We start from the raw sequence: 57,671 nt of genomic DNA, 5'->3' as shown, positions 1-57,671 counted from the left end.
GGTTAGTTCTTATGAATCACTGGAAGAAAAACGGTAAAAGGAATTTGTGGTCAGGTGGATGGTTCGGTAATTCCTGGTAAAATAGGACTTGAGGCGGGACAATCCGCTTTTGGTGATGTTTTGGCCTGGTTTGTAAAGTTATTGCTCAAACCTGTAAGAAATACAATTAATGATTCTTCCCTTGATGAAGCTTTGAAAAATCAAACGATCGACCTATTAGAGGAGAATTTGATTTTGACACTTTCTAATGAAGCTGAAAAAATATCACCAGAATCCACCCAGGTATTAGCCTTGGACTGGATCAATGGAAGAAGGACTCCAGACGCCAATCAAAACCTCAAAGGCGCCATAAAAGGGCTAGATATGGGCTCAGACGCAGCGCATGTTTTTAAAGCCTTGGTAGAAAGTATCTGCTTTGGGTCTAAAAGAATAATTGAAAGGTTTAGACAAGAAGGTGTAACCATACAGCAAGTAATAGGACTCGGTGGAGTGGCTAAAAAATCAACCCTGGTCATGCAAACACTCGCAGACGTACTTGATATGCCTATCAAAGTAGCTAAATCAGAACAAGCTCCGGCATTGGGCGCTGCCATATACGCTGCTACTGCCGCAGGCATTTACCCTACTGTCACAGGTGCAATAGCAGCAATGGGGAATGGATTCGATAAAGTATACTATCCCAATCCTGCAAACGCCAAAATCTATAAAGCCAAATATGAGGAGTACCTTACTTTTGGTGATTTCATAGAAAATCAAAGCTGATAAATCACACTATTTCATTCAGCATTTATTTTAGAAGACTAAAAATGGCAGCCAGAATTGGCTGCCATTTTTAGTTTAACTCGATTTAGAGCGGAACAGGATTTTAGACTACACAGATTTAATTCCAATTTAAATCTCAGAAAGCCACTTTTTATAGTCCGTTAGTATTCAGTATCATAAGTTTATTCAATATTCAGTCAATAACTTGGATTTAATACTGAAATTCACTAACATTAATTCTATTATTAGTGAGAAAACCCTAAACAAAAATTTAATTCTGAAGTTTATTTTAAGATTACAATTTTATATTTTGACCAATTTATTGGAATTTATCTCGGAAATATTTTAGATTAAATTGCTTCACTTCTTCTCAGGAAAAATGTATGAAAAACTTCAACTACCTTATCTTTGTTTTACTGATAATAACTTCAGCCTGTTTGTCACAGAGAGATTTTATCGCAGAGTACGATTATAACTACAGGGGAACCTTTAAAAAATACAAAACCTTTGGATTTGTGGCAGAAGAAGGGAAAAACGAAAGAGATTTCACCGGAATCATTGAAAAATCAATTTCTTCCCGTTTGGGGTCTCAGGGATTTAGAGAAAGAGACAACAATCCCGACCTACTTATCATACACAAGCTCTACATGAGCGAGGTCCGATACAGAGGTTACAATCAACCAAATTTTGATTATTGGCTAAAAAAGCAAGGCATTGAACTTGTAGAAGAATCCGTTCTGGACAGCTTGGAAAGGCAAAAAAGAGGTGAAAATTACAATGCCATTAAATATACCCAAAACGACGGCATGCTTGTGGTATTGGTAATAGACCATAAAAAAGGAAATACAATTTGGCAAGGATATACTTCAGCCTACTTCGATTACAACTCCCCCAATATCCATATTGACTTGACCAGAGCTACCTACAAGGTAATGGACCAATTCAAAATCTTAACAAGAAACTAATAAATCAGGATAGACAAGGAGCTACCAAAACATACTTAAAACAATGACAATACAGCAACAAATTAAATTTGTTGCTGTATTGTCATTTTAATTCTTTGCATAAAACATCTTTGTCTCGCTACCTATCTGTATCTTTGCACCATGGAGACGAATAAGCAAACAAGTAAGGAGACTTTTTTAAATAGGCTTTCTTTAGACAGTTTCAATAAGATGCAATTGGAGTTCATGGAAAAAGCCAATGCTAACACCCCTTTAATGCTTTTGGCTCCAACAGGTTCAGGAAAAACCCTGGCATTCCTTATACCAATGGTGCAGCATTTGCAATCGGCAATTTCTGATTCAACTGCCCTAATAATCATACCTTCAAGAGAGTTGGCAATCCAAATTACAGAGGTCTTCAAGTCATTGAAGACTGACTTCCATGCATGCATTTGCTATGGTGGCCACTCCATGAGGACGGAAGAGAATAGGTTAATAGAAAAACCTCAGGTAGTAATAGGTACCCCAGGAAGATTGTCAGAGCATGCTCAAAAAGGCAACTTAAAGGGCCTAAACATCACCATGGTGATTCTTGACGAATTTGATAAATCCTTACAATTTGGTTTCCATGAACAACTAAGTGTTATTTTTGAAGGCCTTGGTGAAGAACAAAAATATTTCCTAACTTCTGCTACCGCACTTGAAAACATACCTGAATTTCTTCCTTTTAGGACTTATGAAAAGGTGAATTTCTTAAAGGATGACGAAGTCATGACTTTGCTCTTACAACTAGTCAGAACCTCAAGTGTAGAAAAAATAGACACTTTGATGCGGCTTGTTGCTGATTTTGGACAAGAAAGCACCTTGGTTTTTTGTAATCACCGGGACGCAGTAGATCGAATTAGCCTTCTCTTAACAGATTTTGGCTTCGAACATGCCGTTTTACATGGCGGAATGGAGCAAATCGACAGGGAAAAAAACCTGATCAAATTCAGAAGTGGTACGCACTCCTTGCTTATCGCCACCGACCTTGCTTCCAGAGGACTAGACATCCCTGAAATCAAGCATATCGTGCACTACCAGCTTCCACCAAAGAAGGATGCCTTTATTCATAGAAATGGAAGAACGGCCAGAATGATGGCTGAAGGACAAAGTTACCTGGTGCTTGCCAATGATGAGTCTTTGCCAGACTATGTAGACAGTAACCTGCCAGAATACGAACTTCGTCAGGACTTCAAAGTTCCTGAACCTTCCAATCTAACCTGTGTTTATATCAGCGTTGGTAAAAAGAACAAAATCAGTAAGGGCGATGTCGTTGGTTTTTTCACTAAAAAAGGCGCATTAAAAGGAAGTGATATAGGCAAGATCAGTATTCTTGACAATGCTACTTATGTAGCGATTCCTACAGATAAAGTAGACGAGCTATTTGCCAACACTGCTGGAGAAAACTTAAAAACTAAAAGTCAAAATGGAAGTGGCCAACTAGCACTTGGTTTTTAATTGACCAGATTGTTCCATTTCCATCTGGTCAATTCTATTGTTTCCCTCAGCTCATTATACATTACTCCCAGCCTGTTTTTTCAAAGCAGGGTCATTTTCCTTCTTGAGAAAATCTGCATTTGAAAGAGAATCAGCCTTCCAATTCAAAATGGCTTCGTCAGGAATCGGTACTATAGCTTCTCTCCAAGCGGTAGAAGTTTCGCTGTAAGCAATATTGGATTGAGAATTAAAACAGGATATAATCGACCATCTTGGAGAATCCGAAAGGTTGGCTGCTGATCTGTGCAACAAGTTGCTATGGAAAAACAAGGCATCACCTGGATCTATCTCACAGTACACAAGTTCCATGGTTTTCAAGGCATTTTCCACCATTACCATATCCGCACCTACCTGTTCTCCAGCAAACCCATGATTTACCCTTCCAAGCTTATGAGACCCTTTAATCACTTGCAAACAGCCATTTTGTTTGTTTGCTTCTGTTAATGCCACCATCACACTGATCAATTGGTCGGGAAACATAAATTGGTTTTTGTACCAGTAACCGTAATCCTGATGCCATTCCCATGCTCCGCCTACTTTGGGCTCCTTCTGCATCAGTTTGGAATGAAAGTGGCAAACAGGCGCCTCCCCTTCGAGCAAATGCCCCACAGAAGTCACCATTTTTTCACTCCTGGTCAAATAACCAAAAACGTCATTCCCAGGCTTAAACCACAAGGAAAGCTTGGTCTTCTTTCCAGACTGATCATTTAGATCCATGGCGTTTTTTCCCATCGCCTCATCCTCTATAGCTACTTTATAAAGTTTATTGGTTTCTTCTGTGCTACAAAAACCCTTTACAAGTACATAGCCATCTTTGTGGTATTGCGCAATTTGTTCTTCGTTCAATTTCATATTCATACAAACAAAACATTGTTAAAAGAAGTGTAATCATTTTATGATAAAAACTGGCCTAATTCAACATCCCAATCCTTATAATGGAAGACCAAATCCATCCAACTTCTGTTTATACTAAAGACACAATAACCAATCAGAGATGCACCTTATAGCTCATATTGCCATCCTATCATAAATAGACAAAACCTTATTCAATATCTAGTATATTCCCCTTAAAATCAAATCGAAGCGTATTTATATTTTCATCATTTGCTTAATAGCGCAATGGCTACAATAAAACTTCTTTTGATCCCTTTGCTACTTTTAATTGTCGTACCATGACAGTATTGAGAAAGTATTGGCTTTAAAAAATTGCAATTGTTATCTTACTATCTCATTGAATTCTCAAAAATGAAATATTTAATCCTGATCCCCATCAGCTTACTATTATTATGCACCTCAGCATGCAAAGAAGAGGCGCCAAAAGCCGTAAAAGAGACGGCTCATAATAATATCATGCATTACCTAAATCAGGAAGCCGAAAGCCTATCGAACGGTTTCTCTTCAAGATCCTCTTCATTAACGGACTGGGATTCAATTCGACCTGTGAGATACGATCAATTTATAGAAATGATGGGTTTCAGCATGGACGAGGAAAGAGATCCTCCGAAGATTTACCCTAGTGGCACCCTACAGCAAAAAGGCTTTCGTATTGAAAAATTTTATTACGAGTCTCTTCCTGATCTTTTTGTACCTGCAAATCTCTATGTCCCTGACAATATAAAAAAACCACGTGCTGCCGTAATTTATCTTTCAGGACATTCTCATGGTCAAAAAGTAAATTATCAGGCCCATGCAAGAAGATTGGCCGAGCTGGGTTTTGTCACTTTGATTTTTGACACCATTCAATTCGGTGAGGTTTGGGGAAATCATTGGGGAGCTTACAACAAGGGGTGGTTCAATTGGTACTCTAGAGGCTATAATCCTGCAGCTGTAGAGTTATGGAATGCCATCAGGGGCCTGGACTATCTGGCAACGCGTGCTGATGTAGACATGGAAAACATTGGTGCAACAGGAATATCCGGTGGTGGTTCCCAAAGCTGGTATTTTGCTGCAGCAGATCCAAGAGTAAAAGCCACAGCACCCGTTTGTGGAGCAGGGACAATGGATTCCCAAGTGGGGGAAAGAAGGATTGACGGGCATTGCGATTGCATGATGATCAACAATGGTTTTCAAATAGATTTTACCGATATCGGCGCATTAATAGCACCAAGACCCTTGCTTATCGCACAGTCTGACCGGGACGAACTCTATGGGATTGAGTCAACACATCAGTTTTACAAGACTTTATCAAAATTCTACGGTGAATTTGATTCGGAAAAAAATGTTTCTTTGGTGGAAACGCCCGGAGGTCATTCCTACCATCCCGTTTCCAGAAAGGCCATCTTCTCCTTTTTTCTTCAACACCTTATGGATAAAAAAGTAGCGTCTGAAACTATAGCGGATATAGAAACCAATGCTGAAAATTTACTGCCTGCGGATAGCCTGAATGTATACAATGGCACGCCTCCGGAAACTGACCTTACCAAAACCATACAGAATTCTTTCATCAAAACAGCTGAGCCACCAATAATAAACAGCCGTGAAGCACTCAATGCCCATCAAAACAAAGTTAAAGACTACCTTAAATCCAGAACCTTTGGGGCATTTCCTGATTCAGCGATGGCTTTTGATGGCGAAATGATATACAGAACAGCAGATTTATCCAAATTCGGCAATAATACCTACAGTTTCAACAGTGAAAAGGGCTGGCGACTCAAAGTGAATATATTTTACAGGCAGCCTCAAGATAAAAAATCTCCACTCCTTCTAGTCCTAAGAAGCCCCGGAGAAGAAAGATGGGAAAGTGAAGGTTATGCCAATAAGCTGGCCGAAAATCACAACATCGCCTACTTAGAAGTCAGAGGTGTTGGTGAAGTCGGATGGGCGCCAGAACTCGATTGGCATGTCAGAAGATCCGCTGCCTGGATTGGTAGAACGCCTGCTTCAATGCAAATATATGACGCCATGAGAGCCCTGGAATTTTGCAGGACTTTGCCAGAAGTAGACCCTACAAAAATCAGTATTGCAGGAAGAGATGGCATGGCAGCCATAGCCATGTATGCGGCCATGATGGATGAGAAATGTGAAAACATGTACCTGTCAAACCCACCCGAGACACACGATCAACCGAGTCCAAAAAATGGAAGAGATTTCGCATTGGAGTTACTGAATGTACTTCGAATTACAGATACTTATCAGATCCCTGCTTTATCCTATCCTACAAAAACCTACTTCTCAGGTGAAATTCCCCCTGCTTATGCCTGGTCGGACAGTGTTCTTCACAGGGCTGTAAATGACCAATTGTACATAGTTAATTAACCCGAAATAGACAATAAACCTTCTATCACTTGCCAAGCTCACGATAATAAATAGCTAATAAACGTCACCCATTAATGCCTTAATATTATCTCTAACTATATAAGGGCTTTAAGTATTCCTAAGGAATTGAAAGATGCGGTTAATTCCTACCATTTTACTAGCCCCAATGGGGCGAAATATCAAAGTCAGGGGTGTCAGCCCTTGGTAGAAAACATCGAGAAGAATCCGATTTTGGCGGTATTGTTGCTTTTTCTTTCAGCAACACTGCTGACAAAATCTCAAGCTTAGTTAACTCCAAATACTACTTTTTCCAACCTCTTCGGACACGGGCTAAATCAAAACACATTTGGCATACACCAATATACATTGATTATTTATTTTGTTTTTTATTAAAAATATTTAATTTTATAAGGCAAAAATCAATACCACCTACGATGACTCGTGTATTATTTATTCTTTTTTCTACAAAAGGAATAAAGGGATTTCTACCAGTTCAGTAATCGTCAATAATTGCTTTGTTCAAATTATTACGGTCCGGTCACCTACCTATTGGGCCAAGCAGCTATTGTACCAACTACAAAAAGCCATTATCAACTTCGGGTTTTATAACTAAGTGAACCATGAAAAAAGCACTAAGAGGTTCCAGTTTTTTATTCTACTTTCTCACAATAATCGTGTTTTTCATTTTGGGAGGTCTTTTCTCAAAATACATGGGTGTAGGCAAAAATCAAGGACTTGCTGGCGGAGCCATTGTCCTTGGAAATGCCCTTATGTATGCTATTGGAGCTTTAATAATAGCGATAATACTAGCAGGTAGATTAAAACAAAATCATCGTTTATAGCAACTTCCTACTATTCATTGTATTGTCAATTTTAATGTTTCTTGGGTACCTGAGACATTTAGAGATGGAGAAAAATAAAGTTCCTGCGCAACAAAAGCAAATTACGCCAAAACCCACCATCCCGGTCCAGCCCGTCCATACTATTCAATTTGAAAATGAAATGGGACAGGGGTTCTTTAGTCCAAATTTTACGGAAAATGACAAATTGTATTTTTATACCCCATCAGATCCCGATGCGTGGAATGGCATTGGAGAAGCTATAGACAGTTTGGTTTTTATTAAAACCCAACATGGACATTACGATATCCAATATGCACCCCCTTACTTTTTCCCAGAAATATCAAAACTAGATTATGATCGGTTGTTGATAAAAGTACTTACTTCCGGTAAGTTTATGCTAGAAGTGGAAATCAATCGAAAAACTGGTCAAACCGTTCTGATCGACAAATTTAGTGGCGACCTGATTTACTGGCCTGAATTCATCCTTAACATCAATAGCGTGGAAATCCTTGAGGAGTACCCACAGAAAATAAGGATAAAACCATTGGACAACGCTTCGGAAAATGTCAAAGCCTATGAATTCCTTCAACCGATCGCCGTTCGGGGAGATTGGCTTAAAGTAAACCTGACAGACAGTAACTTTGCTACTTTGGACCAAGGATGGATTAAATGGAAATCAGGCGACAGGCTAATTATCCGTTACAGTTTATTCAGTTAAACCTTATATTGAAATAGGAAATAGACCTTATGTTCCCTATTGAAGGTTATCAATCCTATTTCTAATTTCCATCTAACCCTATAGTGACTTACAGTTATCACAAGGAATTGAAGGGTTTAATTGATTCCTGACATTCCAATAGCCCCATTGGGCAAAATAACAAAACCAAGAGTGTAAGCTCCTGGTTAAGTGGTTAACGATAAATATTTCCGGTGGTATTGTGGCCTTTTTACTGCAACAAAATCACGACCTCTTTAAGGTTTTAAAAGGTTTGTTTTGATATCTTTAATTCTAGATTTGAATGTAGTTTCATTCATATCCACCTCATCAGTAGTTGCCAATAAAAAATCTTTGACAGCGCCTGAATGGTCCAAGGATTTACCCTGTTTCATGTCTACATAGCGCATAGTGGTCCACATCAATGTTTTTAGCTCCTCCTTATTGTCATCCGTCATGTAATACTCAACGATCACCGTATGATGGTCATGCCATATTACCCTGCTCATTATCCTGATCCACTCGCCTACACGCGCTGGCCTGATATAGGAAATGTTGTGGTTGTAAACCACCCATGCAGCCTGGTATTTCCGGATAAAATCCATCATCTCCACACCATATAGTTTAGGAACCTGATCCTCCCTGGCATTGAAAAAATAATCGAAATACTTCGCATTATTGAGATGCTGTAAAGGATCACAATCCTGAAACCTAATGACCACTCTACTTTCAGTTTCCTTTGGATAGTGTTTGTCTTTATTATATTCGAACATAATTTTTTAAGTTTGATGCTTCTATCACACAAAGATATATGATTTAAATCATTGTGTAAATTAGATTAATATTCATTAACTTAATGGAAACTATAAGCTCACTATGAAGATCCTTGTTCCAACTGATTTCTCAGAAAATGCAGACAATGCACTGGCATTTGCTGTGGCCTATGCCCACCAACAATGTTCTTCCATCACGTTAATCTTCTCCTATTTTGCCGTCTATGACTTTGCAGCCGAAGCTGTTAGAATGGCTCAAACAATCGAAAATAATGCCAAATCTGAATTAAAGAGAATAAAAGAAAAAATAGGAGATGCCGTAGACATTGATTTCAAAATTATCCAAGGAACGGTCTCCACTGCCATTTTCACTACTGCCAATAACGGTGATTATGATCTTATCATCATGGGTACTCAGGGCGCTAGTGGGATTAAGAAAAATCTTATAGGCTCAAATACTGCCACAGTTATCAAGGAAAGTGCAATACCTGTTATAGCCGTACCATTTTGTTCTTCTTTCGAAAGCATAAAAAACATCAAAGTAGCCGTTGATTTGAAAAATGAAAAGGAAGGTATTTTTAAAAAACTGATTACTCTTACAGAAACATGGAACTTGCCCTATAAAATTATTCATGTTGAAAATAAGCCGGATTTCAATAAAAACATCATTTTTAAAGGTTTGGAAGCCTATCTAAATGAGAATTTCCCAGACAGTGAGTTTAGTTTTGAAAAACTTCAAGAAGTAAATACAGATAAAGGGTTAGAAAATTATATCAAGAATAAGTCAGATAGCTTACTGGTCATGTTTTCCAAGGACAGAGGCTTTCTCGATTTTATTTTCAAACATAGCCACAGTGCGAAAATGGTTTACCACACACATATTCCACTTTTGGTCATCAAATAGATTATGAAAGCAGTAGTTATCACACAACCTGGAGGACCTGAGGTTTTAAAAATCACAGTAAGGGATATACCAGAAATTGGACAAGATGAAATTTTAATAAAAGTAAGGGCAGCCGGGATCAACAGGCCTGATATAGCGCAGCGGCAAGGAAATTATCCTGCCCCTGAAGGTGCATCAAAGGATATCCCAGGACTGGAAGTATCAGGCTGGGTGGCTGGATTTGGCGAAAATGTAAAGACTTGGGAAATCGGGGACGAAATATGCGCTTTGATAAGTGGGGGTGGTTATGCGGAATATGCATCTGCCCCACAGGAGCAATGTTTGACTATTCCTGAGGGGCTTAGTCTAGAAGAAGCAGCTTCCCTTCCAGAAACCTTTTTTACGGTTTGGAACAATGTTTTTGAAATTGGCAAATTCAAAAAAGATGAAACCGTCCTCATCCATGGAGGAAGCAGTGGTATTGGAGTCGCCGCCATACAAATGATCACAGCCATGAATGGTCAAGCAGTAGTTACCGCAGGTTCTGCAGAAAAATGTGAAACCTGCCTTGAACTGGGTGCCAGTCTGGCGATCAATTACAAGGAACAAGACTTCGAAATAGCCATCAAAGAAGCCCTTGGCACAAAAGGAATAGATATAATTCTGGACATGGTCGGTGGAGAATACACCCTCAAAAACCTTCGCCTATTGAACCGGAAAGGGCGGTTAGTCATGATCAATGCCATGAAGAACAAAATTGGGGAAGTAGATTTACTTCGAATAATGACCAGGGAACTGGTACTCACAGGATCTACCCTTAGGCCTCAGTCGAAGGAATACAAAGGACATATCGCTACCCAATTAATGGCGAGAATTTGGCCTTTATTTCCAGATAAAATCAAACCTGTTATTCACACAGCTTTCCCACTAGAAGAGGCATCCGAGGCACACAAACTACTAGAGAGTTCCAAGCATATCGGTAAAATTTTACTGTTGGTATAAATTAAACCAGAAATATATCCGCTAACCAGAAAACGATAGCATTTCATGAAAAATCATTTGCTTAACCTTTTACTGATAATAACCATTTTCGGTTGTACTACTAAAAAAGAAAGCCAGGTTTTAACGGCTGATCAGATCGTTTTTAAGGAAGTAAATATAGTAGATGTCAGATCGGGAGCCATCACTCCTGCTCATGTCATCATTAATGGAAAAGAAATTGAGCAGATACTCTCCCTGGAGGAAGAAGTGGATTTTGCCCAGGCCACAGTAATAGAAGGCAAAGGAAATTATCTACTTCCAGGATTAGCAGAAATGCATGCCCACATTCCAGACAAACCATGGGATGATCCCTTGGTGCAAGAAACCCTGTTCTTGTACCTTTCCAATGGGGTCACCACCATTAGAGGCATGCTTGGAAATGATGTTCACCTTCCTTTAAGAGAGAAAGCAGCAAACCAGGAAATTCTATCTCCAAGAATCTTTACTTCCAGCCCTTCATTAAATGGGAATACCGTACCTACTCCGGAGGAAGCACGCAAAAAGGTCAGAAACTATGCAAAAGCAGGTTACGATTTTCTAAAACTCCATCCGGGTATCAGAAAACATGTATTTGATACCATTGTGGTGGCCTCGATGGAATATGGGATACCCTTTGCTGGACATGTTTCCAATTTGGTCAGGGTCAGACATGCATTGACCAATTCCTATCAAACAATTGATCATGTCGACGGATTTATTGAAGGTTTGGTTCCAGAATCAGCAGGCGTTAACCCTACGGAAAATGGTTTCTTTGGCTATAACTTTACAGAATTAGCCGACCCAAATACAATCCCTGAATTGGTAGCTTTAAGCAAAAAAAACAAGGTATGGGTAGTCCCTACACAGTCTCTTTTTGAGCGTTGGTTCTCCCCAATTCCGGCTGAAGAATTGGTTTCCCAGGAAGAAATGCAATACATGAGCCCCGAAACCAGGGAGAAATGGGTGAACAGTAAAAATAACCTGACCAAAGCTGACAATTTCGATGAGGCAAAATGGAAGCAATTCAATCAATTACGGTATCAATTGATCAAAGCCTTGCACGAGGATGGTCAGGGTTTGCTTCTGGGCTCCGATGCTCCTCAGGTCTTTAATGTTCCTGGATTTTCAATCCACCATGAAATGCAAGGAATGCTAACTGCTGGCTTGAGGCCACTAGAAATACTACAAACGGGAACAATTAACCCAGCCCTATTTTTTGACGGGAACTTCGGTGAAATAGAAGAAGGAAAGGAAGCGGATTTGATTCTGCTTAAGGAAAACCCGCTGGATGATCTGACTAACTTAAAGAAGCCACTAGGAGTAATGGCCAGAGGGCAGTGGATTGATGAAAAAACGATTAAAGAAACACTTAAGGAAATTGCAAAAAAATACGAGTAGCCCTACTATAGTTGAGCTACCCGTGTTTTTTAATGGCAATTCATTTTCAGCCTAAGGCATCCACTACGCCTCTGTAATAACCTACCGATTCAGCAATACCGGCCATTGGAGCTTTCATGTCTTTTTCATATTCCATGGCTAAATGTCCTTCATAATTGGTTTTTGCAAGCATTTTCACCACTGCAGGAATATCGATAACGCCTCTTCCAAGCTCAACTGTTTTGCCATCAGCCTCTGCCTTAGAAACATTTTTCAGGTGCAAATCAAAGATGCGGCTTTTGTATTTTTTAATGTCTGCTACAGGATCATGTCCATCACGCATATTGTGTCCAATATCAAAACACATCCCGATTCGTTCATCCAAATCTTTAATATGGCTCATGATAACGGTGGCATTTGGATACAATTTATCTTCAGGACCATGATTATGTATGGCAAACCTAATATTGTATTCTTTTACTTTGCCATCTAGGTAAGGTAAATCTTCTATACTTGGAATGCCTACAATCATGTCTACACCAACCTTTTTGGCATAATCGAATGCTATGTCTAAGGCCTCTTGCGTTTTAGAATAGATAGGACCTACCGCATAACCTTTAATGTCCGCATCTGCCAAGCGCTTGTGAAAGGAGGCAATTTCTGCATCCGTACTATCCAAAGGCAAATGAAAATCCTTGATACAAAGGTAGTTTACATCTACTTTTTGTATCATTTTTATGGTTTCATCAAGATCGAAATTTTTAAAAGTATAACCCGCAAATGCCAATTTAAGGTCTGCTGGTTTGGCAAAAGGCAGGGTTTCAGCTTTCAGGTTGGATCCAGCCAAAACTACCCCTCCAACTGTTCCTAAGATACTTTTTTTAACAAAGTCTCTTCTATTGTTTTTTGTTTGTGACATGATAAGATGGTTTATTTTATTCTATTGTTTATTGTCAGCGTTACATTTTATACCCGCAATATAAAGGGAACTAAGGAATTTTAGGGATGGGAATTCTAAAAATTTATGGTTTATTTACATTTTTAGAAAATATGCCTCATCCAAAACATTTTATCAATGAGACCTTACATCCTGGCTGAAACGAACTGGAAAGCACTTAAAGAAGAAAAAATTGAGTTGGCAGTATTGCCTTGGGGAGCTACTGAAGCCCATAATTACCACCTTCCCTATGGGACAGATGTCTATGAAGCAGATGCGTTTGGAGCTGCTGCCGGTAAGATAGCCTGGGAAGCCGGGGCGAAAGTGATGATACTGCCTACCATACCTTTTGGTGTAAACACGGGCCAATCGGACATCTACTTGGACATGAACCTAAACCCAAGCACTCAATTGGCCATTTTGAAAGACTTAATAACGGTTTTACATCGACAAGGAATTCCTAAACTGCTAATTTTAAACAGTCATGGTGGCAATGATTTTAAAACCATGCTGAGAGAAATAGGCTTGTTATTTCCTGATATGTTCTTCAGCACCTGCAATTGGTTTCAAGCCATGGACAAGCCTCAATATTTTGAGCATATGGGAGACCATGCTGACGAAATGGAAACCAGTCTTATCATGCACCTTCACAGTCATTTGGTTCTACCTCTAGATGAAGCTGGGGAGGGTAAAGACAAGAAATCAAAAGTCAAAGCTATTCGTGAAGGCTGGGCTTGGGCTGAAAGAAGATGGTCCATGGTCACCGAAGATACTGGAATCGGAAACCCTAAAGCTTCTACAGCTGAAAAAGGCGAACGCTTCCTAAAGGATACCAGTCAAAAAATCGCAGAGTTGATGATTGAGTTGGTAAATTTGGATGTTAATGACAGGTATGAATAAATCCTATAACAGTTAATGAAAAAACCTTTGCAAAAAATAACCTTTGCCCTGACGCTTCTTTTTTTCACCCTATTAGCTATGTCCTCGGGCATGGCCCAACATTCAGGACATACTTATTCCAGACAGGATAGCTTGCGTGGAAGCATTACCCCTGAAAGGGAATGGTGGGACCTGATTTATTACCATCTCGACATCGAGGTCAATCCCAAACAAAAATCCATTGAAGGAAGCAATACCATATATTACAAGGTATTGAAGCCTGGGAAAACAATGCAAATTGATTTGCAACAGCCAATGAAAATTAAGGGTTTTTCCCAAAATGGAAAGTCTTTGGATTTTAAAAAGGATGGCAATGCCTATTTTGTCACCCTTGTAGAGCATCAAAAGGAAGGTGATTTACATTTCCTGGAGGTTACCTACAGCGGCACCCCAAAAATAAGTCCCAACCCTCCCTGGACTGGTGGTTTAACCTGGGAAAAAGATGAGAAAGGAAAACCCTTTATCGCAAATTCCAATCAAGGGGATGGAGCTAGTCTCTGGTGGCCATGTAAGGACCACATGTACGACGAACCTGATAGCATGCTGATCAGTGTAAAAGTGCCCGATCCGCTTATGAACGTATCCAATGGCAGGCTTCGTGAAATAGAAAAACACCAGGACAAGAAAAGCACTTACCACTGGTTTGTAAGCAATCCAATAGCCAATTATGGGGTAAACCTGAGCATAGCAGATTATGCGCATTTTTCAGAAATGTATCAGGGTGAAAAAGGGCGATTGAGCCTGGACTATTATGTACTAAAGGAAAACCTCGAAAAAGCCAAGGTGCAATTTAGGGATGCACCCCGACTGATGCGGGCTTTCGAACATTGGTTTGGCCCCTACCCTTTTTATGAGGATGGTTTTAAGCTAATCGAAGTGCCTTATCTTGGCATGGAACACCAGTCGGCTGTCACCTATGGCAATGGCTATGCCAATGGGTACAATGGCAAGGATTTTAGTGAAACAGGCTGGGGACTTACCTTTGACTATATCATCATACATGAAGCAGGACATGAGTGGTTTGCCAATAACATTACCTATAAAGACATTGCTGACATGTGGATTCATGAAAGTTTCACCACTTATTCGGAAAGTCTTTTCCTAGACTATCACTATGGAGTTATTGCCGGAAATCAATACCTTCAAGGGGCTAGGAATATCATAAGAAACGATGGCCCCATTATTGGGGATTATGATGTAAATCAGCGGGGTTCCGGCGACATGTATTTCAAAGGAGCCAATATCCTCCATACCCTTCGACAATGGATTGACAATGATGAAAAATGGAGAGGAATTTTACGAAAAATGAACCAGGTTTTTTACCATCAAACGGTAACTACAGTTGATATAGAAACCTTTTTGGCTGAGGAGATAGGCTTTCAACTCCATTCTTTCTTTGACCAGTACCTTCGAACGGAAAAGGTGCCGATTTTTCAATATTACTGGAAGGATAACAAATTGTATTACCGATGGGAAAATACCGTTGCCAATTTTGCCATGCCGCTTAAAATCAATCAAAAAGAAAAGGCGCATTGGATTGATCCGGAAAGTGACTGGAAAAGCACTGATAAGTTAGAAGCTAAATCCTCCATTGAAGTAGACCCGAATTTTTACATTTACACACAACAAATCCAAGCCATCAAATAAATTGGCATTCCAGAAATCTCATAAATTATGAGTAAATTTAGAGCTGGATTTTAAATAAGGATTATATAAATGGACAATAATACAAAAATAGCCATCATCGGTTGCGGAAACCTGGGGCTATCTATAGCTAACGGCTTATTGAGTACAGATGGGTTTGATGGAAAAAGGTTAATCGTCACTAAAAGGCATCCGGAAAGTTTATTCTATCTGGAATCCCAGGGAGTCACCGTATTGGCAGACAATAAGGAGGCTGTAAAAGATGCCGACTTCGTTATCCTGGGTTTAAAACCCTATAATATTCAACCTGTACTGCAGGAAATAAAACCATTATTAAAGAAAGACAAGCAAGTAATCGCCTCCCTGGCTGCAGGAGTCACCCTTCAGACAATCAAGGAAGAACTTGAACCAGGCACCACCGTGTTCAGGGTAATGCCCAATATTGCAGCAGATATTAAAGAATCCATTACCTGTATTTGCGGTGATGGATTTGACCAGAAAACTGAAGATGCGGTCATAGCCATCTTCAACAGTGTAGGCATTAGCATCACCATAGAAGAACACCTGATGGAAGCGGCCACTGTATTGGGGGCTTGCGGTACTGCTTTTGTCTTGCGCTTTATGCGTGCCATGACACAGGGAGGGATCCAAATAGGCTTTGATGCCAAAACAGCCAATAAAATTGTGACGCAGACCGTAAAAGGTGCTGCTGAATTGATTATTCAGAAAGGCATTCACCCTGAAGCAGCCATCGATAAGGTAACGACGCCAAAAGGCTCTACCATTAAGGGCTTAAATGAAATGGAGCACCATGGCTTCAGTTCTGCCATGGTACGAGGAGTAGTCGCCTCATACGAAGACATCAAAAATAAAATCATGAAAAGAATCCTTCCCTGGCTGATGGGTTCAGCCATCTTTATTGTCATCTTTTATATGCTCGGACCAAAAGAAAGCATTCAGGACCTATCCGGTACTTATCCTGAAGTGCCATCAAATCTCACTGAACTGGAAGCCTATATAAAGCAGGGTGAAGACTCTGTGCAAGGCCTGAAACCTAATAATGAAGCCCGAATTGTCTGGGCTGACCCTGAGAAAAAGGAGAAAACCCCTTACAGTATTCTCTACGTACACGGTTTTGGTGCAAGCCAGATGGAAGGTGATCCTGTGCATCAGCAATTGGCCAAACATTTTGGTGCCAACCTCTACCTTGCCAGACTACCGGAGCACGGCATAGAGCGAGCAAATGCCTTTGAACACCTGGATGCCAAAAGCCTGGTGGAAGGTGCAAGAAGGGCTTATATGATCAGCAGGCAATTGGGCGATAGCGTGATTGTAGTAGGAACCTCTATGGGTGGCGCTTTGTCATTGATTCTGGCTGAGGAAAGGCCTGAAATTCATTCGCTGGTATTGTACTCTCCATGCATCGCGATCTATGAGGATCGGCTGGATCCCTTGTTTCAGCCTTGGATGAAGCAGTTGATGAAGATGACCATGACCAATAAAGATGGTGTGCAAGTGGTAGAAAGAGATGCCGAAGAAGGAAAGTATTGGGCAAGAAAACTGCACATCAATGCCTATACAAGTCTGGCTGTGCTGCTAAAAAGTAAGATGAACAAGGAAACCTTTGAAAAAGTCAAACAACCGCTGTTTCTGGCCTATTACTATAAAAATGAGGAAGAGCAGGACAAGGTGGTATCAGTTCCTGCCATGCTGGACATGTATGCCAGTGTAAGTACCCCTGAGGACAAAAAGCGGAAAGTAGCTTTCCCTGAGGCCGGTGACCATGTGATCGCTTCAAGTTTGAAAACGGAAAGTTGGGACGAGGTACTACAGGAAAGCATAAAGTTTCTGGAAGAGGTAGTTCAACTGAGCCCGGTAGATAGTGTGGATGTGTTGGAGAAGTAAATTTTAAGAATGGACGGGGTTGTTTAAAATACAAGCCTTATTTATTTGATATCCGCTAAATCCAAACGCATCAAAATCACCTGCCAATAGAGGGGATTGCGGAATTGTTATTTCATGGCTTATTTTCTCCAATTCATCCGGCTGAGAAAGCTAGCAGGTAGACCGCATCTGCCAAATCCAAACGTAACAAAATCCCCCTTGAACGGAGCAAGGGGGATTTTCGGCAATAGGCATTTATGGCTCATATCCTGTAATTCATCCGGTTAAGAAAGCTAAGAGGCAAAATCTGGCTTAAACATATCTACTTTCTAAACCTAAACCAGAATGTAGCGCCATCTTAAAAAAACCTGCAAAACCAGGAAAAATTAAATCTTATCCCCTACCTTTATCATCTGTTTTACTGAAATCAACATATTATCTGTGTCTTTTTTAAAAGGCAAACTCGTTTAACGAGCAATTGCTCCATGGGAATCGCCTGATCTCCTATGAACAGATAATTATACCCTTTTTAATTATTCAATCAATTGCCGCATCATTTAAATATGTGTGGAACAATAATGTTTAAAATGAAAAGTAAACAGTTAATAAATAACAATATCAACCATTTTTACACCAAAGCTTCCGAAGAAACCCGCCTGGATAAAGGAATGGGTATATTTGAATTTGAAAGAATAAAATCACTTATAAATAAATACTTGCCCTCCTCCTCTTCCTGTATCATAGACATAGGTGGCGGTACTGGAAAGTATTCGGAATGGCTTGCCAAAAAAGGACATAAAGTCCATATGGTAGAACCTGTTGATAAGCATATTAAAATCGCCTTAAAAAGGGCCAATAAAACGAGCAATAAATTTCATGTTCACAGAGGTGAGTCTAGAAAATTAGAATTCCCAAATAATTTCGCCGACCTGATCATTCTCCATGGACCACTTTACCATCTTCAAAAAAAGGAAGACAGGGAATTAACAGTCCGCGAAGCAAAACGGGTTTTAAAAACAACGGTATTGTTTTGGGTTTCGCGATCAACTATACGGCGTCAACTTTGGTTGGGCTACTGAATGGTTTAATTCACAAAAAATCATTTTTCGAAATGTGTAAAGAAGAATTGACTTCAGGAATACACAACCCACCCTGCGATTTTCCATGGCTATTGGCTGAAGCCTATTATCATAATCCCATGCAACTCAAAGATGAATTCTTGAGCCAGGAATTCATCCATCTGAATACCTATGCGGTCGAGGGAATGTCCTGGTTAGACAAAAATTATTTTGCCAACATGGAAAATAGTGAACGAAGAGAAACATTGTTAGAACTTATTCGGATCACTGAAAATGACTGCAACCTATTGCCTTTTAGTCCACACATGATGATCGCAATTAAAAAAAAGCACCTTATGAAAAATAAAGCACATTACTTCAAAGCATTAATAGAGAACAAAGGTCGGATAAATGAAATTGACCTTGGGGAGAAAATTGGCCTTGACGAGGAAGAAACCAGAAAAATAATAGTTGTCCTTCTCTCCGAAAACAAAATAAAGCATGAAGGAAACGGAGTTTGTAATTACAGTCTTATGAAAACTGTTAGAAAGAGCAAAACTGGCATTCAGCCAATGGGTTGAGTGAAACTCTATACCACTCCTTCTTATAATCCCAATAAATTAAATGCCGTCACGACTCAAAAGTCAGCATAGGCTATGGATTTAAATCTTATGCATTTTAATGGCTAGCACCTGTTTTGCCTTTGAATCAAGCAGGTGCTAGCATTTTTTTAATGACAAAATCTTAAAGACAACCAATGATGTCACTATTCATCTATTGAAATACTGCCCAATCGTTGTTATCTCCTCTCATATTACGGCACCATTATTTAATATAAAAGGCTAAATTTCAATAACAGCCTAAATGAATTATAATTAGTTCATGACATTAATTCCCTATCATTAGCCAAATAGTCAGTAATTTAAATTTAGTTTATAGGCTTGGAATAGCGGTTTAAACTATTGGAGGAGTCTGATTTTTAACCTATATTCAGCCTTCAAGGTTTTCGCACAATAGAAAACATTGTCGCGTACGAACAGTGCCAAAAAAACAAAACTTAATCAATCCTCCAATCGAGCAAGATAACCAGAACAATAAAAACCATGGGAACTGAGAATGTAGCATTAATGAAAATGGCACGTGAATCCCTAAAGGGTAATTGGGGGCTTGCCATAGGTACTTTTCTTGTATATTATATCATTATGGGTTTTTTACAAGGAATGGCGGAATACTACCCCATGATAGGCTTGGGAACCCTTATAATTACCGGCCCAATGGTGCTAGGTCTTTCCCTATTTTCTTTGACCATTGCCAGAAATCAATATGCCAGATTGCAACAAATATTTGATGGCTTCAATAATTTCGGAACAGCTTTAGGCGCCTATTTACTGATAATAATATTTGTCTTATTGTGGATGCTTTTACTGATAATACCCGGAATAATAGCTGGCTTGTCCTATGCCATGACTTTCTATATTATCGCTGATGACCCAACCATTGGTCCACTGGATGCCATTGACAAAAGCAAGCAAATGATGAACGGGTACAAAATGAAGCTTTTCCTACTGTTCTTGATGTTTTTTGGCATGGCGCTGCTATGTATCCTTACCCTTGGAATAGGTTTTTTATGGCTTATACCCTTTATCAATGTGACTACGGCTAAGTTTTATGAGGACATAAAAGAAGGTGCGTTCACTCTTGAAACCATTTAAATGCCAAATCTATAGAAAATTGGAGTTTATTGGGAGGGGATGATTTTCTACTTTGCCATCAAAAATAATACCCAGACTAAAAAGCCAGCTATCTGTAAATCATATTAGCAAAAAACGGGATGGTTTGTGATTTTGTCAGCATTGTTGCAGAAAAAATAGCAATAATACCGCTAAAATCGTACGGTTTAAATTATGTTCCACGGGTCTTACAAGCGGTTATTGAAGTTGAAACCCTTCAGGATTTCTTTGAAACAGAATTCAAAATGTTTCCATTTTATTTGGTTCGGGTTGAAAAAATGCTGACCTATTTAGCCTTGAATGACACTCTCTTGATGCATTCATTTTACCCCTATATTCAACATATATCATAATAGAAGTAACCCTTTACAAGGAAACAGAAGTATACCTAAGTAGAGTAGTTAGTTATCACATCACCACCTTGCCTATAAATCCTATTGGCAAGCCACCCAAAAATCAATTATTCCATGCAATTTAAAGCTCTAAACAAACTCTCCGGCTCATTTTCAAATACCCAAAAGACCCCTGTTTTATTTCTTGGACATGGTAGCCCGATGAATGGAATTGAAGAGAATGAGTTTGTGAAGGGTTTTAAAAAAGTAGGAGAAGAAATTCAAAAACCAAGTGCTATCTTGTGTATTTCTGCCCATTGGGAAACCAAAGGCACCTTTGTAACCGCTATGGAGAACCCAAGAACCATTCATGATTTTGGTGGTTTTCCTCAGGCGCTATTTGATGTGCAATACCCAGCACCCGGAAGCCCTTCCCTAGCCCAGGAAACAAAGGATTTAATCACCAATACAAGTATAGGGCTGAACAAAAACTGGGGGCTGGATCATGGGGCCTGGAGCGTAGTCAAGCACCTTTACCCAAATGCAGATGTCCCTATCATTCAAATGAGCCTGGATTATACCAAGCCAGCAAAATACCACTTTGAACTGGCGCAGCAATTGTCTCAGTTACGTCAAAAAGGAGTTTTAATCATTGGCAGTGGAAATATGGTGCACAACCTAGGCAAGATAGCCTGGGACAAACTACAAGGAGAACCATTTGCATTTGACTGGGCCATAGAAGCCAATGAAAAAATGAAGGCCTGGATTGTGGAAGGGGATTTTCAAAGCTTAATAGACTTTAGAAGTCAGGGAAGAGCATTTGACCTGGCCATTCCGACCCCTGAACACTATTTGCCTTTGCTCTATACTTTGGCACTCAAAGACAATAAGGATGAAACAAGTCTATTTAACGACCAACCTTTAGGTGGATCCCTCTCTATGACCTCAGTAAAATTTAATTAAGGGCTTCAGCTCATTCGTAAAAAAGTCATGGACCTTTTTTCCAATGTAAAGCACAGCATAAATTCAGCAGCTCATTTCCACTATTAATTTAATTCCTGTAAATCTGTTTACTTCAACCTATTGGCTTGAGTCTTATTTTGGGTGCTAGGATCCCTGCCTGATACGCTACCTAATTTCCATCAGTCAAAGTGACGATAATCTCGTTTCTCCGGTTTATTAAATCAAAAGGAGGATTGTAACCAAAAAATAAAACTGATTTGTGAAGGATATCCCCTCCTTGGTCAAAGCGGAAGTTAATTTTTCTTTATACGTTTTGATCTTTTCGGAATTGGCCCAACCTCCGAAACTAATCGCCGCAACTGTTTTTGCTGGTTCTTCTCTAAATTGAATATCTCCACTATTTGGTTCAGGTAAGTCTTCCTTTTTCCATTCTTTTGGCACCATAAACATCATGGTCATCGAATCTTCCAGAGACATACTTACTGGACTTGTCATGGAAATTTTGTCCTTTTGCTTGTTGCCTCCAAATATGTAACCTGCCAAAATGGAAAATCCTTTTCCTGAAGCATCTTCATACTTGTCCGTTTTCAATTTTACTGAAGTGAATAAACGGGCCTCATATTTTCTGATTTCAAAAGCCTCATAGGATTTAATCACCTGATAAGGATAGTTCTCGATTTTTTTGCGGCTTGTCATAAGGTATATTTGAAAAAGTAAAAATCCCAGCGTAAGCACGACACCTACAATCAGTATTATTTTCATATTAGACAATTTGAATATTTAATCAACGCTCAAATGAAATTTCCCCAACAAGAATCCAGAATATTTAGCGCTTTGATGACCTATTTAAGGTATACGAAAAAACAATCAATAAAGCTCATTTTTGTTTAAATTAATATCTGCAAGATCATTTCACATTTAACACTAATTGCGATAGGTATAAGAAGAAATATGCAAAAATATTACCTCTGCCTATTTTAATAAGAACTACTGCATATTTCGAATTGAAAGTTATTATTGCTTTTTATTTAATCGATTTATTTTGAATTGAAGTAGCAAGACCATAGCGATTAAGGCCACTAAAATTATCCCTACCAACACCCTGATTTCAGGGCCAATTGAAGACAAATCTCCTCCGTAAAAAGCGACTTTTCTAAATCCACTCAAAAATTGAGTGACGGGAATAAACTGGGCAACATTGGTTATAAGTTCGGGAATAGCTGATGTAGGCCATGTAAAACCACTTAAAATAAATGCCGGTGTAGAAATCACCATCAACAACTCTGTAGCTTTCAACTGACTTGGAATAGCAATTGAAAACAACATACCAATAAACATTGATGCAAAAGTTAATAAGGTGGTCAAAACCAACATCGGAAGATTTATGATATTCACCCCTACATTAAAAAAGGAAAACAACAAGCTTATAATCAACCACATAAAAGGAAGCATCAAAAAGAAAGGAGTTGCCTTTAATAGGATGTGATAAATCGAGGATTTGCTTTCTTTTACAAGCTTGCCAAAATAGCCATCTTCAAAATCCCGGGAAAACGCCAAGGCCATTGCTAGAAAGATAATTTGTTGCATGATGGCAGCAAGCAGTCCAGGCAGCATAAACGTCACATAATTTCCAGTAGAATTATAAAGCTTGTTGAAATTTATTTTAAAACTCTCATAAGAAGCTTTTGCCTGGTCTGGATGAAGACCTTGTTTTTTAAGCCCCTCTATTTCAATTCCAGCATTTATCGTCATCAATACAGTATTGATATGATTGCTTGCTGTATTGGCATTTAAAATATTTGCCATGTTCAAATCTACACGTACCTCCGGATGCTTTTTTTGCAAAAGATTCTTTTCAAAATCCGTAGGCAAGGTAATTACCGCAACATACTGTTTGACAGGCATTTCATTTTTAATATCCCCGGGGATTGACCTTACATCCGAAACAAATAATCCCTCATTGTCTTCAAAAGCATCAATTATTTTATCCGATGCAGGACTTTGGTCCTGGTCTACAATGACTATTGGCAAATCTTTGACTTTGGCTTGTTGGTACACATAGCCGAATAAGATACCATACCCTATAGGTGCGCCAAAGAAGATGGCCATCAGGACATTATTGGAAAAAATACGCCCGAATTCCAGTTTTAATAAGCCTATGAATTTTTTCATATTTTTATCTATTTAATAAGTAAGGTGGCGTTGATATAAAACCTTTGCCCCTGAATATCCGAGGTAGGTACTACTTTTAATTCATAAATTGATTCAGACAATTCGTACAAGGGTGCTGTGCTTGTAATGTCTGCATATTGCGCTAATTGCTTGATGGCTAGAATTTTTCCTTCAGTCTCTTCTTCTGTATATGGATTGACTAAGGTTAGCTCCTGCCCCACTTCAAAATCATAAATCTTTGATTCAGGAATAGTAAACCTGAAATAGATACTGTTGGTTTTGTAACCATTGAACAAGGTAAAACCAGGGGTAAGCAACTCCCCTTCATCCAGGCTAATGGTTTCTACTGACATATCTGCTGGAGCAATAACATACTGCTCTAAAGAAGCGGTAGCGACTTCTTCTCTGGCTCCCTTTGCCCTATTCAACTGTCCTTTGGCTTGCTCAATTTGCTCTTCCCTCGCTCCTTTTTTTACTTCATCTCGCTTGGCCGCTAAAGCAGCTACCTGAGCTTTCGCCATGTCTAGTTTCATCTTAATCTCATCAAATTGTTGTTGGGTTACCAATGAATCCTTGTACATGGCTTCAAGACGATTATAGGATTCCTGAGCAAAATCCAATTGCGCTTTACCAGCATTTAATTGGCCATCTATCTGGATCAATTGTTCTGCCGTGGCACCATTGAAAGCCATGTTGAATTGCCCTTGGGCTGCCATTATGGCTCCATCAGCCTGAAGCATTTTCGCATGTACTTCAGGAATGTTAATCGTAGCTAGAGTGTCTCCTTTTTAACTTTTTGTCCTTCCTCTACGAATATTTTATCAATTCTTCCTGCAAGTTTGCTACTTACTGAAATGGTTTCAAATTTCACTTTACCTCTATTGGGAGTGATCTGTTCTGGCTGGCATGAATTCAATGCGAGTAATGCAAAACAGCCTAGTAGTATATTTTTATAAGTATTCATTTTTATATTTTTGATGGGTTAGTAATTAAGTATTCCTTTGGCATGAAGCAGATCTGCCACAGCTCGGCGTTCTTTAAAATAAGATTCCTGCAATTTGAAATTGGCTTTCTCAACATCATTTAGAGCATCCATTACATCATTGATTGATGCCAGGTTGTTTTTGTATTGAGTATTGACCATCTCATAGTTTTCATTGGCCAGGTCAATTTCCTTTTGAACTATTTTACTGTTCAATAAGGCCGATTCGTAGCTTATTTCAGCTTTGGATATTCCTAAGGCAATCATTTCATTTGCCTCTTCAATCTGTTCTCTATATTTAGCAGTCTCTAATTGAACTTTTCTTCTTTTTAAACGCGATTGGTTGCCATCAAAAACATTCCATTTAAGCCCAACTCCTACATACCATTTTGGATCTAGCAGTGATAAATTCTCTTCTATAAACTCATAGTGACCTTTCAAGGCAACTTTAGGAATGAAATTGCTCTTCAGCATTTTGGCTTTGTATTGGGTCGCCTGTTCGGCCTCTTCTAAGGCTTTGATTTCATTGCGTTTCTCCCCACTGGAGTTAGCATCCACAGTAAAAGAATGCAATTGCGGATGGAGTATTCTTAAATCTGTTCTACTTTCTCCAGTAAGCTGGTGAAGCACTTCTATCAACAGGATATTGTTGTGTTCAAATTCTAGCTTTTTGGCTTCCAATTGTTGTCTCGCCAGTTCAATTTTGTTGCGACTGATGGGGGTCGCAAGACCGTTTTCAATGGCCTTACTGACATAGGTTGCCTGCTCGTTCAAGTAGTTTTCTGAAGTAGTAAGCACTTTCTTTGACGCTTTTACCAAGGCAAGTTTATCATAGGCTTCTATGATTTGTAAGGCGGTTTTATCCTCTTCTGCCATCCCTACGTAATTCAAAGAGGCTTCCTTGTGTTTGCTCGCCTGTAAGGCATTGCTTGCTTCCAGCCCGCTAAACAATACCCAATCTACATCTACCGATGACCTCAGAATGTTTTGGTTTTGTAAAACCGGAATTTCCTGAAGTGGAATGGTATTTGGGAAAGTTGAGTTAAAAGGTAATCCAACAGCATCTTTGATAACAAGCTTTTGGGTTTCCGTTAACAGGGTTTTCGTATTGTCGTCAAAAGTGATGTCATCGTTCAAATGGGTATAACTACCGTTTAAAGTGATTTTGGGTAAGAATACAGATTTCGCCAATTGCTGGTCGATTTTGGCCTGTTCTGCATCCATGTATTTACCATTAACAGTATGGCTTTTACTTACCCCTTTATTGATCAATTCTTTCAATATTGGATCTAGTTCCTGCCCCTTAGTTACCGAAGGCATCACCGTTGCAAGCAAAATCAATAGAATCGCAAATGCTCCTTTGTATGGTTTCATTGTAAATTGTTTTATGATTACAATACAAAGATCCTGATGTAGTAGTGATTTTCTTTTGACCTATATCAAAAAGTGAAATGGGGATATGTCTGGCAATTTCCTAAAATTGCATTCTTTTCATTAAAACCTAGAAATCGAATAATTAGAATCAACAGGGCATACCAGTAGTCAAATCTTATTTCAAATGATGGATAAAGAATGAGGATTAAAGTCCATTTACGTTTACATCATTTGATTTTTGGAGTAGGACTCCTGCTCCAAAAAGCATAACCTTTGAAGGTCGAAAAAAGCCTAATATTTTATTTTGTCAAGAGTGATCTATTACAATAAAAACGTTTCTGCTATGAATTATTTCCTCGAATTACTTTTCCGGATACGGCTCAATGTTTCTTGCGTCATGCCCAAATAGGAAGCGATGTGACCCAATGAGACTTGGTAGGAAATATCCGGAAACTCAGCAAGCATATATTCATACCGTTCTTTGGCTGTTTGAAATTGAATGGCATTTAATTTATTCACTACTTTGGTGAGCATTTCCGTGGTGACCAACCTTCCCAGCTTTTCCATTTTTGGATAGGTATCGAACAATTCATCCAACTTTTCTTTTGTGATACTGTATATCACGGCATCTTCTAAAACCTCAATAAAATACAAACTGGGACATTGCTGAAAAAAGCTGTCCGCACTGGCCATAAACTTCCCACTACCAAAAAACCATTGGGTGATTTCTTTTCCCGCCTGATTGAGGTAATAGCTTCTACCCAATCCACTTTCTATAAAGTACAAGGTTTTAGAAACCTCACCTTGACGAACAAGCATTTGATTCTTCGGAATAGCCTCTTTTTTAAAGTGTTTGAGGATGTCATCTAACTCATCGTTCGTAAAAGGCACCAATGCTTTCAAAAAAATCAGAAATATTCATAAATGTCATGGGTATCGGAAAATAGTAGCCCTAAAAGCGGAATTCCCGGCAAAGTTTCTAAAGTTATTATTTCTTTAATCAGGTAGCTCTTGGGCTATAGTCCAACTACCCAACTGGGGAAATACATTAAAGGTGAAACTACAAAAAAATAAAATGATTTTGCTGTGACACAGTACTCTTGTTTTGCTAAAGGAAGAAAAAAACATTTGGCTAGTAGTAATTTTCACTTCTTATTAAAATTCTGTTCCCTATTTCAGGTTTAGTTCAGTAATTAGCCCCAAATTGCAGGTACGGAGGGTTTATACAATTTCCATGTAAACCCATATTTAAAGATTTATGGAACAATTACCACAATTGCGTACAGTAAATGTGACCAGGTACATGCAGCCATTAAGGGAAGGTGGATCACTTCCAGCCCTTGCAGCAGCTGATGATGGTTTTAATTACGTATTAAAATTCCGAGGTGCAGGCCAACGTGAAAAAGCCCTGATTGCAGAACTCCTTGGTGGAGAGATCGCTCGATTGCTGGGGCTCAAAATTCCCGAGCTTGTCTTTGCCAACCTGGATCCTGCATTTGGCAGATCTGAAGGGGACGAAGAGATTCAGGATTTATTAAAAGGCAGCCAAGGCTTAAACCTGGCCTTGCATTTCTTATCCGGTGCCATAAATTTCGACCCTTTGGTTTCAAAGGTAGACCCTCTATTGGCTTCAAAAATCGTTTGGCTAGACATGTTCATCACCAATGTGGACAGGACCTTTAGAAACACAAATATGCTGATGTGGAACAGAGAGCTTTGGCTCATTGACCATGGTGCTGCATTTTTATTTCAGCATGGCTGGACGAGATGGAAAGAAAATGCGACCAAGTCATTTCCTATTATCGCTAACCATGTACTACTCCAGCAAGCTGAAAATTTGACTGAGGTGAATGATCAATTCACGTCTATTTTAAATGAGGATAAAATTAATGCCATTGTTTCGCTTATACCCGATGAGTGGTTGTTAGCAGGAAGAGATGGGGAAAATGCTGAGGAACTGAGAACGGTCTATGCCGATTTTCTAAAGCTAAGATTGTCTTATGCGGATCAATTCACCAAAGAAGCAGACGATGCAAGAAAATCACTTATATGAATATGCGGTCTTGCGCGTGGTACCAAGGGTGGAACGCGAAGAATTTATTAATGTCGGCGTCATTTTATGTGACCACAGAAGTGGCTTTTTAGGAGTGAAAATCCATTTTTCCAAGGAAAAAATCCTGGCTTTAGACCCAAATGCTGATATTGAGATGATTCAATTAAACCTGAATTCTTTTGAAAAAATTTGTAGTGGAAAATCCGATGGAGGGCAAATTGCAACCATGGACTTGGCTTCACGCTTCAGGTGGCTTACTGCTGTAAGAAGTTCTATTATTCAAACTTCCAGGCCTCACCCTGGATTAAGCAAAGACCTAACGAAAACCTTACAAAAGCTTTTCGAAGAAGCTGTGCTGTAGAGAAAAATAAGTTGTCAAAACCTATATTGCATTATCTATATTAGAGAATCGATAATGCTAAAAAAAATAGAACCCCACCCGATCTTTTCAATCGGGTGGGGTTTTTATTTAAAATCCATTTACTCCACCGGCGACTAGACTTATAACTAGTAAAACGATGAAAATGTAAAATATGATTTTGGCAATAGATGCAAGTCCGGAAGCAAGTCCTCCAAAGCCTAAAACGGCAGCAATTAAAGCTACTACAAGAAATGTGATTACCCAGGTTAACATAGTATCAGTGGTTTTTGGTTAAAAATTTATTTCCTAATCAAAAGACAAAAACCAATCCGAAATTCTGCATTTCCCTTCTTAAACAATCATTTCAGCCCATTTTGTTCTATTGCGCTACTTTTTTGTTTTATTCAGTTAACAACACGCCTAATTCAGCAAAACTAGCAGGTTGATCATCTGTGGTGCTTTTTGCTTTCAATTGAATAAATCTTGCCGATCTCTGATCAAATTCTATCCTTTGTTCAATCGGACTATTGGCAATATTGCCAAACTCTCCCTCTGCGGCTTTCTGCCAGTTGTTTCCATCCACACTGGTGTAAAATACATAAGTCTTGATCAGGCCCGATAGGTATCTGTTTTGCATAGGGTAATAGGTGAAGCCTGAAACTTCCTGTTTTTCTCCCAGGTCAATGGTTGCTATATTTTGATTACTTATATAATTGGTGGATGGATCTTCATCTATAAGATTACCTGAGTTCTCATCTCCACCAACTACAGTCCAATTCTTTTTAGCCAATTGGAGATTAACTTCTATCACCTCACTGAATTTACCTGAAATTGGATCTTTGGTCACCGCCATTAACTTGGTCGGAAGCATTACTTCAAACTCCTGGGTATAAACTTTGCCTGACTGAACAGGATCTTTACCGTCCAGACTGTAATACACCTGCACTCCTTCCTCAACAACGTTTAATTTTACTGTTCCATTTTTATCCCTATCCACTGCAGGTGGCAATAATAATTTAGGCGCATCATAAAAGGCCAGATGACTTATTACCGGACTGTCTTTGGCATCATGAATGGTAAATTTTACAGCTGTTGTTTTCGTTTCAGGAAGTCTTAGAATCCTTTTATAGCCAATGGTCGTCTCTTTGGCTATGCTCTTCCATTCTCCATTTTCATTTTGTATTTCAAGTTCAAATGATTTCACTCTTTGTCCTAGGGAGATATTTTCCTGAACCAAAAAACGATTGAAGGTCTGGACCTCATCGAAGTCAATGGTAACAGTAGCAGGTCCATCGCCCGAAGCGGGACTCCAGGAGGATTTCATTTCTGAACTTAATAGATTTTCTACAACATAATCACCGTTTTCGGATGAAGCGGAAAGATTACTGCTTTTCAAGGGGATTTTCTGGCTAAAATCCTCTTTCACCTTATCAACCAATTTCATCAGCTGTGTCACATCGTTTTCATGGATTTGCCCTGTTTTGTCCACAGGGAAATTCAATAGTAAAGAGCTATTTCTTCCTATACTGTTATAATAGATATCCAATAACTGCGGAAGCGTTTTAACTTTATGGTCTTCATAGGGATGGTAATACCAACCCGGTCGAATAGAGACGTCTGCTTCTGCCGGTACCCAATGGGTACCATTTTCTTGACCTCGTGAATATTTTTTTGAATATTCCGGCATTCCTGCATAAACGGAATCTCTCAATAAATTGGACCAGGTAGACTCATAAGCAAACCCATGCTCGTTACCTACCCATCTTACATCAGGGCCAGCATCTCCAAAAACCACTGCATTAGGCTGAAGCTCACGAATCATAGCAAATGTTGTAGGCCAGTCATAATAACTTTTCTTGTCTACCCTACGTTCCTCATTGGCTCCTCCATAATAGCCAGAACCACCATTGGCACCATCAAACCAAACCTCAAAAACCTCCCCATAGTTGGTGAGCAACTCCCTTAGTTGCGCTCTAAAAGTCTCCACGTATTTGGGCGTTCCATAATCCGCGTTGTTTCTATCCCAAGGAGAAAGGTAAACCCCAAACTTCAGGCCTTCAGCTCTAAAAGCTTCTGCTACTTCTTTGATAATATCTCCTTTACCATCTTTCCAAGCTGCATTTTTCACAGAGTGTTCAGTGGTAGCTGTGGGCCAAAGGCAAAAACCATCGTGGTGTTTGGCTGTAATAATGATTCCTTTCATCCCAGCCTCCTTACAAACCTTCGCCCACTGTTTTGGATCAAAATCTGTAGGGTTAAACATGGATGGGTCTTCATCGCCCAGGCCCCATTCCATATTGGTAAAAGTATTCATATTAAAATGGGCAAAAGCATAAAACTCCATCCCTTGCCAGGCAAGTTGCCTTTCATCAGGGATGGGAAGAACGGGAGTCAAGGGGTCCGTTTGAGAGGGCTGGCACCTTACAAAAAGGACAATTGAAAGGCCAAGAATAAATAATTTAAAGTTCATTATTGTTTTTTTGATATTGGGAAGGTAAGACACCAAAATTATTTTTAAAGTGTTTGGAGAAATATTTCGCATTGTTAAAGCCTACTTTATAGGCTACTTCTGAAATAGAATATTGGTTCATTTTCAATAGTTGGGCTGCTCTTTGAAGCCTTATGGACCTAATAAATTCCAATGGGCTTTGTCCGGTAAGGGAGTTGATTTTTTTATACAAATGCATCCTGCTCATGCCAAGTTCTTTGCTTAAAACCTCTACGGAAAAATCAGGATTCTCTATTTCTTTTTCCACCATTGAAACTGCTCTCTGGATCAGTTTGTCATCCAAAGATTCCAACTCTGCTTCACTAGTCTCCACTGAAATGATTTTCCGATAATGTTTTTGGAGCCTCTTTTTATTGTCCAATAGGTTTTGCAAACCAGAACGAAGGAGTTCAAGATTAAAGGGTTTTTCTAAGAAAAGATTGCAGCCAGAAGCAATTCCAAGCAAGTGGTCTTCTTCTTCCGTCTTTGCCGTCAGCAAAACCACTGGTACATGTGATGTTTTAAGATTGTTCTTGATGATTTTGCACAAAGTAGCCCCATCCATTTCAGGGATTAGCAGGTCCGAAAGAATGATATCCGGAATTTGATTTTGAGCCATTTCCAAAGCAGCTTTTCCATCTAGGGCCACATCAATCAAAAAGTCATCCTTAAGTACTTCCTCCAGGTATTGTCTGAGATCAGCATTGTCTTCGACCAAAAGAAGTCGTGGTTTTGGGTCGGATTCTCCTGTAGGCAAAGCAGAGATAAGATCTTCTTTACCCCTTTCTAAAAAATACTCTTCTTTCACCTTGTACCCATCACGCAACACCAAAGGAAGGGTTACCGTGAATTTCGCACCCTTACCCGGTTCGCTACTTACCGATACACTACCTCCATGCATTTTTGCGAATTCAGCGACCAAAGCAAGTCCAATGCCTGTACCCTGATTCTGATTGGACTGTGAGGAATAAAATTTAGCGAAAATTCTTTGATGAAGGTGTTTTGGAATGCCAATACCTGTATCAGTTACAATAATTGCTAAAACTCCTTCACCTAAGCCTTCTTGTTTAAATTTTAGACTAACATCTATTTCACCCCCTGAAGGGGTAAATTTAAAGGAATTTGACAATAGGTTGTTGATTATTTTTTAACCTTATCTATGTCAAATGAGCAAGGTATATTCCTTACATCAGAGCTAAAAGTAAGTCCAATATTGGTGTTTACAGAAAGGCTTTGATACGTACGCACCTGGTCTTCAATTAAAGAAATGATATCACCTTCAGACAGCACCAATTTGATGGTTTGCATTTCGATGTTCTTCACATCCATCAATTGATTTACCAATGCCAGTAGTTTCTTGGCATTTTTTTGAATGGTCTTTAAATAAAAATTAGCAGAATCTTCCCCTTCCTTTTCCATTAACTTATCAATCGGCGCCAAAATCAAGGTAAGGGGCGTTCTAAACTCATGGCTTATATTGGTAAAAAACCTGCTTTTCATTTGATCCAGCTCTGCAAGTCTATGAATTTCCTTGATTTCATCAAGTCTTTTTAGCCTTGAGCGCTCTTTTCCTACAAACCACTTCCAAGCCAATAATACAAAAAGTACAAAAGCTATAAAATACACAAAATACGCGAAATCGGTTTTCCAAAATGGTGCTAGAACGGTAATAGCTAAGGAAGAAATTTCTGTACCTGGTATACCATCAATATTTGAGGCTTTAACCAATAACCTGTAATTGCCTGGGTCTAAATTTGTGAAAGAGACCTCAAAAGGAGCATTTGAAAGACTTATCCAATCATTGTTAAATCCTTCTAGCTTGTATTGAAAGCTATTTTTCTCTGGATTTAGGTAGTTCATTGATGAGAAAGAAACAGAGAAAATATTTTCATCGTGGTTCAGTTGTATTTCCCTTTTCTTATTCAAAGGGCTTGGTAATAAAATGCGCCCATTCACTTGCTCATTCACCGCTATGGATTGGTTGAACAACTGAAATTCAGAAAACACTACATGAGATTCTTCCTCATAAAAAGGGAAGGTAGAGGGATCTACAAAGTTAAAACCGTCCGAACCACCAAAATAAACCTTGCCTTTTTTAGATAAAAACAAAGCGTTTTTATTGTAATAATCTCCTTGAAGTCCATCACCAGAATTAAAAACCCTAAATTCGGCAGAAAACAATGGCTCAGTTCTATTGATTTTTGCATGAATTATACCCTCTTGTGAGCTTAACCACAAGTTATTCTTATTATCCATCTCCAAACCGACCAATAACTTATTTTTTACTCCATTGGCTTCATTAAAAACGACAAAACGAGATGTTTGCTCATCAAAATAACACAAACCCTTATTAGTACTGGCCCAAATTACACCTTGCTTATCCTTTACTAGATCAGAAATTTCGTTGCTACTCAAACCAAAAGAAGCACCTGGTGAATCCACTAAATAATTCTTCAGGTATCCTGTATCTGGATTAAAAACGTTTATCCCATTGTTCCCAGATACCCAGATATTGCCCTTATCATCCTCCGTAATACCAGTGACATATCCGACGGTGAGTGGCATTCCCTTGCCGTTTTCTCTAAAGTGGACAAAATTATTTCGTTTTCGGTCCAACTGAAACAAACCCTCTCTAAGGGTTCCTATCCACAATCTTCTTTTACTATCCTCAAAAATTTTCCAGACATTGCTATCTTTCAAACCATCTGGATTATCCAGATCCGCTTCATAATGAGTGACAGAAGCACCATCCACGGCATATAACCCATCCTGATAAGTTCCAATCCACAATACGCCTTGATGATCTGTAAACAGGTCTACGACTACCAAATTTTCAGGAATCGCATCGTTACCCAGTTTCACTATATTCGAAATTTCACCATTGTCTGGCGAATATTTCCACAAACCACCTCCATTGGTTCCAACATATATTTCACCAGTCGCATCCTCTTCAAATGCATTTACATCGTTCCACGGAAAAGGGTTGGAGGTATCGATCTCTCTCCTTACTAAGGCAAATCTGCTGGAATGAGGGTGAAATAATTCTACACCTCCCTTAAAAGTACCTACCCAAACAATTCCCTGGTCATCTTCATAAAGTGCATATACCGCATTATTTGACAAGGAATTGAGGTTGTCTGGCTCATTTAAAAGGTATTTTACGCTGTCTTTATTTTTATTGACAATATTAATCCCGCCATGATCAGTACCTATCCACACTTGCCCATTGGTGTGAGGCAATATGACTTTAACCAATGAGTTGTTTAATTGCAAACCTTCAGAAGTTTTCATTAATGTTGGCAACAGAAAAATCTTTGTGATCTATTAAAAATGCGCCGAAGGCATGATTGGGGCAATAAACCCAGGCATCACCTTCTGTATCAAGTGTTATTTTTAAATCGTATTTTTGAGTGTGGCTTAAAACCTCCCCAATCAAAATACGATGATCAACTTTAAAGGAACTTCCTGACAAAACGTCAATGGTACCATTGTCATACACTAGCCAAAATTTCCCTGAAGCGTCCTCCTGAATATCTGTAACATTATTACCACTCAAACTACCCTCTACAGCAGCATCGCTAATAAGATACCTGGATTCCTCTTTACCCTGATTGTATATTGTGAGACCATTGTGTGGATGTAAAAACCAAAACCTGCCTTGAGAATCCTTAAATATTTTACTAATTCCTTTACTTTTTAATTGATAGCGGGCTTTAATTTCATCAAAATCATCAACAAAAATACCTTTGTCCTTATTATAAACATTGAAAACAGTATCTATGCCTTTAATCCATAGATCACCATCCATGCCCTCAAAAATATCATAAATATTATTGTTATTTATGGTACTGGAATCATTCTCATCACCCAGGTAAATTTTGGTTTTGATACCATCGTACCTGTTTAATCCATTGAAAGTCCCAAACCACATATAGCCGTCCGAATCCTTAATTATGGCTTGAACATGTTTGCTTGAAAGGTTTTGCTCTGTTTGAAGTTTTTTAAACTTAATCTCTTGGGCTGAAAGGTTTAAGGATAAAAAAAATAGTGTAAAAAAAAGAAATAATGAACGATTCATAAACCCAATATAATGACAATATAGCATAATTAAAAAAATAAAGTAACAGACTATTGGTAAAAAAAATTTAATAGGCATTTCCCTCAATGGGTAATATTTACTTCCATAAAGGTAGTGAACTTCGTCAATTCAACTTATGGATCAACTCCTCAAAATCATCCCTGATATATATTATATTTCTACCCAATTCGATCCATTTCTTTTTTCTAACTGCTTGAGCAATCTTGAAATTACCTCCCTGGAAGTACCCAATTCATTGGCGATCTCCTGGTGCGTGGTAGCTAGCTCATTGGTTTTCAATTGCTTCATTTTTGTTACCAAATAACGCATCAATCGCTCATCCATTCGCTTGAAGGCTACAGCATCCAGCGTCTTTAACAATTCCTGGAATTTTATCCGGTAGGAATCAGTAACGTAATCTTTCCACTGCTTGAATTCCTCTGTCCACTTTTCATGTTTGCCTACAGGAACACTAAGCAATACACTGTCTTCTTCTGCTACTGCTCTGATCTCACTAGCTCTATTAGAAGAGCAACAAGTCAATGACAAAGCACATGTTTCTCCGGGATCAATATAGTACAGTAACAATTCCTTTCCTTCTTCATCCAAACGCAAAACTTTAATGCTTCCACTTAATAAGATTGGAACCATTTTAATGAATTGACCTGGCTCTATTATCGTCTCACCGCTTTTAATTTCCATGATCTTTCCTTCATTTGCTAGCGCATCTAAAAGGCGTAAATCTGAAAAAAATGGCAAATAATTAGAAAGGTTTTCTTTAGCAATCATATTTCTTATTTAATTCCTTGTGATTTATCCAACGCCATTGCATTGGCCTTATTAAATTCATAAACCAAAACAAAAAACAATAAATGAATCATTTGAGTGGGCAAACCTGCCCAATTCTCTATCAGAGTAGTCCCTCCTATCAAGACAAGCATTAGAACTCCACCTCCAACTGCCGCTGGTTTTGTTTGCCATCCCAACACCAATAGTAAACCTATTAAAAACTCTATAAAAGGCAATGCAAGACTAAATGGGATTAACAGAAACTCGGGTAATAGTGAATCTTTAAAATTACTAACCATCCCTTCGCTAAAAGCCGTAAGTTTTGGAATCCTCACCAACCCATGACCCAACATACTAATCCCTATCCCTAACCTAATAAATACATAAGAAATTGATTTCATAAAATGCTAATTTTTGATACAAATGAAATAGGCAATAGTCAATCGATTACTTGGTAAAATCAATACTTTCATCGTTTTCTCAACTTCACCGTAGCCATGCTTGACCTCAAGATTCAAAGCCTGCTTTCCCTTTTACTAAAAAACTTATTGAGAAAAGTCAGGAATTCCCCTATTAAAATAAGGGTTAAAAATAATTTACACAAATTACAAAATCAATCATTATGCTTGACAATATTACCTGTTTTTTATTGCTCATTTTCACTAAAAGGTAAATAGTTAGTTTAAGCCAATCCTTTTAGATTGAAAACAAAGGAAACAAAGGTGTAGCTACATTCAAATCTTCTTTAATTATTGCCAGGTTTTTAAAACAAAAAACCCCAACCCGAAAGGTTGAGGTTTCCATATGAATATGTTAGAATACCATTAATACCTGTAATATTCAGGCTTAAATGGACCTTTAACGCTCACACCAATGTACTCAGCCTGATCGTCAGATAACTGATCCAATTCCACACCTAATTTTTTAAGGTGTAATTCAGCAACCTTTTCATCCAAATGCTTTGGAAGCATATATACCCCTGGCTTGTACTGGTCTGTGTTGTTCCACAATTCCAATTGTGCCAAGGTTTGATTCGTAAATGAATTGGACATTACAAACGATGGATGGCCAGTAGCACAACCTAAGTTTACAAGCCTTCCTTCAGCAAGGACAATTATATCATTGCCATCAATATTGTATAAATCTACCTGAGGTTTAATCTCATCTTTGGTATCTCCATAAGTACCATTGAGCCATGCCATGTCTATCTCATTGTCAAAATGACCAATATTACAAACAATGGCTTTGTCCTTAAGGGCTCTGAAATGAGCTTCAGAAATGATGTCTTTGTTTCCGGTTGCAGTTACAACAATATCTGCTTCTTTAACAGCATCAATCATTTTCTTTACTTCAAAACCATCCATGGCTGCTTGAAGGGCGCAAATAGGATCAATTTCAGATACAATCACCCTGGCTCCAGCGCCACGAAGTGAGGCTGCAGAACCTTTTCCAACATCGCCATATCCAGCTACAGCAGCTACTTTACCTGCCATCATAATATCAGTTGCTCTTCTTATAGCATCTACTAAAGACTCCTTGCAACCGTACTTGTTATCAAACTTAGATTTTGTAACAGAATCGTTAACGTTTATTGCAGGAATCGGTAAAGTACCATTTTTCATCCTTTCATAAAGTCTATGAACCCCAGTAGTTGTTTCTTCTGAAAGCCCTTTAATGTCTCCTACCAATTCAGGATATTTATCCAAAACCATATTGGTCAAGTCACCACCGTCATCCAAGATCATGTTCAAAGGTGCTTTGTCTTCTCCAAAAAAGAGCGTTTGTTCGATACACCAATCAAAATCTTTCTCTGAAAGTCCTTTCCAAGCATATACACTAATACCAGCGGCAGCAATTGCAGCAGCAGCGTGATCCTGTGTAGAAAAGATATTACAAGAAGACCAGGTAACTTCAGCCCCTAAAGCGACCAATGTTTCAATCAATACTGCAGTTTGGATCGTCATGTGTAGACATCCTGCAATTCTAGCACCTTTTAATGGTTGGGATTTGCCAAACTCTTCTCTGAGTGCCATTAGTCCGGGCATTTCACTTTCTGCAAGTCGGATTTCTTTACGTCCATAAGCTGCAAGTGATAGGTCCTTCACCTTATATTGAACGAATTCCTGTGATTTTGTCGCTGACATATTTTTTATTATATAGTTTCTAGGAAAATTTTGACAAATTTAGTTATAAGTAAACACAAATGAAAATCAGTCTTTTTTATTAGCTTTATTTGTTTGAGCTCATAACGTGCAACCTGTCCATTTTGTTTACACATTTCTAAGTGCCCGTAATTTCCGATTCCAATGATTTTACCCTTAAAAATCTCTCCATCATCATAAGTTGCCCACTCCCCGAACAGGTAAAGGACTTTTTGATAATTCTCCATTATGGATTTAAAAGATTCACTTTTTAAGTGGAGATATTGTTGCTCTACTTTTTCTAAAACTTCATTTAAAACTTCATTTAAATCAAATTTCTCCCCAGAAATGCTCTTTAAAGAAATAGCATTTGCTACACTGAAGTCGATTTGATTGACGTTGATACCTACACCCACGATGGTACTTTCAAGAAATCTTCCTTTCAAACGATTTTCTATTAACATCCCTCCCAACTTTTTATCATCGAGATAAAAATCATTGGGCCACTTTACTTTTATGCCTTTTATGAATTGATTCAGCCCTTTTTGGACGCCAATGGCTACAGCCATATTAAGCATAAACTGCTCATCCACTGACAAAAATGTCGGATAAAAAACCATTGTAAAAGTCAAGTTATAACCTGGCTGTGATTCCCAAAGGCTTCCTCGTTGCCCTTTTCCTCTAATTTGTTTGGGGGTGATGATGACAGTTCCTTCTTTTGCCAAGCCTGAGCGAACCATAGAAAGGGCAACTTCGTTAGTAGAATGACAGTCTGTCAGGTTTATTATTTCTTTTCCTAAAAAAACAGTATTGGCAAGGATTTTATGCATCTATAATTAGTTATTTCATCCCATAATCTGGATATTTAATGTTTCATCTCAAGTTATGGATAAAAAGTAAATAAATTTAAAATACACCATAAATAAACATATGACGGCAGAAGAGCTGTGCAAAGTTATAGTAAAAGGAATGGAAGATAAAAAGGCTTCTGACATCGTAATGATGGACTTAAGAGATATCTTTAGCACGATGACTGATTTTTTTGTGATTTGTTCAGCTACATCCGACACGCAGGTGGAGGGAATTTCAAGCGCGATTGAAGAAGAAGTTTACAAAACGAATAAAGAAAAACCCTGGATGAGTGAAGGAAAAGGCACCAGCCAATGGGTTCTATTAGACTATGTAAATGTAGTCGTTCATGTTTTCTTAAAAGATAAGCGGGAATTTTACCAATTGGAGGAGCTCTGGGGTGATGCCAAAATCACCAAAATAAATCCTCAATAATTCATAGATAAAAACTTTCCTTTATCTAATTCGTTTTAAAAAAAATTTAAGCATTAAAAATATAGACATGAGTAATAATAAATCTAAAAAATTTGTTCCAAAACCTCCCCAAAAGCCCAATTTTCAGCTTTATTTGATTATTACTGCGGTTATCGTCCTAATTGGCGTTACTTGGTTTAATCAAAACACTGCCACGGTTGAAATTACAATGAAGCGTTTTGAGGACATGGTTTTAAGTAACGATGTTAAAAAAGTAACCGTCATATTTAACCAAAACTATGTAGAGGTAACGCTCAAAGATGAGGCACTCGAAAACCAGAGGTATAAAGACGAGCTTGAAGGACAAAATAGGTTTTCAAATCCTACAGGACCACAGTATAAAATTAAAATTGCTTCCGTTGATAACTTCATAGAGAATTACACACAACTGGAAGAGAAATTACCGGAAGGTGAAAGAATTGGTTATTCTGCAAAAGAAGAAGAAAGTTGGGGCAATTGGATTTCAAGCTTTGGATTCCTTATTCTAATATTCTTCCTGTTCTGGATGATGATGCGTAGAATGTCCGGACCAAGTGGGCCTGGTGGACAGATTTTCAATGTTGGCAAATCCAAAGCGCAGTTATTTGATGCTGAGAACAAGGTTAAAATTACTTTTGACAATGTTGCTGGATTGGACGAAGCTAAAGAAGAGGTAGAAGAAATCGTTGAATTCCTTAAGACACCAGATAAATTCACCAAACTAGGTGGTAAGATACCAAAAGGCGCTTTATTAATAGGCCCTCCTGGTACGGGTAAAACTTTATTGGCCAAAGCTGTTGCTGGAGAAGCGGGTGTACCGTTCTTTACCCTCTCAGGTTCTGATTTCGTTGAAATGTTTGTCGGAGTAGGTGCTGCAAGGGTTCGTGATCTTTTCAAACAAGCCAAAGAAAAAGCACCTTGTATCATTTTCATTGATGAAATAGATGCAATAGGACGTTCAAGAGGTAAAGGCCAAATGCCAGGATCCAATGATGAGCGTGAAAACACCCTTAACTCTCTATTAGTAGAAATGGATGGGTTTGGAACAGATTCAGGAGTAATTGTACTTGCTGCAACCAACCGTCCTGACGTTCTGGACAGTGCTCTTCTTAGAGCCGGTAGATTTGATCGCCAGATAAGTATAGACAAACCAGATATGGTAGGTCGGGAAGCAATCTTTAAAGTTCACTTGGAACCTATAAAAACTGCTGATGACATTGAGCCTAAAAAACTAGCTGCTCAAACCCCTGGCTTCGCAGGTGCTGAGATCGCTAACGTGTGTAACGAAGCAGCATTGATAGCTGCCAGACGCAATAAGAGTGCTGTAGACATGCAGGATTTCCAAGATGCTGTAGACAGAGTAATTGGAGGTCTTGAGAAGAAAAACAAGATCATTTCTCCTGAAGAGAAGAAAATCGTTGCTTATCATGAAGCAGGACATGCTGTTGCTGGTTGGTTCTTAGAACATGCCGATCCATTGGTTAAAGTAAGTATTGTACCTAGAGGAATAGCTGCTTTGGGATATGCCCAGTACCTACCGAAAGAACAATTCCTTTACCAAACTGAACAACTTATAGATGAGATGTGCATGGCATTAGGAGGAAGAGCTGCAGAGCAAATCATCTTTGGTAAAATCTCTACAGGTGCATTGAGTGACCTGGAAAGAATCACTAAAATGGCCTACTCTATCGTATCTGTGTATGGAATGAATGACAAAATTGGTAATGTGTCCTTTTACGACAGTAAATCCAATGACTATAAATTTGACAAACCTTACTCTGAAAATACGGCGCAGACCATAGATGAAGAAGTACGTAAGTTGATCGAGTTTGCCTACACCAAGACACTTGACCTTTTGAAGGATAAGAAGGATGAATTGGTAAAAATAGCCAAGGAACTCTTAGAAAAAGAGATTTTGTTTCAGGCAGATTTAGAAAAACTGATAGGTAAAAGACCTTTTGATAAAGAAACAACCTACGAAAAATTCACCAAGGTAAAAGAAGAGGAAACTGCCCTAATTGAGGTTAAGGAAGAAACTCCTGAATCAGATGATAAAAAAGAAGATGTTATAGAGAATAAAGATTAAATCTTAAAGTCTTTATACGAAACATATTTAAAGGAGGGGAAACCCTCCTTTTTTTGCTTTAGCAATTGTTAGTAATAGTTATTTGTAAGCTGTAATTTTATTACGAAAAACCGATCCTTAAATAGCCATGTCTTCAAATCAAAGTGCGACCAACCTTGATAATAAAATGAAAAATCTCTCTAAATCCATCTCAGAAGGTCTATTTTGTTTCTGATTTTCATTTGGGAACACCTGATGACCAGTCCAGTAGAAAAAGAGAAGAAAAAATAGTGAAGTGGTTAGGTGAAATAGAGGCCGATGCTGCAGCGGTCTTTTTCGTTGGTGACATATTTGATTTTTGGTTTGAATATGAAAAAGTCATTCCAAAAGGATTTTTTCGATTCTTTGCCAAAATTACAATGATGAGGACCAAAGGCATTCCCTTGTTTTTCTTCACAGGCAACCACGATTTATGGATGAAAGATTACTTCTCTGAGGAATTAGGAATACCTGTTTTTCACCATCCACAAGAAATACAGATAAACCAAAAGCGATTTTTGGTTGGTCATGGAGATGGGCTTGGTCCTGGTGATAATAAGTACAAACTTCTCAAAAAGTTTTTTACAAGCAGTGCATGCAAATGGATGTTTAAATGGCTCCACCCCGATATTGGAATAGCCATAGCGCAAGCCTGGTCAAAAGATAGCCGATTAACCAATGAGTTGAAAAAAGAAGATGAGTTTAAAGGGCAAGAACACGAATGGTTATTTCAATACAGCAAAGAGATAGAAAGCAAAATACACTTTGACTATTATGTGTTTGGCCACAGGCATTTACCCTTAAACTTGCCAATCAACTCCTCCTCTGTTTATTTTAACCTTGGAGAATGGGTTAATCAGTGTTATTATGGGGAATTTGATGGGGTAAGCTTTCAACTTAAGCAATACAATGGCTATGCGATCAAAGCTAATTAAAACGATTTTAACATGGTTTTTGGCCTTTGCGTTTGTTCCCTTAGCCTTTGGGCAAGAAGAAGACTTTGTCAAGCTATGGGAGGCCAAAATACCCGGCATTGATAAAGTATCAACTGATGGTAAGGGAAATGTTTATATAACGGATAAGCAAGGATACCTTTTTCAATTCAATGCAAAAGGAGAATCAATCAATCAATTGGCAACCTCCTTAAGTGCTCCAGTAACTCATTTGGATGCTTTCAAAACGGTTAATATATTTCTTTTCAGCGCATCCTTGCAGCGTTTTGAAATTCTTGATCGATTTTTAAATCCCATCATCAACAAATCTATTGATGAAACAGGTGTTTTAGGATGGGTAAGCCAGGCTAGTCTGGGGAACAACAACAGCCTTTGGGTTTATGACGAATCAGATCTCAATCTTAAAAAAATCAACCTCAGCAACAATGAGCTTCTACAAGCGCAAGCCATTAATACCATAATTCAGAAAAATGACCTGGAAATAATCTTATTAATTGAGAGGTATAATTTATTATTCCTTCAGGTAGCAGGTGAAGGAATATATATATTTGATAATCAGGCTAATTTTTTAGAGAAAATCCCTTTATTGACCGATTATAGCGCTTTAATTGATGGAGATTTTATCTATTCCATAGAAAAAGACCAACTGGTGCAAACAAACTATCTAACAAAAGTCTCTAAAACTATTGCCCTACCTATGGCTAAATCTCCAGATCGCCTAGCATTATCCTATCAACAACTCATTTTAGCCAATGAAAAAGGCGTTGTGGTATTTGAGCGTCCAAAAGATTTTTAATACAACTCAAATCATACCACTTACATAAAACAAAATAATATTTATTGCTTTATGGCCATTATTCCCCTTATTAATTATAATTTTGTTAAATTATATTAATTAAAGTTGAATTTTTAAAATTATTCGGATCGATCTTTGCTATTTGCACATTAATGAATGAAGAAAAATATACCGTTACAATAACCCTATCTGTACTCCTTTTTTTAATCTTTTTCTATTCCGGAAAATTTTCTGCAGAGGCCCAGAGTGTTAGCAGGTCCTTTGAGACCGAGATTTCATTCCCTAAGGAATTGAACACTCCTGCCATAAATTTTGATTTAAAATCTGTTGGTAACAAAAAATTCAAGCTAATTCTGGACAAACCAAATGCCCAGTTAACAAACGTGAAAATATTTGACATTTTAGGCAATCTGATCCTTCAAGACCAACTTTTGCCTGATGGTGGCCTACAAAAAAATTATGATTTCACCCACCTCAATAGCAAAATTTTCGTGGTTGAAGTCGGCAATGCCAAATACAACAAGACCAAAAGCATTTACGCCAATCCGCATGGCACGCTTGAAAAAGAAGCCAGTTTGGAGGAATAAAAAAAGGACTTGATTAACAAGTCCTTTTTTATTCTAAAATTGAGAAGCAAATTAAACTACTTCAACAAGTTTAATATCAAATACCAAATCTTGTCCAGCTAGTGGGTGATTGGCATCCAATGTGATTTTTGTTTCGTCAATATGTACCACCTTTACTGGGGTAGGCTGACCTTGTTGGTTTTGGATAGATAAATCCATACCTACTTCAGGCTTAATGTCTTCTGGAACCTGATCAATAGGAACATCCAACATCATGTCTTCTCTTTTTGGACCATAAGCTTCTTCAGTGGGAATTGTTACACTGATATCATCTCCTACAGTCATGCCTTCTACGGCAACATCAAATCCTTTTATCATTTTACCATCTCCCAATACGAACTCAAGAGGTTCTCTATCTTGAGAAGAATCGAATATAGTTCCGTCGTTAAGTTTTCCTGTGTAGTGTACCTTTACGGTATTTCCTTTAGTTGCTACAGACATAGTTTGTTTCTTTTTTTGTTTGATGAACAAAGGTAACAGAAATTTCAGGGGATTAAAAAATATGCGTGATCGATTACCTTAGTGTTCAAAATCGAAAAGAAAATGTTCACTTTCGAACATTAATTTTGGCCATAACGTGCAAATATTGCTAAATTGAGGTATAAAAGGTTGGCATAATTTCAGCAGTAGTAAACCAAAAAACAATGGAGGAGAAATATTTAGGCAAAATATTGATTGTAGATGACAATGAGGACTTACTTTTTGCGGCCAAAATGCTATTGAAAAAACATGCAAAAGAAGTGTTCATCGAAAAGGATCCAAGAAGGATCCCCTTTTTGATCAACAACAACAATTACGATGTCATCCTTCTGGATATGAACTTTACTGAAGACACCACTTCCGGTAAGGAAGGGTTTCACTGGCTCAGAAAAATCAAGGAAATGGATCCTAAGGCAGTGGTCATACTCATCACCGCATTTGGCGATGTGGAAATGGCCGTGCAGGCCCTTAAAGAAGGGGCTACAGATTTCATCCTTAAGCCCTGGCAAAACGAAAAATTACTGGCCACCTTGTCCGCAGCCATTAAGCTTAAAGAAAGCTACAACCAGGTGGACAAACTATCCAGTCGGCAGAAGCAACTGCAGGCAGATATGAAAAAACCGTTTTCGGAAATCATCGGCCATAGTGCTGCTATGAAGAATGTTTTCTCCATTATCGAGAAAGTAGCAAAGACCGATGCCAACGTGTTGATATTGGGAGAAAATGGAACCGGAAAGGAACTAATTGCAAGAGCTATTCATGACCAATCAGAGCGAAATGATGAGATTTTTGTGGGGGTAGACATGGGGGCTATTACAGAAAGCCTGTTTGAAAGCGAGCTTTTTGGCCACAAAAAAGGAGCCTATACGGATGCAAAAGAAGACCGGGCAGGAAGGTTTGAAGTAGCAGACAACGGCACCCTTTTTCTTGATGAAATAGGAAACCTAAGCATGCCCCTCCAATCAAAATTACTCACCGCCCTCCAAAAAAGAGAGGTCACCAGGATTGGAAGCAATAAATCTTTGGCCATAGACATCCGGTTGATTTGTGCCACTAATATGCCCATTCACAACATGATTTTGGAAAGCACCTTCCGTCAGGATCTGTTGTATAGAATCAACACTGTTGAAATATTCCTGCCTCCTCTAAGGGACAGACAGGATGACATACCTACCTTGGCAGATCATTTTCTTAAGGTCTATGCCACTAAATACAGAAAACAATTCAAAGGTTTAAAACACAGTGCCCACCAATTATTACAAAGGTACAGTTGGCCAGGAAATATCAGAGAACTGCAACATGCCATAGAAAGGGCCATAATAATGGCTGAAGGAGAAGAATTGGACAGCAGAGATTTCTTTTTCTTTCGGCAAAGCCTGCCAATGATAAAATAAATACAAATTCTTTGAACCTTGATGAAGTGGAGAAAAACATGATTCAAAAGGCGATCGATAAAAATGGTGGCAATATTTCCAAAGCTGCAAAAGAATTGGGATTGACCAGGGCTTCGCTCTATAGAAGGTTGGAAAAATATGGATTATAAAATCGGATTAATGGGCAGGGTCTTTGTCCTTGCATTGAGTCTATTTTTTCTGGGATACATTATCACCAATGATGCAGGAGCGTTTGCCATTTCTTTGTTTTTCATTGTCACTTTTGTACAATTGATTCTTTTGATCAGGTACGCAGAAAGCAGCTTCAAAAAAGTCAGGCAATTCCTCGATAACATCAAGCAGAACAATTATGCTACCGTATATCCTGTGAAGTTTGATGGGACCGAAACTGATGACCTTCATATTGAGTTCAACGCCATTCTGGCTAAACTCAAAGAAGACCAGTTGGAGAAAGAGGCGAATTTTCAATATTTCCGCACCGTATTTCAGCACCTAAGTATAGGCCTTATCACCTTTGAGGCGGACGGTAGTGTACAGATTTTAAATACCGCTGCCAAAAGAATGCTGAACATTGACAAATTGACCCATATTCAGGAGATATCAGGAATCAATAAGGAATTGTACCAGGCCATTGACCAGCTGAGAACCGGCGGAAGCGAACTTATCAAAATTGCCCATCCGGATGGCATCATGCAACTGTCTGTTTATGCGATTGAATTGGTGCTAAGGGATGTGAAGTTCAAATTGGTATCCTTACAAAACATTCAAAGTGAACTTGAAGAAAAGAAATGGAGGCTTGGCAAAACCTCATTCGGGTGCTTACACATGAAATAATGAATTCGATTGCTCCTATTTCATCATTGGCAGCAACCATTAACTCTGACCTGAAAAGTAAGATAAAAAACAAAGGTTCCGTAGAACAAGAAGATCTACAGGATTATCAAATGGGTATCTCCACAATAGAAAAAAGAAGCGAAGGACTGATCAATTTTGTTAGCGATTTTAGAAGTCTTGCCCACATTCCAAATCCAAAATTCACTGCAATCAATATAGAGGAGCTTTTTGATAGACTAGAAATACTGTTCCAAAATCAATGTGAAGAAAAAGCCATCAAAATCAGCAAAGAAATTCTACCCAAAGACCTGTTGCTATTTGCTGATTGCGCATTAATCGAACAGGTGCTTATAAACCTGACTCAAAATGCCATCCATGCGATGGAAGAAACCGAGAAAAAGGAAATTAACCTCCGGGCTTATATAGATGACAATGGTAAGATCATTTTAGAGGTAGCAGATACGGGTAAAGGAATAGAAGAAGAAGCCCTTAACAAAATTTTCATACCTTTTTTCACCACCAAACAAAAAGGCTCGGGCATTGGGTTGAGCTTGTCCAAACAAATCATGCGGCGCCACAAGGGTAACTTGCAAGTAAAGTCTAGTGTAGGTGTAGGCACCGTTTTCAAATTGATTTTTAACGCCTGAATTGCTTAAACCTGATTAAGTTGCCTTATTGAATCCCTAGACCCCTAATTAACAATTTGTTCACATAACAGGATGAAAAGGCTATTAAGTTAGCATTTATACAATAAGTAATTCATTACCAGTTCATTTGCCATTCTTAAATTGCTTCCAAAACAGATTCATTTTGGAAACAGATTTTAAAACAATTATTCTTTCCGACATCCACCTTGGAACCAAAGGGTCCAAAGCAAAAGAAGTGGTCAGGTTTTTGAAGCAATACCATTGCGAAAACCTGATCCTTAATGGTGATATAATTGACGGATGGCAACTGAAAAAATCAGGCAGTTGGAAGCGAAAACACACCAGGGTATTCAATAGGATATTGAAAATGGTGGACTCTAACAGGACGCGAGTATTCTACTTGAGAGGCAATCATGATGATTTTTTGGATCAAATACTGCCTCTGGAAATAGGTCGACTTTCAATCCTCAAGGACATGATATACGAAAGTCATGGACGAAGGTATTTTATCACCCATGGAGATGTTTTTGACAATATCACAACCAACCTTCGTTGGATCGCCTATCTTGGTGACATAGGTTATACCTTCTTACTATGGGTCAATACACAAGTTAACTTGTATCGCCGCAAAAAAGGACTCCCCTATTTTTCGCTCTCTCAATACGTAAAATCTAAGGTTAAATCAGCGGTGACTTATATCGATGATTTTGAAAAAGAGCTATGTAAAATTGCTAAATCTAAAAATTGCGATGGCATCATCTGTGGTCACATCCACAAAGCGGAGATAAGAAACATAGATGGGATTGACTATTATAACTCGGGTGATTGGGTAGAAACATTGAGTGCCCTTGCTGAGGACCATGAGGGGAATTGGCAGCTCATATACTATAATGAGTTGGATTTTAGCCAATTGAACAATAATAAGGTTGTAAAAATGAAAGACATCCCTGTGAATCAGGCCAAGAAATTCTATTAAAGGCAAGAATGAAATTTTTGTTTATTGTTCAGGGAGAAGGCAGGGGGCACATGACCCAGGCGCAGGTTTTAAAAGATGTTTTGGAAAAACAGGGACACTCCATTGTTGCTGTTATTTTGGGAACAAGCAAAAGGAGAAAAATCCCCTCGTATTTTCTAGCATCATTTCATTGTCCTGTTTATAGCTTTCCTAGCCCAAACTTTATTACAGACAAGGAAAATAAATCAATCAGGTTGAGCGCAACGATTTTTGGAAATTTAAAAAAATCTCCCCGTTTTTTCCGCACCTTAAAGCAAATAGACCATCAAGTCAGGTGTCACCAACCTGATGGAATCATTAACTTTTATGATATTTTGGGTGGACTATACAATTGTGTTTATAGACCGAAAGCCAAATTTATAGCGATAGGACATCAATATCTCGCATTTCACCCTGATTTTATTTTTCACAGTCAAGGCAAAATCAACAGGTTTTTATTTAAGTTAAATACTAAAATCACTTGTCATGGCGCTGCAATGAAAATTGCTTTGTCCTTGTGGCAACCAGGTACAATCAATAAAAAGACCGGATTGAAGGTATGGCCACCACTGGTTAAGGAAGCGATAAAAACCATGGCAATAGGAGAAAAAGATTTTTACCTCGCCTATGTCGTAAACCCTGGATATGCGCAGGAATTGGTTCAGTCAGCAAAGGAAAATCCGGAATCAAATATTCAGGCATTTTGGGATAATTCAGACGTCTCAGATCCCTATCAAGCCCTTCCTAATCTTGTTTTTCACCAAATTAATGAAGGACTTTTTATTGAGAAGATGGCAACATGCCAAGGCTTCCTCACTACAGCTGGTTTTGAATCTATTGGAGAGGCCATGTACCTCGGAAAACCCATTCTTATGGTTCCTGTAAAAGGGCAATATGAGCAACACTGCAATGCCTTGGATGCACAAAAAGCTGGAGCCGGAATAGCATCTAAGACCTTTGATCTTAAGGTTTTAATACAATATATGGGCAGTCTAAACGATACTCAGCACAAAAGCCCCAGTTTTAAGGAATGGCAAAACTCACTGGAAAAACATGTTTTTGAAATGGTGAATGAAATTTCTCCCGAAGAAAAAGTGGCTGCTTATTGACTTTATTTCCGCTGTCTTTTCCTTACAACACTGTCTAGGAAACCACCTAAGCCTCATTTTAGACAGAAAATTTAATTAGACCGTGTCTTTTTAACCCTAATTCTATTAGCCTCCACGCCTTAAAAAAATAAGGGGCACAAAAAAAAAGCAAAATACAACTAGGGAATTTTGGCAAAAAGAAATCTAAATAGTTTAAATTCGCTCTTTATTAATTTGGTGCGAACTATCTATGAATATAGAGTTAAAGCGATTGAAGGAAGACCGGGAGAAAATCCGGCATTGGAAGAAATGGGGCCCTTACCTTACTGAAAGGCAATGGGGTACTGTTAGAGAAGACTATAGCCCTGATGGATCAGCTTGGGAAAATGTTACCCATGACGACGCTAGAAGTAAAGCCTATAGATGGGGTGAAGAAGGCATTGGAGGAATAAGCGATAACAAACAAAAACTATGCATTTCATGGGCATTTTGGAATGGCAAGGATGAAATGATCAAAGAAAGGTTGTACGGCCTTACTGGGAATCAGGGAAATCATGGAGAAGACGTGAAAGAGCTCTATTATTACCTGGACTCCTCTCCTTCCCATAGTTACATGAAAATGCTCTACAAATACCCACAGAGCAAATTTCCCTATCAGGAATTGTTGGATGAAAATCAAAGAAGAAGTAAAACCGATAAAGAATACGAAATACTAGATACGGGGATCTTTGATAACAATGCCTATTTTGACATTTATTTGGAGTACGCCAAAGAAGATGTCGAAGACATTGTGTGTAAAGCCACCATCCACAACAGGGGTACTGAAGAAGCTACCTTATGTGTTATGCCCACCATCTGGTTTAGAAAAACCTGGTTTACAGGTGACGAACCATTTATCCCTACCATGAGGAAAAATGGGCAAAATAAAATTAAAGCCTATTCTCCTAAATCAGGTAACTACACTTTTAACTTTAAAGGAAATCCTGAGCTAAAATTTTGTGACAATGAAACCAATAGAGAGCGTTTATATCACATAGGCAATCAAAAAAAATACCTCAAAGATGCTATCAATGATTATGTAATCAAGGGAGAAGAACAGCATCTGAATCCAAAAAATACGGGTACTAAAGCAGCTGCAATTTACAACTTGACAATTCCAGCTGGTGGCCAATCTGAGGTCGTTTTCAGAATGCAAAAATTGCAAACAGAAGAACCTATTGAAAACGCTGAAAGTATCCTTCAAAATCGAATAGAGGATACGAATTCTTTTTACGGCGTCCTTCAGGAGAGGGTAAAGGACGATGAAATGCGATTGATCCAAAGGCAAGCTTATGCAGGCATGTTATGGACCAAACAATTTTATTATTACAATGTGGAGCGTTGGCTGGAAGGTGATTCAGGAAGGTACTTGCCCCCTGAAGAAAGAAAAAATGGCAGGAATAGCAATTGGCGCCACCTACAGAATTACGACGTTATTTCCATGCCGGACAAATGGGAATACCCCTGGTATGCGGCTTGGGACCTAGCTTTCCACACCATTCCTCTTGCCCGATTGGACCCTGATTTTGCCAAGGACCAATTGCTTGTCTTGTTGAATGATTGGTACATGCACCCCAACGGACAGATGCCTGCCTATGAATGGAATTTCAATGATGTCAACCCTCCTGTCCATGCCTGGGCAGTACAGCGGGTTTATCAGATAGACAGAAAAAACAACAAGGATAAGGTCGGAGACCAGGAATTTCTTGAACGAGCTTTTCATAAATTGCTGCTAAATTTCACCTGGTGGGTCAACCAAAAAGATATGGAAGGCAAGAATATCTTTGAAGGAGGATTTCTTGGCCTTGATAATATCAGTGTTTTTGACAGAAGCCATGTAGATAAGTTTTTTGGCAAACTAGAACAGGCGGATGCTACTTCATGGATGGCCATGTTTAGCCTCAATATGTTAAGGATCTCCCTGGATCTATGTGTGTTCAATAAAGTATACCAACATACAGCCACCAAGTTTCTGGAGCACTTTCTGAACATCGCAGGTGCCATGAGCAACATTTCTAAAGATAACATCAGTCTTTGGGACGATAAGGACAATTTCTTTTATGATGTACTCCATCTTTCTGGAGAAGAGCCCAAGCTTATGAAAGTAAAATCCATAGTTGGCATTATTCCAATGTTTGCCGTGGAGCCCATTCGGGAAGAATTATTTGATGACCTTCCAGAATTTAAAAAGAGACTGGACTTTTTCTTTAAAGAAAAACCGAAATTAGCCGCCCTGGTATCCAACTGGATTCATCCGGGTCGTGATAAAAGAAGGCTTTTCTCATTGTTGAGGGGTCATCGCATGAAAAGTATTCTTAACAAAATGCTTGATGAAAAGGAATTTCTATCTGAGTTTGGGATTAGGTCACTTTCCAAAGACCATTTAGAACACCCTTACTCTGTTCAAATCAATGGCAATAAATTCTCGATCAGTTATGCGCCAGGCGAATCTGAGACAACGATGTTTGGAGGAAATAGCAATTGGCGTGGTCCTATATGGTTCCCTATCAATTATTTGATTATTGAATCATTGAAGAAATTTGATTACTACTATGGGGGTACATTCTCGATCGAGTACCCTACAGGTTCAGGTAAATACATCACTTTAGACCTTATTGCTAAGGAACTATCTCTCAGGCTGATCAATATCTTTATGAAAGATCAAGATGGAAACCGCCCCATCTATGCAGACAATGAAAAAATGCAAAAAGACCCGCATTTCCAGGATCTGATCCTTTTTTACGAGTACTTCCATGGAGACAATGGCCGTGGATTAGGTGCCTCGCATCAAACAGGTTGGACAGGCTTGGTTGCTGAATTGATTCATAAATACCATAAAGAACAAGAATATTACCCCAATGCTGCTACCGAATTTAGTTCCTAATAGATTAGAGGCTGGTTGTGATGAGGTGGGCAGAGGTTGTCTTAGTGGCCCGGTAACGGCCGCTGCTGTAATCTTACCCGCCGACTACGCCAATGAATGGATCAATGATTCAAAGAAATTGACGAAAGGCAACCGGGAGAGGCTTACCGAAGAAATAAAAACCAATGCTTTGGCCTGGGCCATTGGCAGTGCAACTGTAGAAGAAATTGACGAAATCAATATTTTAAATGCATCCTTTCTGGCAATGAACCGGGCCATTGATGCATTAAAAGTCAAACCTGAGTTCTTATTGATAGATGGCAACAGATTCAATCCAGTTTATGACATACCTTATGAGTGTATCATTAAGGGAGATGGAAAATATGCCAGCATAGCGGCTGCCTCCATCCTGGCAAAAACCTACAGGGATGAATTAATGGCCAATCTTGCAATAGAATATCCCGCCTACGGATGGGAGAGAAACGTAGGCTATCCTACAAAAATCCACCGATTGGGAATCAAGGAATTTGGAGCAAGCCCACACCATAGAAAATCATTCCGTTTATTGCCAGAGTAAAACCAATTAGGGTTTTACTCAATGTCCCAAGCCAGGAAACTCTGGGGAATATTTTCAACAATATCCGAAGCCAAAGTCCCCCTTCGTAACTTATCTCCTGCTAGCTCTCCGGCATCTCCGTGGTGAAAGACCGCACAAATGGCTGCATTTTTCATAGTGTAGCCTTGTCCTAAAAAGGAGGTAAGCATACCTGTAAGCACATCCCCTGATCCGCCAGTAGCCATATAAACCGTTCCGGAATTATTGAAGACCTGACTTCCATCCGGGAAACTAATCAGGCTAAATGCTCCTTTTAAAACCAAACAACATTTGTGTTCCATACAAAATGCTTTGGCCAATTTAATGCGCTGTAGGTGATTGTCTGATCTCTCGCCTATTAGCCGTTCAAACTCTTTTAAATGAGGCGTTAGAACCACATTCGCATGTAATAAAGGGAGCCAATCGCTATGCTCACCCAAAATATTAATGGCATCTGCATCCAAAACCGTCGGACCTGCATAGTTTTCAAGAATATAATGTACAAGCTTTTGCGCATTTTCTCCTTTGCCCAAGCCAGGACCAACGCCTATGGCATCTATGCCAGTTAACTCGATATTTGTGTCAATATCCATTTCCAAAGAAGGAGCCAATACCATGGCCTCGGGAATGGTAGTTTGAACAATGTTCACACCACAACCTGGAATTTTACAAAAAACAAGTCCTGACCCAGTACGCAAAGAGGCCTTAGTGCTAAGACAAATGGAACCCATTTTACCATAGCTTCCTCCTGCTAAAATTATTCGCCCAAAATCTCCTTTATGACTAAAGACATGAAATTTCTTATGGTAAGCAGCAAGCGATTCTCCCGAAAAAAAGTATTGCTCGGAAGGGAAAGCATCAAAGTGTTTTTGCTCCATTCCAATGTCTTTAACCAGCAATTGACCGACATACTTCGCATGTTCTGGGAAAAGTAAGGACAACTTGGGAAACTGAAAACTCACAGTATGAGCTGCATGAAACACCTCTCCGTCAGCCGGGGTATCTGAAGGAAGGCCAGAAGGAAGGTCTACACTGATCTTCACGCCATTTTCTTCATTGAGTCTTCGAATCAATTCAAGGTACTCACCCTCAAGGGGCCTATTAATCCCTACACCAAAAATGGCATCTATAATTATTTCTGAGGGTTTTAAATCTCGCCAATTGCTTATCGGGATGCTTGATGGTAGGACTTTGAGATTCTTTATAAAATCGGTTGACCCTTTTTCACGATTACCTATTGTCGCGACATTTACGAAATAACCTTGATCTGCCAACAACCGGGCAATGGCCAAGCCATCTCCTCCATTATTACCAGTGCCACAGTAAACATTTATGGTCTTGTCTTTTTTAAAATTAGCTGTAAACCAATGACAAAATTCATTTGCAGCCCTTTCCATTAATTGATAAGGGGTAATGCCCGATACTTGTACATACAATTTATCAAGTTCCTTAACTTGACTTCCCGATATTATTTTTTGCATAAGTAGATAAAATAAAACCAATGGTTAATTAAGGCCAGTTCAAGTGCTGGTGAAGAAAATCAAACACGCCCTTGTTTCGCGAAGCATGACCTCCATTGAAATATTCGATGTTGGTATTATCCCCTTTGCCAAACTGAGTGTAAAGGGACCTGACTTTTTCGTATTCATAAGCTACCCATTCATCCGGCTGAACAAGGTCATGTCTGCCCCGCTCTACCATAAATGGTCTGGGAAATATCAAATATGCCATTTCTGCATAACTGAAAGTATTGCCCATATTGAAGTAGGGCATTTCCCACTCTATGGTATGCATAAAGCTGTTATAAAAAGAGGTATCGGCGACCTTCCTCGTCCAATCTCCAAAATCTGCGGAACATATGGAGAGGGCATAGCCTTCCAGTATGGATGGAATTCTCATGGCTGTTTCGCCCCCGTAACTTTTACCATAAAATGCAATGCGGTTTTTGTCCACAAAAGGCAAACCTCCAAGAAATTCCAAATATTGTTCATGTTGGGCCAAAACAAAAGAGAACAGTGTCTTTCCAATGGTATTGGCTTTTCTATCCAGCCAGCGATACCTGTCTTCTCCAGAAAACAAACCATAAGGGACAAACACTACGAATCCTTCCTCTGCCAGTTTTGCTGCCATATTATTATAGCTTGTAAGCCCTTCTATCACAATTTCAGGCACGCCATTTCTACCATGTTGCACCACTACTACCGGACGCTGCTCACCTTTGCTAAGGTCCTTAGGCAACAATAGTATCCCTCCACCTCCAAATTCTGGAAAAATATCCAAGGCTATGGAATATCCTTTCCACTTTTCATTTTCATATACCTGAATACTGCTTGGATTTCCCGGCAATAAATCATCGGAAAAGCTTCCGATCACTTCATCTTTGAAATATTCTCTGTACTTCTGGCTCTCTTTTATAAATTGATCCGGTTTTACATAAGGGTGATAGCTTTTGGTACTCCACTCTTTATTTGCCCAGTTGGGCATCACTTGATGCAGGTAAAACTCATTTCTGGTAGCTGGAGATAAGTGCATCAGCTGTTGAACGTATGCTTCCATCCCATTTCTAATCCTAAGCTGTCTCTCCTTGGGGTTAAAGTCTTTTCTTTGGTCAATTGGCTTATCACCGGAAAGGTCAAGGTTCCCCTCTATTCCCATAAAACCTAAAAGGCTGTTAAGCCCATTCATTGATCCGAAAGCAATGGAAGTACTGTTTGGTCCTGTCACCAATACCCTACTATCCCTGGCATTTTTCTCAATAAGGGATATTCGATTAAACGCTTCCTGTAATGTCTTGAAATCTGTTTGTTTAAGGGCCCCTTTGTATCCTGAATAACTAAAGGGATCATACTTCTTAGGTTTTTGGGTAGGAAGAATGACTTCTTCCGACAGTTGGCTGTGCTCAATCACCAGGCTTCTTGGCGCCACCATAGCGGCCAATTCAGCATCTCCAAAATGGGTGGAAAAATCCCAGATATTTCGATAAATAGGATCTTCCCATTTCGCTTGCTGTTGGCCAAAATAACCAGAAACCAGGCTTGCGTCAATGTTTGTATCCAAGGCAGCAGCCACCAAGGCAATCAATCCCCCTTCTCCAAAACCTGCCAAACCTATATTCTCAGCCCCTTGTTCTTGCCAATATTGAGTGATTGCCATCACTTGCTGCACCTCAAAACCAATCAGGTGTTTGCCCATTTGAAAGGCCTGTCTATAAATCCATTCCCTAGCCGATTGGTCTTTTTCCAGCACTTCCCTATTGATCAAAGTTGGGACGATGACTTCAAAGCCATTTTCAGCCAGGTGCCTGGCCATTTGGGAACCTTCAGCTACGCCCGGAGCCAATCCAGCCAATTGTTCGGGAAGTTGATCTGCATCAGGCAAGACGACTACATGCCCTTTCGGCTTGACTTTAGGCTTCAGTAAAAGCCCTTCTCCAAACATCCCTTCGAGAACGGGCCACTTGATCTGGTAGATGGTGTATTTTTTGTTTCTGCTACTTCAACGGGATCCGAAACATTGGCTATTAATTCAATTTTACTACCTTTTACCGGTTGGGTTGCTATCCCTAAAATGGACCTTAATTTATCGCGCTTTTCTGATAGAAAGCGCTCTTTTTGCTCCTTTGAAGAGAATCCAATTGTCCAGTCCCGCATTCTTTCTGTATTGGCCTCTTCAATTTTCAAATCCACAAAACGGTGCGCTCCATTCAATAAATCTCTGGAAAAAGCTTCTTGGGAAACAGGGGCAATTCCCTCTCGCGTGCCTGGTAACACTTGAGGAAGGCTGTCGACCAGAGAAAAAACACTATAGAAAAGTAGTAGTGATAAATTTATCATAATGGGTCTTAGGAATAGCTAATAATTAAAAGGTAAAATAATAAATGACTGCTCCAAAAACTAATAATGAATTGATTTACAATCTTAAAACCCTCAGTAGGAATAGAAAATAATTAATACTTAGTTTAAATAATTAATATTAAGAAGTATTTTTGCCCGATACAATTTCAATAGGGGTGCATAGAAGGTTCTTGTTAAGAAAACTCCAATAACCACCCCCAATAAACCGAATTCATGCGCAAATCCTTTTATTTTTTCACTGCAATTTTCCTCTTTTCCACTTTGCATGCTTTTGGTCAATGTAGAATCATCAATAATTCAGACCCCTACGAACTTTTACTAAGTGAAGGCCTCAGCCCCACATTTGAGTTTAATATCCCTGAAGGCGTCACTGTGACCTCCATTAAGGTATCTATAGAAAATTACAGCCATAGTCCAGAATATTCTCGATCTAAAATCAGGTCATATAAAGACATAAATTCCAGCTTCTTCAAAGAGGATGGTATCATTGAGGTTTTAAAAACACCAATAACAGGGCCATCTATTCAGGACATACAAATAGAAAGCGGTTTATACGATGAATGTGGAATTATTGGGGACTTTGTGAAATTTGACTGGAAGGTAAGCATAGAAGCTACCGGAACGGATGGGACCTTAATTAATTTTTCCGATCCTTTATCAGATTACTTATCAAAGCCTGATCACTTGGGAAATGTGTACAATGGTATAAACTATGTTCAAGGAAGCATAGACCTAATAAGATCAACTTGGGGTGAAGAAATTGTGGCTTACCCTGACATGGATGGGGATGGCTATGGGGATGCCAGTGCTGAGCCTGTTTTAATATGTGATGAATTCTGCTTCGATTATGCAACCAATAACCTTGATTGTGATGATTTTAGGGAAAATGTAAACCCAGATCAAACAGAAATCCCTTACAATGGAATAGATGATGACTGTGATCCAAATACCTTGGATGATGACCTGGATGAAGATGGTTTTAGTGTAGCAAATGATTGTGACGATACCAATCCAAATATAAACCCAGACCAAACCGAAATCCCGTACAATGGAATAGATGACGATTG

The 57,671-nt window shown here is 38.9% G+C and carries 48 protein-coding genes and 5 pseudogenes (1 of these 53 running past the window's edge); 31 read left to right on the top strand and 22 right to left on the bottom strand.

What is annotated here, in order from left to right:
• From ADICYQ_RS11440 to ADICYQ_RS11430, 3 genes and pseudogenes are all read left to right on the top strand, one after another.
• Positions 1 to 762 (top strand): annotated as a pseudogene (locus ADICYQ_RS11440) (ribulokinase) (it extends 899 nt beyond the left edge of the window).
• Between the two features lie 383 nt (positions 763 to 1,145).
• Complete coding sequence (locus ADICYQ_RS11435; protein ID WP_040415886.1) at positions 1,146 to 1,727, top strand: DUF4136 domain-containing protein; 582 nt, start codon at positions 1,146 to 1,148, stop codon at positions 1,725 to 1,727.
• 141 nt (positions 1,728 to 1,868) lie between these two features.
• Positions 1,869 to 3,206: a DEAD/DEAH box helicase gene (locus tag ADICYQ_RS11430; protein WP_020892906.1), complete on the top strand. Its 1,338-nt coding sequence runs from the start codon at positions 1,869 to 1,871 to the stop codon at positions 3,204 to 3,206.
• A gap of 54 nt (positions 3,207 to 3,260) precedes the next feature.
• Here ADICYQ_RS11430 and ADICYQ_RS11425 read toward each other — a convergent pair whose 3' ends face one another.
• On the bottom strand, positions 3,261 to 4,097 hold the full coding sequence (locus tag ADICYQ_RS11425) for a phytanoyl-CoA dioxygenase family protein (RefSeq protein ID WP_235114589.1): 837 nt from the start codon (positions 4,095 to 4,097) through the stop codon (positions 3,261 to 3,263).
• A gap of 393 nt (positions 4,098 to 4,490) precedes the next feature.
• Here ADICYQ_RS11425 and ADICYQ_RS25965 point away from each other — a divergent pair, with 393 nt between their 5' ends.
• The 3 genes from ADICYQ_RS25965 (at position 4,491) to ADICYQ_RS11410 (ending at position 8,060) form a co-directional block, all read left to right on the top strand.
• The gene (locus ADICYQ_RS25965) at positions 4,491 to 6,500 is read left to right on the top strand and encodes an alpha/beta hydrolase (RefSeq protein ID WP_051160181.1); all 2,010 of its coding nucleotides are present in this window, start codon (positions 4,491 to 4,493) and stop codon (positions 6,498 to 6,500) included.
• 620 nt (positions 6,501 to 7,120) lie between these two features.
• Entirely contained in the window at positions 7,121 to 7,342 is a 222-nt protein-coding gene (locus tag ADICYQ_RS11415; RefSeq protein WP_020892902.1) for a hypothetical protein, read from the top strand.
• A 64-nt stretch (positions 7,343 to 7,406) separates the two neighbouring features.
• A complete protein-coding gene (locus ADICYQ_RS11410; protein ID WP_020892901.1) occupies positions 7,407 to 8,060 on the top strand; it encodes a hypothetical protein in 654 nt (217 codons plus the stop codon).
• A 254-nt stretch (positions 8,061 to 8,314) separates the two neighbouring features.
• Here the strand turns inward: ADICYQ_RS11410 and ADICYQ_RS11405 are convergent, their stop codons facing one another.
• Complete coding sequence (locus tag ADICYQ_RS11405; protein ID WP_020892900.1) at positions 8,315 to 8,830, bottom strand: acyl-CoA thioesterase; 516 nt, start codon at positions 8,828 to 8,830, stop codon at positions 8,315 to 8,317.
• A 103-nt stretch (positions 8,831 to 8,933) separates the two neighbouring features.
• Here ADICYQ_RS11405 and ADICYQ_RS11400 point away from each other — a divergent pair, with 103 nt between their 5' ends.
• The 3 genes from ADICYQ_RS11400 to ADICYQ_RS11390 are packed head-to-tail and all read left to right on the top strand — an operon-like array spanning position 8,934 to position 12,131.
• Positions 8,934 to 9,734 (top strand): universal stress protein, encoded by an 801-nt coding sequence (locus ADICYQ_RS11400; RefSeq protein ID WP_020892899.1) that lies wholly within the window; start codon positions 8,934 to 8,936, stop codon positions 9,732 to 9,734.
• Positions 9,735 to 9,737: 3 nt separating this feature from the next.
• Positions 9,738 to 10,715 (top strand): NAD(P)H-quinone oxidoreductase, encoded by a 978-nt coding sequence (locus ADICYQ_RS11395; protein WP_020892898.1) that lies wholly within the window; start codon positions 9,738 to 9,740, stop codon positions 10,713 to 10,715.
• A 45-nt stretch (positions 10,716 to 10,760) separates the two neighbouring features.
• The gene (locus ADICYQ_RS11390) at positions 10,761 to 12,131 is read left to right on the top strand and encodes an amidohydrolase family protein (RefSeq protein WP_020892897.1); all 1,371 of its coding nucleotides are present in this window, start codon (positions 10,761 to 10,763) and stop codon (positions 12,129 to 12,131) included.
• Positions 12,132 to 12,177: 46 nt separating this feature from the next.
• Here ADICYQ_RS11390 and ADICYQ_RS11385 read toward each other — a convergent pair whose 3' ends face one another.
• Entirely contained in the window at positions 12,178 to 13,029 is an 852-nt protein-coding gene (locus tag ADICYQ_RS11385; RefSeq protein WP_020892896.1) for a sugar phosphate isomerase/epimerase family protein, read from the bottom strand.
• A 156-nt stretch (positions 13,030 to 13,185) separates the two neighbouring features.
• On the opposite strand from ADICYQ_RS11385, the gene ADICYQ_RS11380 reads away from it, so the two are divergent.
• The 8 genes and pseudogenes from ADICYQ_RS11380 to ygiD all read left to right on the top strand — a co-directional run bounded on the left by ADICYQ_RS11380 (position 13,186) and on the right by ygiD (position 21,597).
• Complete coding sequence (locus tag ADICYQ_RS11380) at positions 13,186 to 13,947, top strand: creatininase family protein (protein ID WP_020892895.1); 762 nt, start codon at positions 13,186 to 13,188, stop codon at positions 13,945 to 13,947.
• 15 nt (positions 13,948 to 13,962) lie between these two features.
• Positions 13,963 to 15,633, top strand: coding sequence for a M1 family metallopeptidase (locus ADICYQ_RS11375; protein WP_020892894.1), 1,671 nt, complete (start codon positions 13,963 to 13,965; stop codon positions 15,631 to 15,633).
• Positions 15,634 to 15,702: 69 nt separating this feature from the next.
• A pseudogene (proC, locus tag ADICYQ_RS11370) lies at positions 15,703 to 16,497 on the top strand (pyrroline-5-carboxylate reductase); the annotation flags it as partial.
• Positions 16,498 to 16,506: 9 nt separating this feature from the next.
• Positions 16,507 to 17,535 (top strand): alpha/beta hydrolase, encoded by a 1,029-nt coding sequence (locus tag ADICYQ_RS11365; RefSeq protein WP_040415892.1) that lies wholly within the window; start codon positions 16,507 to 16,509, stop codon positions 17,533 to 17,535.
• A 566-nt stretch (positions 17,536 to 18,101) separates the two neighbouring features.
• Entirely contained in the window at positions 18,102 to 18,593 is a 492-nt protein-coding gene (locus ADICYQ_RS27660; protein WP_200861889.1) for a class I SAM-dependent methyltransferase, read from the top strand.
• 32 nt (positions 18,594 to 18,625) lie between these two features.
• Entirely contained in the window at positions 18,626 to 19,153 is a 528-nt protein-coding gene (locus ADICYQ_RS28535; RefSeq protein ID WP_020892888.1) for a hypothetical protein, read from the top strand.
• 522 nt (positions 19,154 to 19,675) lie between these two features.
• A complete protein-coding gene (locus ADICYQ_RS11350; protein ID WP_020892887.1) occupies positions 19,676 to 20,284 on the top strand; it encodes a DUF975 family protein in 609 nt (202 codons plus the stop codon).
• A 485-nt stretch (positions 20,285 to 20,769) separates the two neighbouring features.
• Positions 20,770 to 21,597 carry a 4,5-DOPA-extradiol-dioxygenase gene (ygiD, locus tag ADICYQ_RS11340; RefSeq protein ID WP_040415884.1) on the top strand — a complete coding sequence of 276 codons (828 nt, stop codon included), beginning with the start codon at positions 20,770 to 20,772 and terminating at the stop codon, positions 21,595 to 21,597.
• Between the two features lie 216 nt (positions 21,598 to 21,813).
• Here the strand turns inward: ygiD and ADICYQ_RS11335 are convergent, their stop codons facing one another.
• The 6 genes from ADICYQ_RS11335 to ADICYQ_RS11315 all read right to left on the bottom strand — a co-directional run bounded on the left by ADICYQ_RS11335 (position 21,814) and on the right by ADICYQ_RS11315 (position 27,028).
• Positions 21,814 to 22,359, bottom strand: coding sequence for an SOUL family heme-binding protein (locus ADICYQ_RS11335; RefSeq protein WP_020892884.1), 546 nt, complete (start codon positions 22,357 to 22,359; stop codon positions 21,814 to 21,816).
• Between the two features lie 252 nt (positions 22,360 to 22,611).
• A complete protein-coding gene (locus tag ADICYQ_RS11330; protein ID WP_020892883.1) occupies positions 22,612 to 23,769 on the bottom strand; it encodes an ABC transporter permease in 1,158 nt (385 codons plus the stop codon).
• An 8-nt stretch (positions 23,770 to 23,777) separates the two neighbouring features.
• Positions 23,778 to 24,509, bottom strand: a complete 732-nt coding sequence (locus ADICYQ_RS11325; RefSeq protein WP_020892882.1) for an HlyD family secretion protein — start codon at positions 24,507 to 24,509, stop codon at positions 23,778 to 23,780.
• A gap of 32 nt (positions 24,510 to 24,541) precedes the next feature.
• Positions 24,542 to 24,733, bottom strand: a complete 192-nt coding sequence (locus ADICYQ_RS28530) for a biotin/lipoyl-binding protein (RefSeq protein ID WP_235114587.1) — start codon at positions 24,731 to 24,733, stop codon at positions 24,542 to 24,544.
• 18 nt (positions 24,734 to 24,751) lie between these two features.
• On the bottom strand, positions 24,752 to 26,125 hold the full coding sequence (locus ADICYQ_RS11320; protein WP_020892880.1) for a TolC family protein: 1,374 nt from the start codon (positions 26,123 to 26,125) through the stop codon (positions 24,752 to 24,754).
• Positions 26,126 to 26,473: 348 nt separating this feature from the next.
• Complete coding sequence (locus tag ADICYQ_RS11315) at positions 26,474 to 27,028, bottom strand: Crp/Fnr family transcriptional regulator (protein WP_235114586.1); 555 nt, start codon at positions 27,026 to 27,028, stop codon at positions 26,474 to 26,476.
• Positions 27,029 to 27,383: 355 nt separating this feature from the next.
• On the opposite strand from ADICYQ_RS11315, the gene ADICYQ_RS11310 reads away from it, so the two are divergent.
• Positions 27,384 to 28,178, top strand: coding sequence for a HipA family kinase (locus tag ADICYQ_RS11310; RefSeq protein ID WP_040415880.1), 795 nt, complete (start codon positions 27,384 to 27,386; stop codon positions 28,176 to 28,178).
• Positions 28,156 to 28,539 carry a DUF3037 domain-containing protein gene (locus tag ADICYQ_RS11305; RefSeq protein WP_040415876.1) on the top strand — a complete coding sequence of 128 codons (384 nt, stop codon included), beginning with the start codon at positions 28,156 to 28,158 and terminating at the stop codon, positions 28,537 to 28,539. Before ADICYQ_RS11310 ends, ADICYQ_RS11305 begins: the two co-directional genes overlap by 23 nt.
• Positions 28,540 to 28,647: 108 nt before the next feature.
• On the opposite strand, the gene ADICYQ_RS26740 is transcribed toward ADICYQ_RS11305, so the two are convergent.
• The 9 genes and pseudogenes from ADICYQ_RS26740 to ADICYQ_RS11260 all read right to left on the bottom strand — a co-directional run bounded on the left by ADICYQ_RS26740 (position 28,648) and on the right by ADICYQ_RS11260 (position 38,865).
• On the bottom strand, positions 28,648 to 28,812 hold the full coding sequence (locus ADICYQ_RS26740) for a DUF1328 domain-containing protein (protein ID WP_020892876.1): 165 nt from the start codon (positions 28,810 to 28,812) through the stop codon (positions 28,648 to 28,650).
• A gap of 127 nt (positions 28,813 to 28,939) precedes the next feature.
• Positions 28,940 to 31,009, bottom strand: coding sequence for an alpha-L-fucosidase (locus ADICYQ_RS11295; protein WP_051160182.1), 2,070 nt, complete (start codon positions 31,007 to 31,009; stop codon positions 28,940 to 28,942).
• Positions 30,999 to 32,156 carry a hybrid sensor histidine kinase/response regulator transcription factor gene (locus ADICYQ_RS11290; RefSeq protein ID WP_020892874.1) on the bottom strand — a complete coding sequence of 386 codons (1,158 nt, stop codon included), beginning with the start codon at positions 32,154 to 32,156 and terminating at the stop codon, positions 30,999 to 31,001. Before ADICYQ_RS11290 ends, ADICYQ_RS11295 begins: the two co-directional genes overlap by 11 nt.
• 11 nt (positions 32,157 to 32,167) lie before the next feature.
• Positions 32,168 to 34,318, bottom strand: a complete 2,151-nt coding sequence (locus ADICYQ_RS11285; RefSeq protein WP_040415873.1) for a ligand-binding sensor domain-containing protein — start codon at positions 34,316 to 34,318, stop codon at positions 32,168 to 32,170.
• Positions 34,305 to 35,105: a ligand-binding sensor domain-containing protein gene (locus ADICYQ_RS11280; RefSeq protein WP_040415870.1), complete on the bottom strand. Its 801-nt coding sequence runs from the start codon at positions 35,103 to 35,105 to the stop codon at positions 34,305 to 34,307. The genes ADICYQ_RS11285 and ADICYQ_RS11280 overlap by 14 nt, the downstream gene beginning before the upstream one ends.
• A 124-nt stretch (positions 35,106 to 35,229) precedes the next feature.
• Positions 35,230 to 35,894 (bottom strand): annotated as a pseudogene (locus ADICYQ_RS11275) (Crp/Fnr family transcriptional regulator).
• Positions 35,895 to 35,899: 5 nt separating this feature from the next.
• Positions 35,900 to 36,295 carry a DoxX family membrane protein gene (locus ADICYQ_RS11270; protein WP_020892870.1) on the bottom strand — a complete coding sequence of 132 codons (396 nt, stop codon included), beginning with the start codon at positions 36,293 to 36,295 and terminating at the stop codon, positions 35,900 to 35,902.
• A gap of 423 nt (positions 36,296 to 36,718) precedes the next feature.
• Positions 36,719 to 38,038, bottom strand: coding sequence for an adenosylhomocysteinase (gene ahcY, locus ADICYQ_RS11265; protein WP_020892869.1), 1,320 nt, complete (start codon positions 38,036 to 38,038; stop codon positions 36,719 to 36,721).
• A gap of 8 nt (positions 38,039 to 38,046) precedes the next feature.
• Positions 38,047 to 38,865, bottom strand: a complete 819-nt coding sequence (locus ADICYQ_RS11260; protein ID WP_020892868.1) for a biotin--[acetyl-CoA-carboxylase] ligase — start codon at positions 38,863 to 38,865, stop codon at positions 38,047 to 38,049.
• Positions 38,866 to 38,965: 100 nt separating this feature from the next.
• On the opposite strand from ADICYQ_RS11260, the gene rsfS reads away from it, so the two are divergent.
• The 5 genes from rsfS to ADICYQ_RS11235 all read left to right on the top strand — a co-directional run bounded on the left by rsfS (position 38,966) and on the right by ADICYQ_RS11235 (position 43,777).
• The gene (rsfS, locus tag ADICYQ_RS11255) at positions 38,966 to 39,319 is read left to right on the top strand and encodes a ribosome silencing factor (RefSeq protein ID WP_040415867.1); all 354 of its coding nucleotides are present in this window, start codon (positions 38,966 to 38,968) and stop codon (positions 39,317 to 39,319) included.
• A gap of 67 nt (positions 39,320 to 39,386) precedes the next feature.
• Positions 39,387 to 41,423 carry an ATP-dependent zinc metalloprotease FtsH gene (gene ftsH / locus ADICYQ_RS11250; protein WP_020892866.1) on the top strand — a complete coding sequence of 679 codons (2,037 nt, stop codon included), beginning with the start codon at positions 39,387 to 39,389 and terminating at the stop codon, positions 41,421 to 41,423.
• 173 nt (positions 41,424 to 41,596) lie between these two features.
• Positions 41,597 to 42,376, top strand: coding sequence for a UDP-2,3-diacylglucosamine diphosphatase (locus ADICYQ_RS11245; RefSeq protein WP_040415864.1), 780 nt, complete (start codon positions 41,597 to 41,599; stop codon positions 42,374 to 42,376).
• Positions 42,357 to 43,190 carry a hypothetical protein gene (locus ADICYQ_RS11240; RefSeq protein WP_146948485.1) on the top strand — a complete coding sequence of 278 codons (834 nt, stop codon included), beginning with the start codon at positions 42,357 to 42,359 and terminating at the stop codon, positions 43,188 to 43,190. Before ADICYQ_RS11245 ends, ADICYQ_RS11240 begins: the two co-directional genes overlap by 20 nt.
• A gap of 152 nt (positions 43,191 to 43,342) precedes the next feature.
• Positions 43,343 to 43,777 carry a T9SS type A sorting domain-containing protein gene (locus ADICYQ_RS11235; RefSeq protein WP_020892863.1) on the top strand — a complete coding sequence of 145 codons (435 nt, stop codon included), beginning with the start codon at positions 43,343 to 43,345 and terminating at the stop codon, positions 43,775 to 43,777.
• A gap of 51 nt (positions 43,778 to 43,828) precedes the next feature.
• Here the strand turns inward: ADICYQ_RS11235 and ADICYQ_RS11230 are convergent, their stop codons facing one another.
• The gene (locus tag ADICYQ_RS11230) at positions 43,829 to 44,257 is read right to left on the bottom strand and encodes an FKBP-type peptidyl-prolyl cis-trans isomerase (RefSeq protein WP_040415858.1); all 429 of its coding nucleotides are present in this window, start codon (positions 44,255 to 44,257) and stop codon (positions 43,829 to 43,831) included.
• A 203-nt stretch (positions 44,258 to 44,460) separates the two neighbouring features.
• Here ADICYQ_RS11230 and ADICYQ_RS11225 point away from each other — a divergent pair.
• The 6 genes and pseudogenes from ADICYQ_RS11225 to rnhB all read left to right on the top strand — a co-directional run bounded on the left by ADICYQ_RS11225 (position 44,461) and on the right by rnhB (position 52,732).
• A pseudogene (locus ADICYQ_RS11225) lies at positions 44,461 to 45,839 on the top strand (sigma-54-dependent transcriptional regulator).
• Positions 45,829 to 47,171, top strand: a pseudogene (locus ADICYQ_RS11220) (sensor histidine kinase). Before ADICYQ_RS11225 ends, ADICYQ_RS11220 begins: the two co-directional pseudogenes overlap by 11 nt.
• A gap of 163 nt (positions 47,172 to 47,334) precedes the next feature.
• Positions 47,335 to 48,147, top strand: coding sequence for a UDP-2,3-diacylglucosamine diphosphatase (locus ADICYQ_RS11215; RefSeq protein ID WP_040415854.1), 813 nt, complete (start codon positions 47,335 to 47,337; stop codon positions 48,145 to 48,147).
• 8 nt (positions 48,148 to 48,155) lie between these two features.
• Positions 48,156 to 49,274, top strand: a complete 1,119-nt coding sequence (locus tag ADICYQ_RS11210) for a glycosyltransferase family protein (RefSeq protein WP_020892856.1) — start codon at positions 48,156 to 48,158, stop codon at positions 49,272 to 49,274.
• Between the two features lie 229 nt (positions 49,275 to 49,503).
• Complete coding sequence (locus ADICYQ_RS11205; RefSeq protein ID WP_020892855.1) at positions 49,504 to 52,176, top strand: MGH1-like glycoside hydrolase domain-containing protein; 2,673 nt, start codon at positions 49,504 to 49,506, stop codon at positions 52,174 to 52,176.
• Positions 52,151 to 52,732, top strand: coding sequence for a ribonuclease HII (gene rnhB, locus ADICYQ_RS11200; protein ID WP_020892854.1), 582 nt, complete (start codon positions 52,151 to 52,153; stop codon positions 52,730 to 52,732). Before ADICYQ_RS11205 ends, rnhB begins: the two co-directional genes overlap by 26 nt.
• A gap of 14 nt (positions 52,733 to 52,746) precedes the next feature.
• Here the strand turns inward: rnhB and ADICYQ_RS11195 are convergent, their stop codons facing one another.
• Genes ADICYQ_RS11195 through ADICYQ_RS11185 form a run of 3 tightly spaced genes read right to left on the bottom strand, consistent with a single transcriptional unit; the run spans position 52,747 to position 56,583 of the window.
• Positions 52,747 to 54,231, bottom strand: a complete 1,485-nt coding sequence (locus ADICYQ_RS11195) for an NAD(P)H-hydrate dehydratase (RefSeq protein WP_020892853.1) — start codon at positions 54,229 to 54,231, stop codon at positions 52,747 to 52,749.
• A 28-nt stretch (positions 54,232 to 54,259) separates the two neighbouring features.
• Complete coding sequence (locus ADICYQ_RS11190; RefSeq protein ID WP_020892852.1) at positions 54,260 to 56,188, bottom strand: dienelactone hydrolase family protein; 1,929 nt, start codon at positions 56,186 to 56,188, stop codon at positions 54,260 to 54,262.
• Positions 56,164 to 56,583 carry a hypothetical protein gene (locus ADICYQ_RS11185; RefSeq protein WP_040415851.1) on the bottom strand — a complete coding sequence of 140 codons (420 nt, stop codon included), beginning with the start codon at positions 56,581 to 56,583 and terminating at the stop codon, positions 56,164 to 56,166. The genes ADICYQ_RS11190 and ADICYQ_RS11185 overlap by 25 nt, the downstream gene beginning before the upstream one ends.
• Positions 56,584 to 56,817: 234 nt before the next feature.
• On the opposite strand from ADICYQ_RS11185, the gene ADICYQ_RS11180 reads away from it, so the two are divergent.
• On the top strand, positions 56,818 to 57,671 hold an 854-nt coding region (locus tag ADICYQ_RS11180; protein ID WP_200861888.1), incomplete at its 3' end, for a putative metal-binding motif-containing protein.

Origin of the sequence: Cyclobacterium qasimii M12-11B (assembly GCF_000427295.1) — a bacterium.
GTDB lineage: Bacteria > Bacteroidota > Bacteroidia > Cytophagales > Cyclobacteriaceae > Cyclobacterium > Cyclobacterium qasimii.
Note: the sequence above shows the minus strand (reverse complement) of the source record. Positions and strands in the feature narration are given on the sequence as shown.

Bases quoted from the DNA above. Each gene is read 5' to 3' on its own strand.
- ftsH (WP_020892866.1), top strand. From the start codon at position 39,387: ATGAGTAATAATAAATCTAAAAAATTTGTTCCAAAACCTCCCCAAAAG.
- ADICYQ_RS11375 (WP_020892894.1), top strand. From the start codon at position 13,963: ATGAAAAAACCTTTGCAAAAAATAACCTTTGCCCTGACGCTTCTTTTT.
- ADICYQ_RS11295 (WP_051160182.1), bottom strand. From the start codon at position 31,009: ATGAACTTTAAATTATTTATTCTTGGCCTTTCAATTGTCCTTTTTGTA.
- ADICYQ_RS11380 (WP_020892895.1), top strand. From the start codon at position 13,186: ATGAGACCTTACATCCTGGCTGAAACGAACTGGAAAGCACTTAAAGAA.
- ADICYQ_RS28530 (WP_235114587.1), bottom strand. From the start codon at position 24,733: ATGAATACTTATAAAAATATACTACTAGGCTGTTTTGCATTACTCGCA.
- ADICYQ_RS11400 (WP_020892899.1), top strand. From the start codon at position 8,934: ATGAAGATCCTTGTTCCAACTGATTTCTCAGAAAATGCAGACAATGCA.
- ADICYQ_RS11405 (WP_020892900.1), bottom strand. From the start codon at position 8,830: ATGTTCGAATATAATAAAGACAAACACTATCCAAAGGAAACTGAAAGT.
- ADICYQ_RS11235 (WP_020892863.1), top strand. From the start codon at position 43,343: ATGAATGAAGAAAAATATACCGTTACAATAACCCTATCTGTACTCCTT.
- ADICYQ_RS11230 (WP_040415858.1), bottom strand. From the start codon at position 44,257: ATGTCTGTAGCAACTAAAGGAAATACCGTAAAGGTACACTACACAGGA.
- ADICYQ_RS11240 (WP_146948485.1), top strand. From the start codon at position 42,357: ATGCGATCAAAGCTAATTAAAACGATTTTAACATGGTTTTTGGCCTTT.
- rsfS (WP_040415867.1), top strand. From the start codon at position 38,966: ATGACGGCAGAAGAGCTGTGCAAAGTTATAGTAAAAGGAATGGAAGAT.
- ADICYQ_RS11435 (WP_040415886.1), top strand. From the start codon at position 1,146: ATGAAAAACTTCAACTACCTTATCTTTGTTTTACTGATAATAACTTCA.
- ADICYQ_RS11320 (WP_020892880.1), bottom strand. From the start codon at position 26,125: ATGAAACCATACAAAGGAGCATTTGCGATTCTATTGATTTTGCTTGCA.
- ADICYQ_RS11425 (WP_235114589.1), bottom strand. From the start codon at position 4,097: ATGAAATTGAACGAAGAACAAATTGCGCAATACCACAAAGATGGCTAT.
- ADICYQ_RS11365 (WP_040415892.1), top strand. From the start codon at position 16,507: ATGAAAAGAATCCTTCCCTGGCTGATGGGTTCAGCCATCTTTATTGTC.
- ahcY (WP_020892869.1), bottom strand. From the start codon at position 38,038: ATGTCAGCGACAAAATCACAGGAATTCGTTCAATATAAGGTGAAGGAC.
- ADICYQ_RS11210 (WP_020892856.1), top strand. From the start codon at position 48,156: ATGAAATTTTTGTTTATTGTTCAGGGAGAAGGCAGGGGGCACATGACC.
- ADICYQ_RS11285 (WP_040415873.1), bottom strand. From the start codon at position 34,318: ATGAAAACTTCTGAAGGTTTGCAATTAAACAACTCATTGGTTAAAGTC.
- ADICYQ_RS11205 (WP_020892855.1), top strand. From the start codon at position 49,504: ATGAATATAGAGTTAAAGCGATTGAAGGAAGACCGGGAGAAAATCCGG.
- ADICYQ_RS11195 (WP_020892853.1), bottom strand. From the start codon at position 54,231: ATGCAAAAAATAATATCGGGAAGTCAAGTTAAGGAACTTGATAAATTG.
- ADICYQ_RS11270 (WP_020892870.1), bottom strand. From the start codon at position 36,295: ATGAAATCAATTTCTTATGTATTTATTAGGTTAGGGATAGGGATTAGT.
- ADICYQ_RS11305 (WP_040415876.1), top strand. From the start codon at position 28,156: ATGCAAGAAAATCACTTATATGAATATGCGGTCTTGCGCGTGGTACCA.
- ygiD (WP_040415884.1), top strand. From the start codon at position 20,770: ATGCAATTTAAAGCTCTAAACAAACTCTCCGGCTCATTTTCAAATACC.
- rnhB (WP_020892854.1), top strand. From the start codon at position 52,151: ATGCTGCTACCGAATTTAGTTCCTAATAGATTAGAGGCTGGTTGTGAT.
- ADICYQ_RS26740 (WP_020892876.1), bottom strand. From the start codon at position 28,812: ATGTTAACCTGGGTAATCACATTTCTTGTAGTAGCTTTAATTGCTGCC.
- ADICYQ_RS11430 (WP_020892906.1), top strand. From the start codon at position 1,869: ATGGAGACGAATAAGCAAACAAGTAAGGAGACTTTTTTAAATAGGCTT.
- ADICYQ_RS27660 (WP_200861889.1), top strand. From the start codon at position 18,102: ATGAAAAGTAAACAGTTAATAAATAACAATATCAACCATTTTTACACC.
- ADICYQ_RS11190 (WP_020892852.1), bottom strand. From the start codon at position 56,188: ATGTTTGGAGAAGGGCTTTTACTGAAGCCTAAAGTCAAGCCGAAAGGG.
- ADICYQ_RS11330 (WP_020892883.1), bottom strand. From the start codon at position 23,769: ATGAAAAAATTCATAGGCTTATTAAAACTGGAATTCGGGCGTATTTTT.
- ADICYQ_RS11335 (WP_020892884.1), bottom strand. From the start codon at position 22,359: ATGAAAATAATACTGATTGTAGGTGTCGTGCTTACGCTGGGATTTTTA.
- ADICYQ_RS11395 (WP_020892898.1), top strand. From the start codon at position 9,738: ATGAAAGCAGTAGTTATCACACAACCTGGAGGACCTGAGGTTTTAAAA.
- ADICYQ_RS11385 (WP_020892896.1), bottom strand. From the start codon at position 13,029: ATGTCACAAACAAAAAACAATAGAAGAGACTTTGTTAAAAAAAGTATC.
- ADICYQ_RS11350 (WP_020892887.1), top strand. From the start codon at position 19,676: ATGGGAACTGAGAATGTAGCATTAATGAAAATGGCACGTGAATCCCTA.
- ADICYQ_RS28535 (WP_020892888.1), top strand. From the start codon at position 18,626: ATGTGTAAAGAAGAATTGACTTCAGGAATACACAACCCACCCTGCGAT.
- ADICYQ_RS11310 (WP_040415880.1), top strand. From the start codon at position 27,384: ATGGAACAATTACCACAATTGCGTACAGTAAATGTGACCAGGTACATG.
- ADICYQ_RS11390 (WP_020892897.1), top strand. From the start codon at position 10,761: ATGAAAAATCATTTGCTTAACCTTTTACTGATAATAACCATTTTCGGT.
- ADICYQ_RS11325 (WP_020892882.1), bottom strand. From the start codon at position 24,509: ATGCTTCAGGCTGATGGAGCCATAATGGCAGCCCAAGGGCAATTCAAC.
- ADICYQ_RS25965 (WP_051160181.1), top strand. From the start codon at position 4,491: ATGAAATATTTAATCCTGATCCCCATCAGCTTACTATTATTATGCACC.
- ADICYQ_RS11185 (WP_040415851.1), bottom strand. From the start codon at position 56,583: ATGATAAATTTATCACTACTACTTTTCTATAGTGTTTTTTCTCTGGTC.
- ADICYQ_RS11260 (WP_020892868.1), bottom strand. From the start codon at position 38,865: ATGCATAAAATCCTTGCCAATACTGTTTTTTTAGGAAAAGAAATAATA.
- ADICYQ_RS11415 (WP_020892902.1), top strand. From the start codon at position 7,121: ATGAAAAAAGCACTAAGAGGTTCCAGTTTTTTATTCTACTTTCTCACA.
- ADICYQ_RS11280 (WP_040415870.1), bottom strand. From the start codon at position 35,105: ATGAATCGTTCATTATTTCTTTTTTTTACACTATTTTTTTTATCCTTA.
- ADICYQ_RS11410 (WP_020892901.1), top strand. From the start codon at position 7,407: ATGGAGAAAAATAAAGTTCCTGCGCAACAAAAGCAAATTACGCCAAAA.